Below are 57,332 nucleotides of genomic sequence, written 5' to 3' on the forward strand. Positions count from 1 at the left end.
TGTAATATAAGGCTCAATATAATGCATTTCAGAGACGCCGCTTTCCTTAGGGTCCACTCCAAAGCAAGCGGCGTTGTCTGCTAAAGCCGATTCAGCCGATGGAGCGTTTGCCAGTAATAGCGTGATAGACTGACAATACAAGGATCGCGCCAGCTATTGAAACCAGCAGGCTGAATAGATCCAGCGCGCCCGTTATTCCCCGTCCAAACAAAAAAGACGAGATAATGCCGCCAACCACTGCGCCAATAATGCCCAGTGCTATATCGAGAAAAAATCCTTGCCCGGATTTGTTGACAATTTTGCTTCCGATAAAGCCCGCAATGAGCCCTAAGACAATCCAACTGATAATGCTCATGTAGTATTTCTCCATCTAAATAAGTAAAAAACAATATAAATGAAGTTAAGTTCTGGAATTTACCATTTTACAACTTATCGAGTTGCAATGATAACTCAACTACGCAATCATTAATACTGTATAAAGGGAAAGCCCAGCAGACAACAGGAGTTTGATGCCATGGGAAGTTTCGATAATACAGGTAATTCTCCAGTACCCGGCGGTAGTCTGGCCAAGCCGGTCATGATTGCTTTAGGCGCGCTACTGGTCGGCAAAATGCTCAAAGGCAATAAGGATGAAGCAGAGCAGCCAGCTCCGCTTTCTGAAGGCACATCGACTGGCGCGGGCGAGGGAATGCTGGGCAGTATTCTTGGTGGTGTTGGCAATATGTTGGGCGATGCTGGCAATGCTCAAGCGGCACCTATGCCGGGCGAGTTGAGCGGCGGCCTTGGCAGTTTACTTGAGAAACTCACCCAGGCGGGACATGGTGATAAGGTCCAATCCTGGTTGGGGCAGGGAGAAAATGCGCCGATTGATCCGAACCATTTGGGCGATGCCATTGGCAGCTCGACGATTAATCAGGTCGCGCAACATGCCGGGATCGACCCACAGGAATTGCTCACTCAACTATCGCAAGTTCTTCCCGGCGTCGTGGACAAGCTGACTACGGGCGGCAAGATCCCTGATTTGAATGAACTATCGAGCCTGTTGCAGAACCGTTGATCGAAGATCATATTAGAAGATGGTCGCACCGGCGGTCTACCGCCGGTGCTTTTTCGTTCAAGGCGGTTATCGATGAGCTTCTTTCCCTTTCAAGACCCGATTCTTGGCGATAAGGCTTCGGTCGATTCCATTGAAACGCTCGTCATTCCGCGCACCAGCGATATTGGCGGGCTGGAAGTGCGCCGCGCTTTACCTACCGCCCGGCGGCGATTGGTGGGGCCTTTTATTTTCTTCGACCGTATGGGCCCGGCAGTGCTGCGTGTGGGCGATGCGCTCGACGTCAAGCCGCATCCGCATATTGGACTTTCAACAGTGACCTATCTTTTTGATGGGCATATCCGCCATCGCGATAGCCTCGGCACTAAGATGGTCATCAAACCGGGCGATGTAAATTTGATGACTGCCGGCAGGGGTATTGTTCATTCTGAACGTTCGCCAGAAGAAGAGCGGGGCAAACCAATGGCGATGTCCGGCATCCAGACTTGGCTTGCTTTACCCGATGCAAAAGAGGAAATGAACCCGGAATTCTCCCATACTATCGCATCTGAACTACCGCTTATGCAGGATAGTGATGTGAATGGGCGGCTGATTATTGGTTCCATGCATGGGCTGACCTCGCCGGTCGTGCAACATACCGAAACGCTCTATGCTGATATCGAGATTAATCCATCGGGCCGTTTTCAGCTTCCACCTGTAACCGAAGAACGTGCAATTTATACTTTGCGGGGAAATCTGCGCATTAGCGGTGATGTGTTTCCACCAGATCGCCTGCTCGCTTTTCGCCCAGGCGATGATATTGTTATCGAAGCTGGCCCCGATGGCGCGCATTTTATGCTATTTGGCGGTGCGCCGCTTGGATCAAGGCGCTATATTTGGTGGAATTTCGTTTCGTCTTCGAAAGAACGCATTGAGCAGGCAAAGGAAGAATGGCGCACTGGCCAATTCGATATTGTGCCCGGTGACGAGAAAGATTTCATACCTTTGCCAGCATGATGTGCAAAAACTGCTAGAATACACTATATGCCCGTTCAACTTGATCTTGGCTTGCTGCTGTTATACCGACAATCGGTGCCCCAATAATATAGGCTAAAAATATGTCCCGACCCCACACCCCATTGCTCGATAAAGTACCTACGCCGGATCTTCTTCGCGCATTGCCGGAACAGGACTTACCCCAATTGACGGACGAACTGCGTGCGGAGCTGATTGATGCAGTGTCTACGACTGGCGGTCATTTGGGGGCTGGCCTTGGCGTGGTTGAACTGACAGTTGCGCTCCATCACGTTTTCAACACGCCCCATGATCGGATCATCTGGGATGTGGGACATCAGGCCTATCCGCATAAAATTCTCACCGGTCGTCGTGATCGTATCCGCACCTTGAGACAGGAGGGCGGGCTTTCTGGTTTTACCAAGCGGGCAGAAAGTGAATATGATCCTTTTGGCGCGGCGCATTCCTCGACGTCTATTTCTGCGGGCCTTGGCATGGCCGTGGCAAGCGAACTTACCGGTGTTTCGCGCAATGTGATTGCGGTGATCGGTGATGGTTCAATGTCCGCAGGCATGGCCTATGAGGCTATGAACAATGCGGGAGCGCTCGACGCGCGCCTGATTGTTATTCTCAACGATAATGACATGTCCATTGCGCCGCCAACTGGCGCGATGAGTGCGTATCTGGCGCGTCTGGTTTCAGGCCGCACCTACCGCACCATGCGCGAAACTGCAAAGCAGCTCGCGCAGAAATTGCCAAAATTCTTGCAGGATAAAGCACGTAAATCCGAAGAATATGCACGCGCTTTCTTCACTGGCGGCACGCTGTTTGAAGAACTGGGTTTTTATTATGTCGGGCCGATTGATGGTCACAATCTCGACCATTTGCTGCCGATCCTTAAAAATGTCCGCGACACGCAAGAAGGCCCGGTGCTTATCCATGTGGTAACACAAAAGGGTAAGGGCTATGCGCCTGCGGAAGCTGCTGCGGATAAATATCACGGCGTCAATAAATTCGATGTGATTACCGGCAAGCAGGCCAAGCCACCGGCAAATGCGCCAAGCTATACGAAAATTTTCGGCACAAGCCTGATTGAGGAAGCCCGCCACGATGACAAGATCGTCGCCATTACCGCAGCAATGCCCACTGGCACGGGCTTGGATCTGTTTGGCGAAGCTTTTCCCAAACGGGTTTTTGATGTTGGCATCGCCGAACAACATGCGGTGACTTTTGCCGCAGGTCTTGCCAGCGAAGGATTAAAACCTTTCTGCGCGATTTATTCGACTTTTTTGCAGCGCGGTTATGATCAGGTCGTGCATGATGTCTCCATTCAAAATCTGCCTGTGCGATTTCCAATCGATCGGGCAGGGCTTGTAGGCGCTGATGGTCCAACCCATGCAGGTTCCTTTGATACGGGCTTTCTCGCAGCCCTTCCCGGATTTGTGGTGATGGCGGCATCCGACGAGGCGGAATTGCGCCATATGGTTCGAACCGCCGCAGAATATGATGAAGGCCCGATCTCCTTCCGTTATCCACGTGGGGATGGTGTCGGCGTTGATCTGCCAGAACGCGGCAGCGTGCTGGAAATCGGCAAGGGTCGTATCCTGCGCGAGGGGAGCAAAGTTGCGCTGCTTTCATTTGGAACAAGGCTGCAGGAATGTCTGAGCGCCGCTGAGGAATTGGTTGCTGCCGGACTATCAACCACCGTGGCGGATGCGCGTTTTGCCAAGCCGCTTGATCAGGATTTGATCCGTCGCCTTGCCCGTGAGCATGAAGTTCTGGTGACGATTGAAGAGGGTGCTGTGGGCGGTTTTGGTGCCCATGTGCTCCAATTCCTCGCCATGGACGGATTGCTTGATCGCGGTCTGAAAGTGCGTGTGTTAACATTGCCCGATATTTATCAAGATCACGGCAAGCCCGACGCTATGTATGCTTCCGCCGGACTGGACCGAGTGGGCATCGTCAATACGGTTTTTGCAGCGCTTCACCTCGAAGAACTTGGGCGGGAAGAAACCGCAACACCTTTCCGCGCCTAAAGCGATGCGTGCTGAGCCTGCCGATAATAATCTTGATAAAAACTTGCGCCTTGATCAATTGCTGGTCGAGCGCAAGTTTTTTGCAACGCGTTCACGCGCTCGCGATGCGATCCAGCGCGGAACCGTCCAAGTGGATGGCAAAATCATTACCAAGCCCGGGCAAAGTTTTACGCGTGATGTAACTATTTCGGTTGACGATCCGGCGAGCCGCTATGTTTCCCGCGCTGCACTCAAACTGGTCAGAGCGCTTGATCATTTCGACCTTGATGTGACCGGACGAACTGCGCTCGATATTGGCGCTTCCACTGGTGGCTTCACCCAAGTGTTGCTTGATCGCGGCGCAAGCCATGTTATCGCAATTGATGTTGGCCATGACCAATTGCATGAAAGCCTGCGCAGCGATAGCCGCGTGACCAATAAGGAAGGCATTAACGCCCGCAGTCTGGAACTGAGCGATCTTGATGGCCGCGAGGTGGATTGCATTGTGTCGGATGTAAGCTTTATCTCGCTTAAACTGGCCTTGCCTCCAGCATTGGCGTTTGCGCAAAAAGGTGCTATTTGCGCGCTTCTTGTAAAACCGCAATTTGAGGCCGGGCGTGAGGCTATAGGCAAAGGCGGCATTCTGCGTGACGCGTCGCAAGGTGAGCGCATTGCAGAAGAACTCGAAACTTGGCTGAATAATCTGCCTGACTGGCGCGCTTTGGGTATTTGCCCATCGCCAATCGAAGGTGGTGACGGTAATCGTGAATATCTCTTGGCAGGAAAGAAAGATAAATGACGACGCAAGTAACAATCCGCGCAATGGGTGCGGGCGGGGATGGCGTCGCCAATCTTCCAGATGGTCAGGTCTATGTGCCCTTCACACTGCCGGGCGAGGTGGCCAATGTGGCGCGCGAAAAAAACCGCGCAACGCTGATGGCTTTGCTTCAAACCTCACCAGAACGCCAACAGCCGGTCTGTCGGCATTTTGAGGAATGTGGAAGCTGCGCTTTGCAGCATTGGCATGATGAACCCTATCGCGCGTGGAAGCGTGAGCTGGTTGTTTCTGCGCTTAAGGGCAGGGGCCTTGATGTTGAGGTCGATGCGCTCATTCCATGCAGTCCGCGCTCGCGCCGCCGTGCGGTTTTCGCAGCGCGCCAGACAGAGCGCGGCATGCTTTTGGGCTTTAATCGCCATATGAGCCATGAAATCATCGACATTGTGGAATGTCCGGTTACCGTGCGGGAAATTACGTCGCGGCTTGATGATCTGCGTGAAGTTGCAAGCTTGCTTGCGCCCGGCTCAAAGCCTTTCAGACTTGCCGCTACGCTGACGGACGCTGGTCTTGACCTTGCAGCAAGCGATTGCGGCAAACTCACCGACGAGCAACGCCGCGATTTGATGGCGCTTGTGATCAAAAAAGGTTTTGCCAGATTGTCCCACGAGGGCGAAATTATTGTTGAGCCCAAAAAACCCACTATTCAAATCGGTAAAGTGCCGGTTCCGGTGCCTCCGGGCGGGTTTTTGCAAGCGACGGCAGAAGCCGAAGAAATCATGGCGTCGCTGGTGATAAGCCATATCGGCAAAGCCAAGCGTGTTGCCGATTTATTCTGCGGAGTTGGCACTTTTGCACTGCGTATCGCTGAAAAAAGCGCAGTTCATGCCATCGAAAACGATGCGGCAGCCTTGGTGGCACTGGATCGCGCTGTGCGCCATGTGCAGGGGCTCAAGCCTGTTTCTATTGAGCGACGCGATCTTTTCCGCCGTCCATTAATGCCAAAGGAATTGCTGCCCTATAATGCCGTCCTGTTCGACCCGCCGCGCGCCGGTGCACAGGAGCAGGCGACCGAGCTTGCCAAATCCAAGGTAGAAAAGGTGGTTGCAGTCTCATGCAATCCGGTAACGCTTGCACGAGATCTCTCAATCTTGGTCAATGGCGGCTACCGCATCCGGCGCGTCACCCCGATAGACCAGTTTCTATGGTCTTCCCATGTGGAAACGGTGGTTTCTCTGGTGCGCGCATAGGGCGCGGCACAGGCTCACATTTTTTCGATGATTTTCCGATCACCTTCATATGCGCGGCCATTGGCGGATATGATGGCGGGCACAATATCTTCAGCACGGTCGATGATAAGCGGTTGAACCTGATGCGCCGTGTGGATGAAGCCTTGCTTGCGCATATGGTCGAGCAGGGCGAGCATCGGCTGCCAGAAATTATTGATATTGGCAAAAACCATTGGTTTGCGGTGTTTGCCAAGCTGCGCCCAGGTCATGATCTCAACAATTTCTTCTAACGTGCCAATACCTCCGGGCAGGGTTACAAAGCCGTCAGATTTTTCAAACATCAAATGTTTGCGCTGATGCATATCCTCAACAACAATCAGCTCGCTCAGCTCTTGCGCCTTCTCAAGGCTGGCTTCTTTATCGAGCAGGAAAGACGGAATTATGCCAGTGACTTGGCCTCCCGCTTCCATAACGCCTTGGGCAACAGCGCCCATAATGCCGCGCGTGCCACCACCATAAATCAGGCGAATGCCGTGTTGCGCAATTGAGCGGCCAAGAGTAAGGCCCGCTTCACGATAAATGGGATCAAGGCCCGTCGATGAGCCGCAATAAACGCAGATGGATCGAATCTGTGACATGGTTTTTCTTGAGCCTTTCATGCCTCAACGTCAAGAAGATCGTCCAAAAATCGGCATCCCGACTAGACTTTTTTATGAGTTTCTTTAACCCTTGCAGGCAAATTTTAAGAGGAGCTCAAACGTGAAAAAACTACTTGGCGCAATTGCGCTGTCCTTTGCCGCAACAACGGCTCTGGCCAACGAGATCAACATCACCATTCCCGATGATGTGGAAGTGCAAAGCGATTCGGTACTTTATCAATGCGGTGAGGAAACTATTTCTGCAACCTATTATAATGCGGACGAAATTTCGCTGGTCGCGCTTGAAATGGAAGATACGACCATCGTGGCGGCCAATGTTATTTCAGCTTCTGGCGCACGTTATGCCGGAGGTCCGTATATTTGGTGGACAAAGGGTGCGACCGCTGATCTCTATAATCTAATTGAAGACCCAGAACAGGAAAATCCCCTGAGCTGCGTTGAACAGTGATTTGTTCGTTGGTGTCAGTTTAATCAGGGCCGGTGCTGGTTTTCTTGTCGGTTGCTGAAAAAAGAGATAAAGCTCATAATGTAAAAGTTTAATGTGGAATTCATAGCGAATGCGAAACTTTAGCTACGTGTTGCTTGGCTTTTTGCTCGTCCTGCTTTTGGGCGGCGGGGTGCTATATTGGACCACGATGACGCCTGAAGATCAGGTTTCGCAAGCTGAAGTTGTGCCCGCAGCCTCTTCGCAAGATGCTGTGAAATCCACGTCGGCCAATTCTGCACTGGCTGATTCCACGCTAGCCCAGTCCGCACCAACCCAGTCCAATTTGGACGAAGCGCCGTCATCTCTTTTAGATGCAGCGCTCAAATCCACCGATGCAACAGCACCAGATACAGCCATCGGCGAAACTGGGCAGACTACTGAAACCGACAACATCGAGCCGGACGCTACGGCGCAACCGGCTCCTAAAGCGGAAGCCGCCGATACGATCGTTCCGCAATTTGATATTTTGCGGGTTGAGCCAGATGGCTCGGTAGTAATTGCCGGTCGGGCCGCGCCGGATTCAAAAGTCGATGTTATCGCAGGATCGCGGTTGCTTGGTTCGTCCAAGGCCGGAACCAACGGTGATTTTGCCATTGTGCTCGACCGTGCTTTAAACGGTGGCGATCATCAATTGGTATTGCGTGCAACCGTTGCTGATAGCAATGTGGCGACATCTTCGCAGACAGCAATTGTCTCGGTGCCAGCAAATTCTGACGGTCAAGTGCTTGCGCTTGTGGAAGAGCCGGGTCAGGCAAGCCGCCTGATCACTCGTCCTGAACCGGCATCAGAGCCTCAGGAAATCCACAAAACGCCTGATGCAACCACAAATTCGGCAGAGCGTGGATCAAGAGTAGTCACTAAAAATAACCCTGTCGGCCCGGTGACAACATCCACTGACGTGCCGATCTCAATTGAAGCCGTGGAAATCGAAGGCCAGAAAGTTTTTGTTGCAGGGAGTGCGCATGGAGCCAAAGGGCCTCAAAATACGGTTTCAGTCAAAGCCAATGATATTGTTTTGGGGGTAAGCCCGGTTACGCCCGAGGGAAGGTTCCTGATCCAAAGCCAACAGCCATTGGCAGTTGGTGACTATATTATTAGGGCCGATCTTCTTGATAGCGCCGGACGTGTTATTGGAACCGCTCGTGTGCCGTTCCGTCGGGTTGCGGGTGAAAACCTCTCCGCAGTAGCCACTGCAACCAATCAGCAAAGCCAAGAGCCTGCCGATGGCGGCACTCCGGAAGAGCTGCAAAAGGTCGATGGCTCCGTTATTATTCGCCGTGGCGATAATCTTTGGACCATCTCAAAGCGCACCTATGGACACGGCCTGCGTTATACGACCATCTATCTGGCAAACCGCGATCAGATTAAGAATCCTGACCTGATCTGGCCGGGACAAGTATTTGTAATGCCACAGGAGCCGTTGCCGGAAGCGGAAGTTAAGCGGCAATTGAACACCACACAAAACTAACAGCCTGATAATATTTTCGTAGCAAGCTGCGGCATTTTTTCGAAGATGCCGTAAATCTTGCACGATAAAAATTAGTCGTATATCGTCGTTTTACGATGAAAGACTCAGCCCTCAATAAATGCGCCAGCTCGGCGCACTCCCTTGCAGATAGGAGCGCGAAACCTCTCGATGACGAGGTTGCGCGCATTTATGCCGCGCTGGGACATTCTGTGCGTATTGTGATTTTGAGGCAACTTATCCGAGAGGATGCTTGTTGTTGTAAGGACATTGTGGATCGCATTGATCTCGCACAATCCACGGTTTCACAACATCTGAAAGTGTTGGTGCAGGCCGGATTGGTTGATTATCGCACCGAGGGGCAAAGTTCACGCTACAGCGTCAACCACGCCCGATTTGAATTAATTCGCGATCATTTGACGGCTTTCGGCATCGACCGTTTACCCCTTTGACTTGAAAGATAACCATATGAGTTCTTCAAAGACGGTTTCTGCGGAATCCGGCGAGACGTTCAAAACGCTACGAAACCTCTGGCCCTATATGTGGCCATCTGAGCGCCCCGATCTACGCATTCGCGTCGTTTGGGCGACCGTTTTTCTTGTAGTTTCGAAGATCGTATTGATCCTCGTCCCCTATTTCTTCAAATGGGTGACGAACGCCTTGAACGGGCAACTGGATGCGCCTGATTACATTCCGGCCTTTTTAATCGGCGCTGTGATGCTGGTTTTGGCCTATAATGCAGCCAAAATCATTCAGGCAGGGCTTAATCAGCTACGCGACGCACTGTTTGCAAGCGTCGGACAATATGCCGTGCGCCAGCTTGCCTATAAAACCTTTGTCCATATGCATGAGCTTTCGCTTCGTTTCCATCTGGAGCGGCGCACCGGCGGGCTGTCGCGTGTTATCGAACGTGGCACCAAGGGCATTGAGACGATTGTTCGCTTTACCATCCTCAATACGCTTCCGACCGTTCTGGAATTTGCGCTGACAGCGATTATTTTCGCCTTTGCTTACGGAATTTCCTATCTGATCGTAGTGGCTTTAACGGTCTGGGCCTATACATGGTTTACGATCAAAGCGAGCGACTGGCGCATTAGCATTCGCCGTGAAATGAATGATTCCGATACAGAGGCCAACACCAAGGCTATCGACTCGCTGCTTAATTTCGAAACGGTCAAATATTTCGGCAATGAAGCAATGGAGGCCAAGCGCTTTGACAGCGCCATGGCGCGATATGAAAAAGCCGCGACCCAGACTTGGACTTCGCTTGGCTGGCTCAACTTTGGGCAGGCAGTGATTTTCGGTGTCGGCATGGCCATTGTTATGGTGATGTCGGCGCTGGAAGTGCAAAAAGGCACACAAACGCTGGGCGACTTCGTTTTTATCAATGCTCTTTTGATGCAGCTTTCTATCCCGCTCAATTTCATCGGGTTTATCTATCGTGAAATCCGGCAGGGACTGACCGATATTGAGCAGATGTTCGACCTTCTTGATGTCAAACAAGAGGTCACTGATAAGCCAAATGCGCCCGATCTTAAGATCGATACAGGTGCGATTAGCTTCAAAGATGTGCATTTTGCTTATGACGCTGATCGGCCTATCCTCAAAGGAATAAGCTTCGATGTTCCGGCTGGTCACACAGTGGCCATTGTCGGGCCTTCAGGTGCCGGTAAATCAACAATTTCCCGGCTCTTATTCCGCTTCTACGATATCCAGTCCGGTACGATCACCATTGACGGGCAGGATTTGCGCGATGTCAAACAGGAAAGCCTACGTAAGGCCATCGGCATGGTCCCGCAAGATACGGTGCTTTTCAACGATACAATTGCCTATAATATTCGCTATGGGCGCACCGATGCCACATTGGAAGAAGTGGAAAGAGCAGCAGAACTGGCTCAAATATCGGGCTTCATCAAGCACTTGCCGCAAGGCTATCAATCCATGGTGGGTGAGCGTGGCCTAAAACTATCGGGTGGAGAAAAGCAGCGCGTTGCCATTGCACGAACCATTCTGAAAGCACCTCCCATTCTGATTCTGGACGAGGCGACCTCGGCGCTCGACACTGCCACCGAGCAGGAAATTCAATCCGCTCTCGATATTGTCAGCCGTGGCCGGACCACGCTGGTCATTGCGCACCGGCTGTCAACGGTAATTGGCGTGGATGAGATCATCGTGCTCAAAGATGGCCAGATTGCAGAACGCGGTAATCACCGCGAATTGCTAGAGCATGGCGGGCTTTACGCTTCCATGTGGGATCGTCAGCGTGAGGCCAGTGAGGCAGAAGAACGCCTGCGTCAAGTGCGCGAAAGCGACGATATGGGCGTTGTTCTTCGCGGTACTCCCGCAGCGGAATGATCTCCCGAACGGGATTAAACCATCGCAAAGAACGTCGCGCGCCTCAAACCAATGTGGCGCGCGGCGGGTGCTTTAGGGAGGCGCGCGACGGGCGTTTTAAGACTTCTCGCTTGAGGCCGAGAGAATTGATAATCGAAGGCCGAGCGGCACTGTTTGTGCAAAGTCTTATGGTTTTGAGATGTGGTTTACTTAAATAATCGAAGCTTTCACTGATCGCCGTGTATAATCTGCGAAATTGTTTTCGATTTTGGGCAGGATGCGCTAAAACCCCTTAAACTCGAAGGAAGAGCGATGAGCCTGTCTGACACTATTCGAAATACATTTGTGCCGATTCACCGCGAAGGCTATCCGTTTATAGCCGTTTTTTTTATAGTCTCGCTCATTTTGGGCTGGCTATGGGAACCGCTATTTTGGATTGGGCTGGTGCTCACCATTTGGTGTATTTATTTTTATCGCGATCCAGAACGCGTTACGCCGATTGATGATGATCTGGTGATTAGCCCCGCTGATGGCAAAATTTCTTTTGTAGGTTTGGCGATCCCACCGGCGGAACTCGATCTGGGCTCCGAACCGCGTATGCGCGTTTCAGTTTTCATGAATGTGTTTTCGGTTCACATCAATCGCACGCCCGTGCGCGGTCAGATTGAAAAAATCGTGCACCGGCCAGGCAAGTTTTTGAACGCAGAGCTGGATAAAGCCAGCACCGATAATGAGCGTAATAGTTTATTGATCGACAGCGCCCATGGTAAAATCGGCGTTGTGCAAATCGCGGGTCTGGTTGCGCGCCGTATCGTCTGCTGGTCCAAAGAAAGCGATCAAATGTCGGTAGGGGAGCGTTTCGGTCTGATCCGGTTTGGATCTCGCGTCGATGTCTATCTGCCAGAAACAGCCTCTATACGGGTAGCGGTCGGCCAGACTGCAGTCGCTGGCGAAACTATTCTCGCTGAATTTGGTAGTGAGCGCGCCGAACCTGTCGTGCGGATTGCATAAGCCCGATGAAAACACCCTTCTCACCGCTTGAGCCGAATGGCCGCGTGGATAGCGCACGCGGCCCGAAACTTTCGCAAATTCCTCTGCGGATCGTTGTCCCAAATCTGATTACAGTACTCGCGATTTGCGCGGGATTAACCGGCATAAGACTGGCATTTGAACATCGGTTTGAACTTGCCGTTATAATGGTGTTGGTTGCGGCCTTTCTTGACGGCGTCGATGGCCGCGTTGCCCGTATGATGAAGGGATCATCAAAATTCGGCGAGCAGATGGATTCGCTCGCAGATATCGTCAATTTTGGCGTCGCTCCTGCATTGGTCCTTTATGCCTTTGTGCTTGATCAGGCACGCTCCTTTGGCTGGATAGCAGCATTGCTTTACGCTATTGCGTGCTGTCTGCGCCTGGCTCGCTTCAATGTTATGCTGGAAGATGCTGACCGCCCGGCGTGGCAGCGGAATTATTTCATCGGCGTACCTGCACCCGCTGGAGCCATGCTGGTGCTTCTGCCCGTCTATCTTGGATTTTTGGGCCTGACCCCCAATAAGGGATTAGCATTCGCGGTGGCGGCCTATACTGTTACTATAGGTTTTCTGCTTGTCAGCCGTTTGCCGGTTTATAACGGTAAATCTGCGGGCAATCTGATCCGCCGTGATTTTGTTGTGCCACTAATTTTGCTGGTCGTTGCCTATGTGGCATTTTTAATGAGCTTTACATGGCATACGCTCACGCTCACAGCACTCGCCTATCTGATTTTTCTTCCGTTCAGTCTGATGGCTTGGAACCGGCGCGAGGCCGCTGAGCAAAAAACAGTCAGCTCCCCATAAGATAAAATCGAATATCCCGGCCTGAATGGAACTCAACTATCTTCGGGGTTTCCAAGGCAAAAGCGCGATCTATATGCCTGAGCAATAAATGCTGGCCTTTACCCAAGGCAAGGCCAGCAAAATCAATTATGACGGCATGTGATAATCGAGGAAGCGATCTTGACGCACGTCATAAAGCTTACCCGTAACGTCCAATGTTGGATCGGCCAATTGCACGATCTTCTCGGCCACTGATTGTGGGGTTGGCAAAGTTTCGGGATCTTCCCCGGGCATTGCCTGCGCGCGCATAGCGGTCCGGGTTGCACCTGGATTAACCGAATTAACCTTCAGATTCATCTGTTTGGTTTCTTCTGCCCAGCTTCGACCCATAACCTCGACTGCGGCTTTCGAAGCAGCATAGGGCGCCCAGAAAGCACGGCAGGAATGCGCGACGCCGGACGAAAGCAGGATGGCGCGGCCCGCATCGGAAGCGCGCAGCAGCGGGTCGGTAGACCGGATCAAACGCCATACGCTGGTGACATTTACATTGATGAGTTTCTCGAAGGTCTTGGCTTCGACATGGCCAATCGGTGAGATCGTGCCCAATACGCCAGCATTGGCCACCATAATGTCGAGCTTGCCCCAGCGTTCGTGAATGGACCCGCCCAGGCGGTCAATGCCTTCCATATCTGTTAAATCAAGCGGAACCAATGTCGAGCTACCACCGACCTTGCGAATCTCATCGTCCAAATCTTCCAATCCGCCGACCGTGCGCGCCACAGCGATCACATGAGCGCCGCGTTTTGCCAATTCGAGCGAGAGGAAATACCCGATGCCGCGTGATGCGCCCGTAACTAAAGCCAGCCGGCCTGAAAGGTCGAATGTCATCTTTGTCCCCATAATTGCAGTTTAAAAAATGCGGACACTTGCAAGAAGCCCGCGCCAAGAACTCATTCAACCATTGCTGGCAAGGAGCGATAATGTGTGAATATTGCTCTCGCCCTGCTGATCGAGAAGTCGGGTTGGATATTCGCCCGTGAAATAATGGTCGGTGAAGGCAGGCGCCTTTGGATCCCGTGGCTCTCCCCCGACAGATCTGTAAAGCCCGTCTATTGATAGGAATGCAAGCGAATCTGCACCTATGTAACGGCACATGGATTCGAGGCTGTCATGCTGGTTCGCCAGCAATTTTTCCGCATCAGGCGTATCGATTCCATAAAAATCCGGATGATAAATCATCGGGCTTGCAACGCGAATATGCACTTCTTTCGCGCCCGCATCGCGGATCATCTGCACGATTTTTACCGAAGTTGTACCCCGCACAATAGAATCATCCACCAGCACCACGCGCTTGCCTTGGATCATCGCGCGATTGGCCGAATGCTTCAGCTTCACGCCAAGCGCCCGGATTTGCTGGGTTGGTTCAATGAAAGTCCGTCCCACATAGTGGTTTCGGATAATGCCATATTCAAACGGAATGCCACTGGCTTGTGCAAAGCCCAAAGCGGCAGGGGTGCCGCCGTCTGGTACAGGCACAATCACATCTGCATCAACGCCCGCTTCTTGCGCCAGATTCATCCCCATATTCTTACGGGCTTGATAAACGCTGCGCCCCCCAACAACAGAGTCGGGCCGGGCAAAATAGACATATTCAAACAGGCAAAGCCGTTCCGGTTGCGAATTTTCCGGTTTGATGGATTGGGTGGTAATTGAACCATCTTCCTGAATTTCGCAAACAATCACTTCGCCATTTTCCACGTCGCGCACATAGGTGGCGCCGATAATATCAAGAGCGCAAGTTTCGGAGCAAAATATCGGTTTGCCGTCGAGTTCGCCCATCACCAGTGGCCGAATACCAATCGGATCACGGGCGGCAATCAGTTTCGTGCGCGTGAGTGCCAGCATCGCATATCCGCCTTCAACCTGCCGGATCGCATCGACAAAACGATCAGACGAAGAGGAATGCGGCGAGCGCGCTATCAAATGCAGCACGACTTCCGTGTCGGAAGTAGCCTGGAAGATCGCGCCCGATGCAATGAGCTGCCGACGCAGGGTTAGGCCATTGGTAAAATTGCCATTATGGGCAATCGCAATCCCTCCCACCTCGAGTTCGGCGAATAAAGGCTGCACATTGCGCAAAATGGTCTCGCCCGTCGTCGAATAGCGGACATGGCCAATCGCCTTGTCGCCCGGCAAGCGATGCAGCGTAGCCGGATCGGTAAAATGATCACCCACGAGCCCCATATGCCGCTCTGAATGAAAGCGCCGATGATGATAAGAAACAATGCCTGCAGCTTCTTGCCCGCGATGCTGAAGCGCGTGCAGACCCAAAGCGGTTAGCGCGGCGGCATCCTCATGTCCGAGAATGCCAAATACACCGCATTCCTCATGCAGCGTGTCATCTTCCAGTGAGAAGGACGTCTTGTCATGCGATTGGTGGAACATGTGTCCGCAAAGCCTTTCGATTGCGGTTGTTAAAAGCCACATTTACAGGAAAGGGACGGATATTGAAAGCCGACCTCGCTTCCATGCGACAATGACTTCAACGCTTATCTAAGATCGGAGTTATTCAAATCAGATGAAATCGGCAGCAAAATGGCTACCGGTTTCAGCCGCGAAAATTCGTCAGTTGGCAGCAGGTGTATCATCAGGTACCGGCTGTCCGCTCTGGTCGCCCGCAGGCGACGTGCCCGCTGGAGCATCTGTGCCCGGATTGAATTTTTTGATCGCCGATTCCGGATCGGCAGGCAAAAGCTCAACCAATTGCTCACCAAAAGTATCAAGCATCGGCTTTGACTTGGCATTGCTCACCCATGCAGGCTGATTGGTGGGCACCAACCAGTTGAAAAACAACATGGCAACCACGACAAGCAAAACACCGCGAGCAGCACCAAACAGAAATCCAAGCGTCCGGTCGAGCGCGCCGATCCGGCTATCAATGATGAAATCTGCGATTTTCATCGTGATCAGCGAAACAACAATCAGAACAACCAGAAACACCGCGCCAGCCGCCGCGATCTTGGCGATGGTCTCATTATTGATATAGGGTTGCACGAATGGCAGAACTGGCATGTAGAAAAGATAGGCTGCTACCGCTGCTGTGGCCCATGATGCCAGAGATAACACCTCGCGCGAAAATCCCCGCACCATCGCCAAAACGGCCGATACCAGCGTTATCCCGAGTAAAATTCCATCAAGCAAGGTAATCGGCATTCTGCCCCGTCCTTATCTAGCGCCCGGCACTCGTGACGGGCAGTCAAACTCGCACAAATCTAACAGTTGAAGGTTGATGAAACCTTCCTTCCGATAAATCTCATTAATTTCAATGATCTGCAACCAAGCGGTTACAAATCTGGTTTATTTTTCCCCGGTCCAGAAGCCGCAATGCGTGCGACAAGATCTGGTAACGACGTGGATTCCACAAGACCAAAGTCGCGGTCTTTCCATTGTTCACGGCTTCCGCCCGGAACCACTGCCTGTTTGAAACCGAGTTTTTCAGCTTCTTTCAGCCTTTGTACTGCATGTGACACCGCACGAATAGCTCCCGAAAGGCTGATTTCGCCGAAATAAACACAATCTGATGGCAGAGCAATACCGGCAATGGATGAAACCAACGCTGCCGCCACAGCCAGATCGGCCGCAGGTTCTGCGATCCTATAGCCACCCGCAACATTGAGATAGACATCATGCTGCCCGAACCGTACGCCACAATGCGATTCAAGCACGGCTAGGATCATGGCAAGCCGGCTGCTTTCCCAGCCGACCACCGCACGACGCGGAGTGCCTAAAGACGAGGGCGAGACAAGCGCCTGAATCTCCACAAGAACCGGCCTGGTTCCCTCCATGCCAGCAAAAACGGCAGCGCCGGGCGCTTTATCGTTACGTTCTCCCAAAAAGAGTTCAGACGGATTGGCCACTTCCCGCAAGCCACCATCAGACATTTCAAAAACGCCGATTTCATCAGTGGGGCCAAATCGGTTTTTGACGGTGCGAAGGATGCGATAGCGATGCCCACCTTCACCTTCAAAATAAAGAACTGCATCCACCATATGTTCGACGACCCGAGGGCCTGCAATTTGTCCGTCTTTGGTAACGTGACCAACCAATACAACGGCTGCGCCGGTCTGCTTGGCAAAACGGATCATCGCCTGCGCCGAAGAGCGCACCTGTGTTACCGTGCCCGGTGCAGAATCGGCCATATCGGTCCAAAGCGTCTGAATAGAATCGATAATAATCAAATCCGGGCGTTTGCCCTCGGCCACGGTGGCAAGAATATCTTCGACATTGGTTTCGGCAGCAAGCTCTACATTGCTCGACGCGACCCCCAACCGCTGCGCGCGTAATCGGATCTGCGCCACGGCCTCTTCGCCGGATACATAAACAATGCGATGCCCCTGATTAGAAAGCGCTGCTGAAGCCTGTGTCAGCAGCGTGGATTTGCCAATGCCCGGATCACCGCCGATCAATATTGCCGAACCCCGAACAAAGCCGCCGCCCGTAACCCGATCCAATTCGCTGATACCAGAAACAATGCGTGGCGCATCTTCAATGTCACCGGAAAGCGACGTAAGCGCTACTGCACGGCCTTTCCGCTTGCTTAAAATTGCACCGGGCCCAGCGCCAATGCCGCTATTGGTGCCTTTTTCAACAAGAGTATTCCACTCGCCACAGGAATCGCATTTTCCTGCCCAGCGCGAATGTACGCTACCGCAATTCTGGCAAATAAATTGAACACGCGCTTTGGCCATCTATTCCGAACCTCATTTCATACTGACGTGGTAAGGGAGAACAAAACAAGAATCAAGTCAGTATAAATATCCAATATTGGTCACACTTATTTGTCGGGGACAAACTGCATGAGGATGGATATAGCATGACGCATGAAAACGGAATTTTTTTCAGGAACGCGCATAATGCTTCCGCTGACTGCCGCTATCATTCCGGTAGGGATGGTCTATGGCGCAGTCGCGGAAAATACGGGCCTTTCGACGCTGGAAGTGGTGATGATGAGCGCGCTTGTTTTTGCAGGCGGTTCGCAATTTGTCGCGATGGATATTTGGACCCATCCGGCGAGTTGGACGGCTGTCGGCTTTGCTGCATTTCTGGTCAATTTGCGTTTGGTATTAATGTCTGCGTCAATCAGCTGCCACATGAATGCGTTTTCTGGTTGGCGAAAATATGTGGCCCTGGTCTTTCTGACGGATGAAATTTGGGCTGTATCCGAATTAAAAGCACGAACCAACAAGCTCACTCCGGCTTGGTTTGCAGGTGCTGCCGCACCCTTTTATGCGACCTGGGTAATCTCATCATTGATCGGCGCCTTTGCTGGTTATTCACTGGGCGATCCGGCAGTTTTTGCGCTCGATTTTGCTTTTCCCGCTGTTTTCATAGTTTTGATGATGAGTTTCTGGAAAGGTCCCCGCACCGGTACCGTGCTGCTCGCCAGTGCGCTCGCAGCCAGCGCCACTCATTTTCTCATTTCCGGCGTTTGGTATATTGCGGCTGGTGCATTAGCCGGGCTTGTAGTGGCTCTTTATCAAGGGACAGATGAAGAAGAAGCGCCACTCCGAACGGAGACCACGTGCCATGATGCTTGAGTTCTCCACACTCATCGCCATAATCGCAATGGCAATCCCCACCGCTTTAATCAGAGTTTCCGGCCCGTTCATCATGCGTCATGTAAAGCTGACCAAACGGGTGCAGGCGGCGCTGGGCGCTATTCCGCCTGCCGTTCTCATGGCAGTGGTCGCACCCACTGCTTTTATGACTGGCATCCCCGAAACGGTCGGGTGCTGCTTGACTGCAATTTTAGCTTTGCACCTGCCCTTGCTGGTGGCAACCGCACTAGGGGTGGCTTGCGTGGCCCTGTTGCGTTTGGCGGGGCTCTAGGCCCCGCATTTTTCTTTACTCATAGGCTTCCGGCAGATAAGCACTGTCGGCGAGATCAGCAAAACGGGTAAATTCGGCCTGGAAGGCGAGTTTCACAGTGCCCGTCGGCCCGTGACGCTGTTTAGCGATGATGACATCGGCCGTGCCGCGCACTTTTTCAAATGTCTGACGCCATTCTTCATATTTGGGGTCGAACTCGTCGCGCGGCTCAAGGTTTTTAACGTAATATTCCTCACGGAACACAAAAAGCACAACGTCAGCATCTTGCTCGATAGAGCCCGATTCACGCAGATCGGAAAGCTGCGGACGTTTGTCGTCGCGACTTTCCACCTGACGCGATAGCTGCGACAAAGCGATGATCGGCACATTGAGTTCTTTGGCCAGCGCTTTTAGCCCAGTGGTGATTTCGGTGATTTCCTGCACGCGATTTTGCGCAGAAGCGCGTGACGAACCGGTCATAAGCTGAACATAGTCGATCACCAGAACATCAAGGCCCCGTTGACGCTTGAGCCGGCGCGCACGCGCTGCCAATTGCGCAATCGAAATGCCACCGGTCTGGTCAATATAGAGCGGGATTTTCTGCATAACCTGCGAACAGGCTACCAGCTTTTCAAAATCGGTCTCAGTAATATCACCGCGCCGGATTTTTGAGGAGCTGACCTCGGTTTGCTCGGAAATAATACGTGTCGCTAGCTGCTCGGACGACATTTCAAGCGAGAAAAAGCCGACCACGCCGCCATTTTTGGCTTTGACCGTGCCATCCGCTAACTGTTCTGGCTCGTAAACACTGGCAATATTAAACGCGATATTGGTAGCAAGCGATGTCTTACCCATACCCGGACGGCCAGCCAGAATGATCAGGTCCGAAGGCTGCAAACCGCCCATTTTTGCATCCAGCGAATGGATGCCAGTCGAAATCCCTGAAAGATGCCCGTCGCGCATGAAAGCGGCATTTGCCATGTCGACGGCAATAGTGACCGCATCTTTAAACGCCTGAAACCCACCGTCGTAACGACCGGTTTCGGCCAGCTCAAACAGCCTGCGCTCAGCTTCTTCAATTTGCTCTTGCGGTGCGTTGTCAACAGGCGCGTCATAGGCCACATTGACCATATCTTCACCAATGCCGATCAGCGCACGGCGTGTGGCGAGATCATAAATCGCCCGGCCATAATCCTCAGCATTGATGATGGTGACGGCTTCTGTTGCCAGCCGCGCCACATATTGGAAAACCGTCAGATCACCGACTTTTCCTTCATTCGGCAGAAAAGTCTTCATAGTGACCGGATTGGCCATTTTGCCCACGCGGATCAGATCGGAAGCAATCTCGTAGATCCGCCGATGCAAAGGCTCAAAAAAATGGGTCGGTTTAAGGAAGTCTGAGACGCGATAAAAAGCATCATTGTTGATTAAAATAGCACCTAGAAGCGCTTGCTCCGCTTCAATATTGTGAGGTGCTTCACGATAGAGTGTATCCTTCTGATTGCGCATATCGTCAATGGTGCGTAACGCTGCTTCCGCCATGATTCTTTGATCCTGTCCCTGATCCTTTCAGCTAGCGCTTAATGGATGTCAAAGGCAATGACGCTTTGGAAAACTTTTGTCCAAAGCGAAAAACTCTACCATGATTCACACTCTTCCACAGCGTATAAATCATCTGAACAGTTCTGATCGGGCGATTGACAGCTCAAGAAAGATTGAGCTTTTTCTTGGCTGCTTTTGGTTCACTATTGGCCCCTTTAGGCGCACTGTCCAACCGTTTGAGCCGTTTTTCTTCTGCTTCAATATAGTTGCGGGTCAATGGAACAGCGTCTTGTCTGTGGGTGATCTGGATATGGAACACCATCATATTCTGCCAGCGAAATGCGCTTTCAGAGCCAGCCAAATAAAACTCCCACATCCGGCAAAACCGTTCGTCATAAAGTGCCTTCGCCCGGTCTCGATTAGCCATAAAAGCTTCGCGCCATGCCCGCAGCGTCTCGGCATAATGAAGCCGCAAGATTTCAATATCGGTAACGTAAAGCCCAGCTTTTTCAATATGTGGCAGCACTTCAGACAAAGCCGGAATATACCCACCGGGAAAGATATATTTGCGAATAAATGGATTGGTAGCACCCGGACCATCCGCACGGCCGATAGCATGGAGAAGAAAAACCCCATCAGGTTTCATCAATCGCGCAACATGCTGAAAATATTCGGCAAAATGGCCAACACCCACATGCTCGAACATGCCCACTGAAACCAGCCGATCAAATTTTTCTTCGATAAGACGGTAATCTTTAAGCTCAAATCGCGCTTGGTCAGCAAGCCCTTCTTCAACCGCTCTTTTATTAGCGATTACGTGCTGCTCTTCTGATAGGGTAACACCAGTGACATTGGCCTTGAGATAACGGGCAAGATACAATCCCATGCCGCCCCATCCGCAACCGATATCCAGAACTTTATGCCCCGGTTCGATCAACAATTTCGCGGCAATGTGCCGCTTTTTTGCGAGCTGAGCTTCGTCCAAACTTGCATTGGCAGGATCGAAATAAGCGCATGAATATTGCTTGTCGGAATCCAGAAACAGATCGTAAAGCTCACTCGATAAATCATAATGGCTTTTGATGTGGCTGGATGCGCGGCCAATTGTGTTCATTTGCTGAAAACGCCGAAATAAAATCCGCATTTGCGACAAAAAACGCATCCACGGCTCTTTGGCTGCCGTGGGACCGGTATTTTCGAAAACCATCTGAAGCAGCGCGTAAATATCGCCTTCCAGAAAGTCGATCTCACCATCCATAAAACACTCGCCAAGTTTGAGCTCGGGATTGAAGGCGAGCGCCCGTTCTGCTTTTTGATTGTTGAAACGTATATGGACGGGAGTGCCCGTCTTGTCACCAAAATGAAATTGCGTGCCAGCAGAATCGGTGACGGTCAAATCGCCGCTCTTGATCATATGGTCGAGAACAGTACGCAGCATTCGATTCATTGCCCCATCTCCCTTTGGGATTGAACAGTGCGTACATCCATAGCTGGGCCGGCAGCGGGCTTTTGATCACGGCTTTGATCACGGCTAGAACCTTCTCTTGCCATCATCACCAAGCTCTCACCGCCCGACATTCAGCACGGATGTTCCCTTCAGCACATCTCCAATCCTACTTCCATATCAACACGATCTTAAATGCCAAGAAATGAAGTTATTGAAAAAGCGCAGGAACTGATAGTAAAGCGATTTTATTCGCCTCGTCAAAGTTTGATTGCATTTCCTAATATTCAGAACGGAAAGCTTGGGCGCGCATCAATGAAAAAGCCCGGCTTTTGGGCCGGGCTTTGCTCAATCAGACGATAGGAAGCGAATGCGTTACTGATGATTGATCGCATTCAAGCAAGCAGATTAAGCCTGCTCTTCGCCTTCCGTTTCAGCTTCAACTTCTTCTTCATCGTCGAAAAACTCTTCAGAGAGTTCTGGCTCTTCAATGCCATAAATAGCTTCGATCGAGGTCAGGTCTTCACCCTGCGCCTGACGTTCAGCTTCTTCAGCCGAACGAGCAATATTGATCGAAACCGTTACTTCGACTTCTGGATGAAGTGAAATAGCAATCTCATGAATGCCGATCGTCTTGATCGGGTGGTTCAGCTCAACCTGGTTGCGGTGTAGGGTAAAGCCATTTTCAGTGATGATTTCAGCAATGTCACGGGTCGAGACCGAACCATAGAGCTGCCCGGTTTCACCAGCCGAACGCACAACGATGAAGCTCTGACCATTGAGCTTTTCAGCAACCGCATCAGCTTCTTTCTTGCGCTCAAGGTTCTGCGCTTCCAGCTGAGCGCGCTGGCTTTCGAACTTCTTCTTATTGGCTTCATTTGCACGAAGCGCCTTGCCCTGTGGGAGCAGGAAGTTACGAGCATATCCGTCCTTAACTTTGACGGTTTCGCCCATCTGGCCCAGACGGCCAATACGTTCCAGAAGAATGACTTCCATTGGAGTTTCCTTTCGAGGTTTAATTCGGTTTAGCGATTGTCTGTTTCAGGAAGTTTCGACACCGGCGCACCGCGCGAAGTATCGAAAAGTCCAAAAATCATGAATATGAATAGTAGGAATGCAAAGAGCAGAATCGTTACATAGACAAACCAAAGCACCACTGGGCGCCAGGCTTTACCGCGGGTGCGATAATGGAAAATTGCAAGTCCTGCCAGCATGAACCCAGCGCTTAAAGTCCCAACAAAGACGGTTGCAATCACGCCCAGCGTACCCGGCATGAAAGCAAGGGCCAGTGCGACTGCATAGACCAGCAATGCTTGGCGCGGCATGCGCATTGTTGCCGGCCAATCGTCACGCGGGCGGCGCAACCGACCAGACATATTGGTGAGGCGAAGCGCTAGGTAAAAATTGCCAACCAATATGAAGAAAGCTGTCGCTGGCTGAATAGCTGGCAATGCAACCATCAAAGTGGCAGCGATGCCTTCACGCATTTCCGAACTTGCGGCAAATTGCGGGTCGGCTTCAGCCAGTCCGTCCATCAGCCGGTTGGTCAGTTCCTGAACCATGTCAGGACCAAAACCGATAATTGCGCCAATAACGATAAAGCTTGCAGCCACCATCAAAGCGAGACGGAAAAATATATCCGAAAGCGGGTACCAGACAATGACGCCTTTTGGCCCGCCAAGTTCATCTGCCGAACGTGCAAGGCCCGAAAGATACGCACCTGTTGCCGCTGGGATATAGCTGGTCAACGCCATGAGAAGTGCGGCCATAGGAGCTGCGAAAATACCGACTGCAACGGTCGCAATTGTTGCGGCAACGATGCCTACACTTGAGCCCCAACCAAGAGCAGCAGCAAAAATTGGCAGCGGTGTGAGAAAATACAAAACCATCGCCAAGCCCGACTGGGCAATGACGCCGGACGACATCAGCGCCGAGGCAAGCCCCGCTGCAGTGCCGACACCAATAATGGCTCCGTTGAACTTCATAACTTCGCTGTCCTGCTCCGGCTTAACCGGTCTTGCAGTTAGAGGCGGTGATACACTGCGCCCCAACTTGGGTTTTCATTACGCTCCGTCACGCCCTTCGTAACGGAGGAAACAGGAGGCGGAAAACCGCCCCCTGAATTATCTTACTTCACAACGTAAGGCAGCAGGCCGAGGAAACGAGCGCGCTTGATCGCCTTGGCGAGTTCACGCTGCTTCTTCTGGCTAACAGCCGTAATACGGGAAGGAACGATCTTGCCGCGTTCTGAAATGTAACGCTGCAGAAGCTTAATGTCCTTATAGTCGATCTTCGGTGCGTTGGCTCCGGAGAACGGGCACGTCTTGCGACGGCGATGGAAAGGACGACGGGTCGGGATCTGATTGATATCAACCATGATTATGCTCCTTCACCAGCTTCATTGTCGCGTGGGCGACGCGGACCGCGATCACCGTCGCGTGGACGGCGTGGGCCACGATCATCGTCGCGGTCGCGACGCTCATCACGGCGCGAAAGCATTGCCGACTGGCCTTCTTCAAGCTCATCAACGCGGATGGTCATGAAGCGCAAAATATCTTCATTAATGCGCATCTGACGTTCCATTTCCGCAACAGCAGCAGCTGGAGCGTCAATGTTAATAAGCGTATAATAGGCCTTACGGTTTTTCTTGATACGGTAGGTGAGGGGACGTAGACCCCAGCTTTCTACCTTACCAAACTTGCCGCCATTAGCTTCAAGAACACCCTTGAACTGTTCGACTAGAGCGTCGACCTGTTGCTGGGAAATGTCCTGGCGGGCAAGAAGCACATGTTCATAAAGAGCCATTGGCTTTGCCTTTCTTCTGTTTCAATATGCCAACACCAACGGCTAAGCCTCTGCGACTTCTCTTTTGCCGGAAAACCGGAGAAGAAAGGACGCTCATTGAGACGATCGAGAGCGGAGACACGGGAGGCAGAAGTACTTTAGACTTCACGGACAAGGTCCGGCCCTCCGTTCAGCCCCCAGCTGGTGCTAACAACGAACGGGCGGCTAATACGTGTTTTTCCGCTTGTTTGCAAGTCGGCTCTGGCGTTAAGTGTGACAATACTTGACTTTTTGCCAGCTACTGGGGCACATCCCGCGAAATTATGTAACTTCTTTAAAAAAGACGAGGCATTCATGGCGGTAGCATTTACTTTTCCCGGACAGGGCAGCCAGGCGGTTGGCATGGGCAAAGCCTTGGCCGAAGAGTTTGTGGAAGCTCGTGCTGTCTTTGAAGAAGTGGACGCGGCGCTTGGCGAAAAGCTTTCGCAGACAATGTTTGAAGGCCCCGAAGACGTTCTAACCTTGACCGCAAATGCCCAACCCGCATTGATGGCTGTATCAATCGCCATTTTGCGCGTGATGGAAGCCCGCGGGTTTTCGCTCAAAGATAATGTTTCTTATGTGGCGGGACATTCGCTGGGCGAATATTCGGCGCTTTGCGCAGCTGGAACTTTTTCGCTTGCCGATACGGCGCGCCTGCTGCGCATTCGTGGCAATGCAATGCAAAAAGCGGTTCCCGTCGGCGAAGGCGCAATGGCCGCCATTATCGGGCTTGAGCACAGCGATGTTGAAGCTATTTGCACCGAAGCCAAAGCATCAGGCCCAGTTCAGATTGCCAATGATAATGGCGGCGGACAGCTGGTTATTTCGGGCGGCAAGGCAGCCGTTGAACTTGCTGCAAAATTAGCGTCAGAAAAGGGCGCCAAGCGCGCAATCATGCTGCCGGTTTCTGCACCTTTCCACTCAAGCCTGATGGCGCCTGCTGCCGAGGCGATGCGCGAAGCGCTGGCAAAGGTCGAAAAACACAATCCTGTTGTGCCTTTGATCGCCAATGTGCGCGCGGCCCCCGTGACAGACGCCAATGAAATTGCAGATCTGCTGGTTGAGCAGGTCACCGGACAGGTTCGCTGGCGCGAGACGGTCGAATGGTTTGCAGCCAATGGCGTGACGACACTTTATGAAGTAGGTTCGGGCAAGGTACTGACCGGTCTGGCGCGCCGCATATCGAAAGAGGTTTCGGGCGTAACCGTCGGCTCGGCGGAAGAAATTGCTGCGGCACTTGCAGCACTCAACGGTTAAGAGGTTCTTATGTTTGATTTGACCGGCCGCAAGGCTCTCGTCACTGGTGCTACTGGCGGTCTCGGCGAGGCAATCGCGCGAGCGCTGCATGCGCAAGGAGCCATTGTCGGCCTGCATGGTACGCGTGAGGAAAAGCTCAAAGAACTGTCTGACAGCTTGGGCGAGCGCACCTTTGTTTTTCCGGCCAATCTGTCAGACCGGGAAGCCGTCAAAGCTCTGGGGCAAAAGGCCGAAGAAGAAATGGGTGGCGTTGATATACTGGTCAATAATGCCGGTATCACCCGCGACGGTCTTTTCGTACGTATGAGTGATGAGGATTGGGACGCAGTTCTGAATGTCAATCTGACATCTGTTTTCAGCCTGACACGTGAATTAACTCATCCTATGATGCGTCGCCGTCAGGGGCGTATCATCAATATTACCTCGATTGTCGGTGTAACTGGCAATCCGGGTCAGGCAAATTATTGTGCTTCTAAAGCAGGCTTGATTGGCTTTACAAAGTCTTTGGCACAGGAAATCGCTAGCCGTAATGTTACGGTAAATTGTGTCGCACCTGGCTTTATCGAATCGGCCATGACCGATAAGCTAAACGAGAAGCAAAAAGATGCGATCATGAGCGGTATCCCGATGAAGCGCATGGGTGTAGGTGGTGATATTGCCGCGGCTGTGCTTTATTTGGCGAGCGATGAAGCGGCCTATGTTACTGGCCAAACCCTGCATGTGAATGGCGGAATGGCCATGATTTAATCCTCTCAAACCCTCCTTTATGGTAAAAAAGGCCTTAAACTTGGGGGGTGAGACGGAAAATGCGCTTTGCCTTGTTAGAGAAGCATGGTAATGCGCCCGTCGAGAATTGTGGCACATCTATGATTGTGTCGCGATCCGGTTCCGAAAGGAATATCCACAGGATGACTGCCCAGACAGGTTCGCTTGAAACTTGGCAGGCATCTTATAACTTGATTACAATCCTGCATGCCGCTAACCAAGGCAAGCAAGTAAACAAACAGGTCGAGGTTCCGACATGAGCGATACCGCAGAGCGCGTCAAGAAAATAGTTGTTGAACATCTGGGTGTAGATGCCGACAAGGTCACCGAAGGCGCAAGCTTCATTGACGATCTTGGTGCAGACAGCCTCGACACGGTCGAGTTGGTCATGGCCTTCGAAGAAGAATTTGGCGTCGAAATTCCGGACGATGCAGCCGAAACGATCCTTACGGTCGGCGATGCTGTGAAGTTCATCGATAAGGCTTCCGCATAATTCGACATGACGGGGCCGGATATTGATCCAGCCCCGTTTGTCTTTAGCTGTCTGAGCCGTTGCATCATGCAGCCAGAATAACGGGTGCTGTCGCGTCCGTTTTCATTCTATTGACAGCTTGGAGCTCCGTGCAATTTGCATGGACCTCAAGGTCCCGGTCATTTGCGTCTATGTCGCTTTTTCCACAACGATTAAGTTTATCGGCACATAGTTCAAAGCGCGATAGCCCGGCAGAATAAAGATAAGTCTAGCAAGTAAGGGGTGAATATGAGGCGTGTCGTAATCACCGGTCTGGGTCTGGTGTCACCACTGGCTAATGGTGTTGAAGAGACCTGGAAGCGTCTCCTTTCCGGTGAAAGCGGTGCTCGCCGCATCACGGAATTTGAAGTTGATGATCTGGCTTGCCAGATCGCCTGCCGCATTCCCATGGGAGACGGCACCAATGGCACTTTTAATCCCGACCTCTATATGGACCCAAAAGAACAGCGTAAGGTCGATCCGTTCATCATCTATGCTGTTGGCGCAGCCGATCAAGCGCTTGATGACGCTAATTGGCATCCGCAAAGCGATGAAGATCAAATCCGTACCGGCGTTCTGATCGGATCGGGCATTGGCGGTATCGAAGGGATCGTCGAAGCGGGCTATACGCTGCGCGACAAGGGCCCACGCCGTATTTCGCCGTTCTTCATACCCGGGCGCCTGATCAATCTTGCTTCTGGCCATGTTTCCATCAAACACAAATTACGCGGGCCGAATCATGCGGTCGTAACCGCGTGTTCAACTGGCGCACATGCTATTGGCGATGCTGCACGCCTGATCGCGTTTGGTGATGCTGATGTCATGGTCGCAGGTGGCGCGGAATCACCGGTTAGCCGTATTTCGCTGGCTGGATTTGCTGCATGTAAGGCGCTTTCCACCAAGCGCAATGACGATCCGACCGCAGCTTCACGCCCTTATGATGAAGACCGTGACGGTTTTGTGATGGGCGAGGGCGCAGGCGTGTTGGTTCTCGAAGAGCTTGAGCACGCTTTGGCTCGCGGTGCAAAAATTTACGCTGAAGTGGTTGGCTACGGACTTTCCGGCGATGCGTTCCATATCACCGCTCCCACCGAAAACGGTGAAGGCGCACAACGTTGCATGGAAGCCGCAATTAAGCGCGCAGGCATCACGCCAGACCAGATCGATTATATCAATGCGCATGGTACTTCGACCATGGCCGATACGATTGAGCTAGAGGCGGTTGAACGCGTTGTCGGTGATGCTGCATCGAAAATCTCAATGTCTTCCACCAAATCATCCATCGGTCACCTGCTGGGTGCTGCGGGCTCTGCCGAAGCAATTTTCTCCACGCTGGCAATTCGCGATAATATCGCGCCGGCAACGCTTAATCTGGAAAATCCGGCGGTCGAAACCAAAATCGATTTGGTTCCGAACAAGCCGCGCGAGCGCCAAATTGATGTGGTGCTTTCCAACTCCTTTGGCTTTGGCGGTACCAACGCATCGCTGATTTTGCGTCGCTATGCGTAAAAATCGCTCCAGCCATAGCTAATTTTAAAAAACGCGGGGATTTCTCCGCGTTTTTGTCAAAATAAAACCGGTTGCGATGTTTAAACTGGCTTACAACGATTAGTGTATGGCCGATTCATAAAAAGCGTATAATTGCTTTGGTTCGGTCTAGATTCAATCAAGCGCGCTTTATACAAACGGAACATGCGCCGGATATACGAGGTGATCGAGTGAGTTCAGAGGAAAAGTCGGGAGCTAATCCCGCTGATGAGCAACTGGGAAAACCTGCGCCCGAAAAGGCAGCACAAAACAAACCTTTTGTTCCCCAGTCCGCCTCCGAAGCACTACGCCCTCAACCTGGGACGCCACCCCCATTAAAGCGTTCGCGTCATGCGCGCAGCCAAATTGTGGTTTTCATGAATTTCATGCTGTCGCTGCTTGTGTTGTTTATGGTGGCAGCATCTGCACTTTTTTACTTTGGTAAGGTGCAATTTGACGAAGCTGGCCCGCTTAAAGAAGATACCACCTTCCTCGTCAAACGCGGGGCAGGGGTTAGTGAAGTGTCTAACAGCCTGGAAAATCGCGAGATTGTCAGCGATGCACGCATCTTCCGTTATGGCATGCGCGCCTATGGTCACGAGAATGATCTCAAAGCTGGCGAATATGCGATTCCGGCAGGCGCGACCATGCGCGATGTAATGAATATTCTCATCAGTGGCCGGTCGATCATGTATCCGCTTACCATTCCCGAGGGATTAACAGTCAAGCAGATTTTTGATCGCATTGAATCCGATCCGATTCTGATTGGCGATATGCCAAAAGAATTGCCGCCGGAAGGTATGATCTTTGCTGACACGCCAAATTTCACGCGCGGCACCACCCGAGCGGAAATTATTGATCGGATGATTGCATCGCAACAGAAACTGATTGACGAGATTTGGGAGAAGCGCCGTCCGGATCTCCCCATTAAAGATAAGAATGAATTTGTCACTCTTGCTTCGATCGTGGAAAAAGAAACCGGCATTGCCTCTGAGCGGCCTCATGTCGCCGCAGTCTTTATCAATCGTTTGAACAAAGGCATGCGTCTTCAATCTGACCCGACCATTATTTATGGCCTTTTCGGCGGAGCTGGCAAACCAGCGGACCGTCCGATATTTAAATCCGACATTGAGAAGCCGACACCGTATAATACTTATGTAATCAATGGCCTTCCCCCATCCCCGATTGCAAATCCGGGCAGGGCTGCGCTGGAAGCAGTCGCAAATCCGCTTGATACAGATGATCTGTATTTTGTTGCCGATGGCACTGGCGGTCATGTTTTTGCAAAGACACTTGATGAGCATAATGCAAATGTTCGCAAGTGGCGCGCAATAGAGCGCGAAAAAGCGCAGCAACAAGACGTGGCGCAGTGACCGAAAAAACTGCCAAAGCGCAGAACATGAGGGGGGATAGAAGCATGGCTCTCCAAAGTATGACAGGTTTCGCCCGTCAAGCCCTGCAACATGCGGGAAGTGGGGTTGGAAATGCGACGGGCGAGGTCCGGATCGTTTGGGAAGTGCGCTCGGTCAATGGCAAAGGACTGGACTTGCGGTTGCGGCTGCCATCCGGCTTTGAAGCAGTTGAACACCAAGTCCGCTCATTACTGGCGCGGACTTTTTCCCGTGGCAATTTTCAGGCCACATTGTCGGTAGAATTCGTTCAATCAGAAACAGGCTTTTCCATCAATCAAGCGCTGCTGGAAGAAACACTTAAGCTGGGTGCTGAGTTGCAGGCTCGCTATGGACTTGCGCCAGCGAGTATCGATGGTCTTTTGTCGCTAAAAGGCATGATTGACCAAGGCGAAATTCATCAAGACGAAAAAACTCGCGCCGAAATCGAGGCGTCAATTGTGGCGCTTTTCGGCAAGGTGCTGGATTCCATTAAAGAAGCGCGACAGCAAGAAGGTGCGTCACTTTACAAAATTTTGTCGAGCCATATTGATACGATCGAAGGACTGACCCAGTCAGCGCGCAAGGACCCTTCGCGCAGCATCGACGTGATAAAAGCTCGGCTCGCGACGCAAGTAGGCCTGCTGCTTGATGCGGGAAATGATCTTGATGAAACGCGCCTTTATCAAGAAGCGGCTTTTCTAGCGACCAAAGCCGATATTCAGGAAGAGCTTGACCGGCTCGACACCCATGTCGAATCGGCACGTAAATTGCTTACTATTGGCGGTCCCATTGGTCGCAAACTTGATTTTCTCTCACAAGAGTTTAATCGCGAAGCAAATACTTTGTGTGCCAAGTCAAATGCAGCATCCATAACCTCAATCGGTCTGGAGCTGAAAGCGGTCGTGGACCAGTTTCGCGAACAGGTACAAAATCTGGAGTAAGTTGTATGGCCATCAATTCGGTCGAAAATGGCATTGCACGCCGCGGGCTCATGGTGGTGATCTCATCGCCTTCAGGGGCGGGAAAATCTACCATAGCGCGCCAATTGCTTAACGATCCAGATATGAAGCTTTCGCTGTCAATATCGGTTACCACGCGAGAGAGACGCCCCAGCGAGATTAATGGGGTGCATTATCATTTCATCTCCAAGCGAGAATTTGAGCGGCTGCGCGACAATGACGAATTGATCGAATGGGCTGAAGTGCATGGTAATTTTTACGGCACTCTGCGTGAGACGGCAGAAAATGCGCTCGCTGACGGTCAGGATATGCTTTTTGATATTGATTGGCAGGGTGCGGAACAGCTTCAGGAAAAAATGCCAGCAGATGTGGTGTCAATTTTCATTTTGCCACCCACCATGCAGGAATTGCAAAATCGGCTTCACCGCCGCGCAGAAGATGCAGCTGAGGTGATCCAAACCCGGTTGCAGAACGCCCGTTTTGAGATCCAAAAATGGGTGCAGTACCATTATATCGTCATCAACGAAGATCTTGAGCGGTCTTATTCAGGCATTAAAGGCATTATAACCGCCGAGCGCCTGCGCCGCGATCGCCGGCCCGGCCTGTTCGATTTTGTGGAAGGCCTATTGGAAGAGCAGCCCGACACCTAATCGCTTGAGAGCGGACGGGCGTTAGAACCGGCTGCACTAGAGCTGGTGGCACTATAACTGGCGCACTAGAATGGCCCATTAGAATGGGGCTGGATGCCACCGCGCCATTCAGACATCGGCAGGCGGGGTAAGCATGGTCCGTCAACGACAAACGGCTATTGAAGCACAACTTCAATAGCCGGGTTTTTCGTCAAACAGCCGTGCCGCCAACGGTAATCTGATCCATACGCAAATGCGGAAGCCCGACGCCCACTGGCACCCATTGTCCGCCCTTGCCGCAATTACCGCTGCCCGTATCAAGTTTCATATCATTGCCGATCATTGATATACGCTGCATAGCATCAGGCCCATTGCCAATCAGCATCGCGCCCTTGATCGGCGCGCCGATCTTTCCGTCTTCGATCATGTAAGCTTCGGTACAGCCAAAGACGAATTTGCCTGAAGTAATATCCACCTGACCGCCGCCGAAAGATACGGCATAAATGCCATTTTTCATCGAGGCGATGATTTCCTCAGGTGACTTGTCGCCCGACAACATAAAAGTATTCGTCATGCGCGGCATCGGCGCATGGGCATAAGATTGGCGCCGGCCGTTGCCTGTCGCCTTCATACCCATTAACCGGGCATTTTGCCGGTCCTGCATGTAATTGACGAGCTTGCCATCCTCAATCAACACGGTCCGATGTGTGGGGGTACCTTCATCATCAATGGTGAGCGATCCCCGACGTTCTGCAATCGTGCCATCATCGACCACAGTTACGCCTTTCGACGCTACCTGCTGACCTAAAAGCCCGGCAAAAGCCGATGTCTTTTTGCGGTTGAAATCGCCTTCCAGCCCATGGCCAACCGCTTCATGCAGCATGACACCGGGCCATCCATTTCCAAGCACAATATCATAGCTGCCTGCTGGCGCGGGAATTGCTTCAAGATTAACCAGCGCCTGCCGAAGGGCTTCGTCAGCGGCACCTTGCCAGCTTTCAGTGGTCAGAAACTCCCCAAAACTCTTGCGTCCGCCAAGCGTGTGTGATCCCGACTCTTGCCGATCTCCGCTACCAGCGACCACTGATACGCTTAGGCGCGCCATCGGACGAATATCGCGAACGAAATGACCATCGGCCCGCAAAATTTCCACCTGCTGCCACGCCGCCGCTAGCGCAATGGATACCTGTCGCACCTTGGGGTCTTTGTTGCGTAAATAAGCGTCAATTTCCTGCAAAAGCTTGACCTTGGCGTCAAATGAGGGCGAGCCAATCGGGTTCTCATCGGTGTAAAGGCGTTGATTAGTGCCTTCGGGCGCTGCTGCATAGCTGCCGCTATATCCGCTCGACGTGGCTGTCAGCGCGCTTGATGCGCGCTTGAGTGCCGCCGCAGAAAGTTCGCCTGCATGGGCATAGCCAATCGCCTCACCCACCACCGAGCGCAAGCCAAACCCGCGATCCTGATTGAAAGAGCCGGTTTTTAGGCGGCCATCGTCAAAGACCAGTGATTCGGCCTCACGGTATTCCAGAAACAATTCGCCGTCTTCGCTGTTTTTAAGACTTTGGGCGACCAAGCGCTCAACATCATCGCGGCTAACGTCGAAACTATCAATCAGATTACGCATAAAAAAATCCTGCAGCAGAGTCCCACCGCAGGATGTAAGCGCTAATTGGGTCGAGAACAACCTCAGAAAGGCTTCTTCTATGGAAGAGCGTCGAAACCCTCGCCGAATTTCGTCAAATCCACCGGTATGCCAACGCCTTCTTCTGGCGTCTGAAAGACGATGAATGTTGCAGATGTCCCCTTGCGGAACGTATTGAGCAATTCATCCTCAAGGATCACTTCCGCATAGCACCCATCTTCAAAGCACCGCACGAAATATGCACGGCCAATATCTTTCCCATCCACATTCAAGCCCAGGCCGTTTGGCAGCAAAACACCCAGCGGCGCTAGCACCCGCAGAATGCGCGCTTTGTTATCTGCAGTTTTAAGAACGACAACCGACAAGCCCAGCTCGGGACGCTTTGCAGCGACCACATTTTGAATGAGCGCGCATTGTTCGTTCTTGGCCCCCGCCGGCGTATCGCAGAGGATAGACCACGGACCATGTTGGGATTTGAGTGTGCCGCTTTGCTGAGTAGAAGACGCGGACTGGGCGGACGATCCTTGCGGTGCGGAAAGCTGCGCCGGCGTTTCTTGCGCGACGGCAGGTAGTGCGTTTGCGGCCATAGCAAAGGCGGCACCAGCGGCAAGGCATGCCAAGCGTTGAAAAATCGAGCGGCAGGCAAAGAGGCGCAAAATCATGAAATCTCCAGATCGAATCAGCGGGACGTTAACGCGCAAAACAGGCGGTGAAAAGCTTTGTCGCTACCAATTCGCCTTTGCAGCCGGGATACCGTCCGAAGCAACCATTTTACACAGCTTATCTGAATCCTCATCTGTAATCATGGCTTGAATATGAGTTCCCTTAGTTTTTCCAAGATTTTCTGCAATTAGGCGAATGCGCATTGATCGTAGCTGCGGGACTGTGTCGCAGTGCTGCGCGCAAAAATGCCGCACAGGAAGATATTCGCCTTCCTTGCGGTGTGCGTTAAGGTGTGGTTGAACGCCGTTGGGGGACACGGGTGTCGCGATTGGGAAATGCGACCGTTGCGACGTTTGGCGTCAAGCCTGAAAAAGGCGAAAAGGGAGAGAGTTCTGGTGGATAAGATAGTTGCCACAACGAAGAGCGTCGCCATAAGTGCACTAGCATTGCTGTGGACTGGCGCTGCCGCATCTGCTGCGCAGCCTCGTCCGTGGGAGATGACATTTCAGCCTCCTGCAACGGGCATAGCCCAACAGATCGAATGGTTTGAGCGTTATACGCTCTGGTTTATCGTGCCAATCTGTTTGCTCGTGTTGGTATTGATTAGCTGGTGCGTGATTAAGTTTCGCGCCGCTGCCAACCCCGAGCCATCGAAAACCAGTCATAATACAACCATTGAAGTGATCTGGACCCTTGGCCCTGTCATTGCGCTATTATTTCTTGCAGTGCCATCTTTCCAGCTTCTGACTGCGCAATATTCGCCTGAAGATCCCACACTGACGGTCAAGGCTACCGGCTATCAGTGGTATTGGGGTTATGAGTATCAGACCGATGATCCGGTGAGTTTTGATTCTCTGCTTTTGACCGATGCGGACCGCGCAGCTCTGGGCAAGGAAAATCTGGCGATTTATCCGCGATTATTGGCTGTCGATAACGAAGTCGTTGTGCCTGTTGGTGAAACCGTACGTCTGCTGATCACTGCGGGAGATGTGATTCATTCTTGGACAATTCCGGCTTTCGGTGTGAAAATGGACGCCATCCCTGGTCGTGTCAACGAAGCGTGGTTCAAGGCGGATAAAGAGGGCCTTTATTATGGCCAGTGCTCGGAACTTTGCGGCAAGGATCATGCTTTTATGCCGATTGCTGTCCGGGTCGTTTCGAAAGACCTTTACGATACTTGGCTGGCTGCGGCGGCAACTGATCTTGGCGGTGCCAACAAAGCGCTTCAGGCTGCCGTTGAAGGCAATGGGGATGACAAGGTGGCAGCAGCGGGCTTCTGATCCCGTGAGAGCGGGCATGTCGGTTCGACACTGCCTTTTGCTCTGTTTAACAATTTGCGATCCGATACTTGAGTGCAGAGGGGCTTAAAGGTCGGTACGCAACAAGATTTAAGATGGGAGCATTTCCATGGCTGGCACAGCAGCTCACGAGCATGGTGCCCATGACGATCACAAGCCACATGGCTGGGTCCGTTGGGTTTATTCGACCAATCATAAAGATATTGGTACTCTGTACCTAATCTTTGCGATCATTTCAGGCATTATCGGCGCGGCTCTTTCGATCGCGATGCGTGCCGAATTGCAAGAGCCCGGCATCCAGATTTTCCACGGTCTGGCGGCCATGGTCTATGGCGTTGAAGGCGGTGCCGCACTTGATGCCGGTAAGCATATGTTCAACGTGTTTACCTCCATGCATGCATTGATCATGATCTTCTTCATGGTCATGCCCGCATTGATCGGCGGCTTTGCCAACTGGATGATCCCATTGATGATCGGGGCGCCAGATATGGCGTTTCCGCGCATGAATAATATTTCATTCTGGCTGCTTCCGCCCGCGCTGCTTTTGCTGTTGATTTCGTTCTTTATGCCAGGGCCAGCGGGTGGCTGGGGCGCAGGCGGTGGCTGGACGCTCTATCCCCCGCTTTCAACTTCGGGACAGCCCGGACCTGCCGTGGATTTTGCGATCCTGTCGATTCATATTTCAGGTATTTCGTCGATTTTGGGCGCAATCAACTTCATTACAACCATTCTCAATATGCGTGCGCCAGGCATGACGCTGCATAAAATGCCGCTTTTTGCATGGGCCGTGCTGGTAACTGCATTTTTGCTGTTGCTCTCGCTGCCTGTGCTGGCTGGCGGCATCACTATGCTGCTGACGGATCGTAACTTTGGCACCGCCTTCTTTGCCCCTGAAGGGGGTGGAGATCCGATCCTTTATCAGCATCTGTTCTGGTTCTTCGGCCATCCAGAAGTCTATATTTTGATTCTGCCGGGATTTGGCATTGTCAGCCACATCATTTCGACCTTCTCGCGCAAGCCGATCTTTGGTTATCTCGGAATGGCCTATGCTATGGTCGCAATCGGTGTTGTTGGGTTTGTCGTATGGGCGCACCATATGTATACGGTTGGCCTTTCGCTCGACACTCAACGTTATTTCGTCTTTGCGACCATGGTGATTGCGGTGCCCACTGGCATTAAGATTTTCTCATGGATTGCGACCATGTGGGGTGGTTCGATTACCTTCCGAGCGCCAATGCTCTGGGCAATTGGGTTCATCTTCCTGTTCACTATTGGCGGGGTAACCGGCGTACAGCTTGCCAATGCTGGTCTCGACCGTGCGTTGCACGATACCTATTATGTGGTTGCTCACTTCCACTATGTGTTGTCGCTGGGCGCAGTCTTTGCGATTTTCGCGGGCTGGTATTACTGGTTCCCGAAAATGAGCGGGTATATGTATGATGAGTTCACGGCAAAGCTACACTTTTGGATCACATTTGTTGGCGTGAATCTCGTATTCTTCCCGCAGCATTTCTTGGGTCTTGCGGGTATGCCGCGACGCTACATTGACTATCCAGATGCCTATACAGGATGGAATATGGTGTCGTCTTACGGATCCTATATTTCGGGCTTTGCGGTTCTCATCTTCCTCTACAATGTTTTCGAAGCTTTCGCGAAAAAGCGCGAGGCAGGCGCAAATCCATGGGGCGAAGGTGCGACTACGCTGGAATGGCAGCTTTCTTCACCGCCACCATTCCATCAGTGGGAACAGTTACCGCGCATCAAGTGAATTTTGGTCCGGGCGAAATTTTCAGAAATTACTGAACAAAGTTTCGCCCGGAACCACAAATATGCTAAGGACGGACATTCTGGCGGGCGAGTCCATTCAGACGAGCGTGCCCATTCTGATGGTGGCGCAAGCTATCCGGCCAATTCAGGTACGACCTTATTATTGGTGTGTGTTTAAACGCGGCACGATTGGAATTGATGAATGTTTCCGGTGAGGCCGGGGAGGCTAAGAAGGCTAGGAAGGCCGCGGGGAGGATTGTCGCAATGGTGCCAGTCGGCATTCTTAGGAAAAATGTCCCGGCCGGGTAATTTCGAGGTTATGAAATTCATGTCTCTGGTGGAAAAAAAGACGGCTTCCGATCATAGATTTGCCTTTTCTGAGGCAACTGCGAGAGACTATCTTATCCTCTTGAAGCCCCGAGTGATGTCATTGGTGGTATTCACTGGGCTTGTTGGGCTGGTGGTAGCACCTGGCCATATGAATCCCATTCTCGCTGCCATTAGTATTTTGTGCATTGCCGTGGGGGCGGGCGCGTCCGGCGCTCTCAATATGTGGTACGATGCCGATATTGACGCCATCATGAAGCGAACGCGCAACAGGCCCATTCCCGCTGGGATCATTGAGCCCGGGCAGGTATTGGTGTTTGGACTGACCCTATCAGTCTTTTCGGTGATAACTTTGGGGCTGCTGGTCAATTGGCTGTCCGCGGCACTTCTGGCCTTCACCATTTTCTTTTATGCTGTTGTTTATTCCATGTGGCTCAAGCGTTCGACGCCGCAAAATATAGTCATTGGCGGCGCGGCAGGCGCGTTTCCCCCCATGATTGGTTGGGCGGCTGCCACCGGCGAGATCACCTGGAGCAGCATTGTCCTGTTTCTGATTATCTTCCTCTGGACCCCGCCGCATTTTTGGGCGCTGTCTTTATTCACATCCAATGATTACGATGCGGCGCGCATCCCGATGATGCCCAATGTTAAGGGCGAGCTTTCAACCCGTCGACAGGCGATGTTTTACGCGGTCCTGATGGCACCGGTCGGCGTGTTGCCATGGGTGATGGGCTTTGCCGGTGTAACCTATGGCATAGTTTCGATTCTGTTGGGGCTTATCTTTATATATCATGCGTGGCGGTTGTGGATGGCTGAAACGCACCAGCAAATGCTGGTAGCAGCACGCAAACTCTTCCGCTTCTCGCTCTACTATTTGGCTGGAATATTTGCGGTATTGCTGTTGGAAGCCGTGACGATCAGAATATTGACTGCTGCGGGCTATATTTAAGGATCTGCGGCAATGGAGAGCACTTTGACAAATAAGCTTCCACAAGAGCCAGACGATAAGGAACTGGAATTGCTGGTTCCCACTGCAGCGCAGAAAAAGGCGCAGCGTAACCGCTCCGTCGGTTTGGCCATTGCGCTCATTCTGTTTGTTGTGGTCGTTTATATCGGTACATGGGCGAAGTTGGGTTCGAACATATTTATTCGTCCGATGTAATTAGCCGGGGGAGGTGGCAATGACGGATCAGCAGGAAAAGGATCAAAAGCTTAGCAAACAGCCGCGGTCAAATGCGACAATCGCTTTTTCTTGTCTAGCCTTCTTCGTATGCATGATCGGCGCTGCCTATGCTTCTGTGCCACTTTATCGCATTTTCTGCCAGGTCACGGGCTACGGCGGTACAACCCAACGTGTGGAGCAATATTCTGACACTGTTTTGGATCAGACGATCAAAGTTCGTTTCGATGCAAATACAGCCCACGGTCTACCATGGGATTTCAAACCGGTGGAACGCGAAGTAACCGTCCGCATTGGTGAGACCAAATTGGTGAAATATGAAGCTATTAACCGGTTTGATCAGCCCACTTATGCACGTGCAAGCTTCAACGTCGCACCGGGTCGGGCAGGGGCATATTTCAATAAGGTTGAATGTTTCTGCTTTACCGACACGACCTTAAATCCCGGAGACGACATGGAAATGCCGGTGGTGTTTTTTGTCGATCCTGAATTTGTTAATGATCCTGATCTGAAAGATGTGAAAACTATCACGCTTTCCTACACATTTTTTCCGATCGACAAGCCGGATTCGGTCGTTGACGCCGCGGCTGCAACAAATAAGGGCAATGGTAGTTAAATATTAGTGCGGCACATTTGCCGCAAAGACAATTCGTTGAAGCGGTTTTATTGTCTAACATACCGCTTGAGCGCAAAGAAAACGGATCCGGCAAATAGGTCGTTCCGTTTAAGAATTAAGAACTTGCCGGCTCCATTGGTGGGCATTAAGCATGAAGGCACAGAGAGGAGCCTTGGGGAGAGACATGGCGGACGTTCATCAGAAAAATCATGATTATCATATTATAGATCCAAGTCCTTGGCCGATTATAGGCTCAGTGGGAGTTTTTGTACTCGCTCTCGGCGGCATTGCCTGGATGCGCTATCTCAATTCTGATGCGCTGAATTTTTTTGGTGCAAATTTGGCGTCACCATGGCTGTTTTTCATCGGTCTCGCCGTTGTGCTGTACTGCATGTATGGATGGTGGGCAGATACGGTTAAAGAAGCGCATGAAGGGCACCACACGCGCGTAGTGTCACTGCATCTGCGCTATGGCATGATGATGTTCATCGCCTCAGAAGTCATGTTCTTTGCGGCATGGTTCTGGGCGTTTTTCGATGCAAGCCTGTTCCCGAATGAAGTTCATCAGGTTGCGCGCGCCGAATATACCGGCGGGCAATGGCCGCCAAAGGGGCTTGAAGTTCTCGATCCGATGCATCTGCCGTTATATAATACGGTTATTCTACTGCTTTCGGGCACGACGCTAACCTGGGCGCACCACGCTTTGCTGCAAAATGACCGCAAAGGTCTGGTAGCAGGATTAGCGCTGACGGTCGCTTTGGGTGTGCTCTTCTCTTATGTGCAGTTCTACGAATATCAGCATGCGCCGTTTAATTTCGCGGATTCTATTTACGGCGCGACCTTCTTCATGGCGACTGGTTTCCATGGTTTCCACGTTTTCGTAGGTACTGTTTTCTTGTTGGTCTGCCTGCTGCGTGCCATCTGGGGGCATTTTACGCCAAAACAACATTTCGGCCTAGAAGCTGCAGCTTGGTATTGGCATTTCGTTGACGTCGTGTGGTTGTTCCTCTTTTTCGCCATCTATGTATGGGGCGGCTGGGGCGCACCAATGCAAGGTTGACCCATGCAGCGGATCAGATGAGGCGGCCTTGAATTGGGCCGCCTTTTGTTTTGGCGCTTAAAATTGAGAGCCAGTTGGCCGCCAAACTATTGCGTCCCCTAAAGGAACTTTTATCGGCCAAAGGACGTGCTTAGTAGCGACTTTGAATAAGTTGGACTGTACAATCGAGCCAAACAGGAGCGACCAAATGCCAGACAGTTCTCAGCCATCGGTTAACCCGATCAAAAGCGGCATGTTAGGGCGGTGTCCGCGTTGTGGCGAGGGGCGTCTGTTTAACGGCTTCTTGAAGGTGGCTCCGCGATGCAATGTTTGCGAACTCGATTACGGTTTTGCAGATTCCGGAGATGGCCCACCGGCATTTGTCATATTGCTTATCAGCTTTATCATTTTGGGACTTGCTCTGTGGATGGAAGTCACCTTCAATCCGCCGCTTTGGGTCCAATTTCTGCTATGGTTGCCCTTGGCTATTACTTTAAGCCTGATCGCCATGCGAAGCATCAAGGGCATTTTGATCAATATGCAATTTCATCATAATGCATCGCAAGGTCGTTGGGATCGGCCGCTGGATCCAGATAAATGACACAGCTCGATAAAACCCCGCCTCTGCCTTGGGGAATTATAATCGCAACCATTATCGCATTAATAATTTTGCTTTCTCTTGGCACATGGCAGCTACAGCGCCTGATGTGGAAAGAAGCGCTGATTGCTTCCACGCAGGAGCGTATCCACGAAGCGCCAGTGCCGCTTTCGGAAATGGAAAAAATCTATAAAACAGAAGGCACGGTTGAATACCGACCCGTCACTGTTTCTGGAATATTCATGCATCCCGGAGAACGGCATTTTCTTGCAACCCATGACGGCGCATCGGGATTTTATATTTATACCCCGCTTATGCTCGAAGATGGGCGTTTTGTGATGATCAATCGAGGCTTTGTGCCCTACGACAAAAAGGATCCCGACACGCGCATTGAAGGGCAATTGGATGGACCGGTAACAGTGTCGGGCCTTGCACGCGACCCGTTAGCTCAAAAACCTTCTTCGCTTATCCCGGATAATGATATTGAGAAGAATGTCTTTTATTGGAAAGATTGGGCGGCAATGATTGAAAGCAGCAATGTGCCTGCGCTCAATCAAGCAGTGCCTTTTTTTATTGATGCTGACAGCAAGCCAAATCCCGGCGGATTGCCTATTGGCGGGGTGACGATAATCGATTTTCCGAACAATCACCTTCAATATGCTATGACATGGTATGGTCTCGCATTGGCACTGATGGGGGTTGTCGGCACGTGGCTATGGCGCTATCGAAGATAAAGACCGGATTGACCTAGCTTGACAATGGCCATGATGCAGCCCAAGTGCCATTCTACGAAAGTGCCGATCGAGATGAATTTCCTTGGAACTGCGGGAAAGCCTGCTTAAGGAAGTGCTGAGCTTTAGCAGCCAACAGAACGAGTGAGAGAGTATGACCAATCAACGTCCATCTCTGGAAATCCGCCTATGCGGTCCGCGAGGTTTTTGCGCCGGGGTCGACCGGGCTATCCAGATTGTCGTGTTGGCTCTTAAAAAATATGGCGCACCGGTCTATGTGCGTCATGAGATCGTGCATAATCGCTTTGTGGTCGAAGGGCTACAAGCGCGCGGTGCAATCTTCGTCGAAGAATTAGACGAGATACCGTCCGAACACCGTAATCAGCCGGTCGTGTTTTCAGCGCATGGCGTGCCGAAATCAGTCCCCGCCGACGCGCAGGCAAAAAATCTCTTTTATCTCGATGCGACATGCCCTTTGGTCTCAAAGGTCCATAAGCAGGCAATGCGCCATCAACGGCTGGGGCGTCATGTGATCCTGATTGGCCATTCTGGACATCCAGAAGTCATCGGCACAATGGGCCAATTGCCCGAGGGCGCGGTGACGCTGATTGAAACTGTCGAGGATGCGCGCAGCTGTTCTTTCGAGGACGAGGAAAATCTGGGTTTCGTTACGCAAACGACTTTATCGGTCGACGATACGGCCGGTATTATCGCAGAATTGCAGGCGCGTTTTCCAAAGCTGACAGCACCGGCGGCTGAATCGATTTGTTATGCGACCACCAATCGCCAAGATGCAGTACGTGCCGCCGCACCTGGCTGCGATTTGTTTCTGATTGTGGGTGCGCCCAATTCTTCAAATTCCAAGAGGTTGGTCGAAGTTGCAGAGAAAGCCGGTGCGCGCATGTCGATGCTGGTGCAGCGCGCTTCCGAAATCGAGTGGGACAAACTCAAAGACATATCGGTGGTGGGACTTTCTGCCGGGGCTTCTGCACCGGAAATCATTGTTGATGAAATCATCGAAGCGTTTCGACAGCGCTTTGATGTCAGAATTGAATTGGCCGAAACGACCATTGAAACAGAAAACTTTCTTGTTAACCGAGAAATTCGCGATGTGGAATTGACCGTGGAGGATATGGCATTCCTCAATGGTAAAAACCGTGTAGCGGGAATTCCGAAATTCGCGCGGGGCACTTCAGCTAAGTAGTTGCTGAAGTTGATTAAATTAGGGAATATGCGGCATGGCCGTTTATACAGACATTAACGAAATCGAGCTTGGCGCGTTTCTACAGCAATACGATATCGGTACACTTACCTCTTATAAGGGCATCGCTGAAGGTGTCGAAAACACCAACTATCTTCTGCATACATCCGGCGGGTCTTTCATTCTCACCCTCTATGAAAAACGGGTAAATCCGAGCGATCTGCCTTTTTTCCTCAATCTTATGGGGCATCTTTCGAGGCGTGGACTGGATTGCCCGCAACCAGTGGTGCGCCGTGATGGCGAGATGATAGGCGAACTGGCCGGACGTCCGGCGGCCATTGTTACCTTTCTTGAAGGCATGTGGATGCGTCGCCCAACCGTGGCCCATTGTCACGCGGTGGGGGAGGGGCTTGCGCGGATGCATCTTGCGGGCGCCGATTTTGCCATGCAACGTCGCAATGGTCTCACACTTCAAGATTGGCGACCCCTCTGGGAACAATCGAAAGCAAGGGCCGATGAGGTCGAGCCGGGACTGGTCACGGATGCGGAAACGGAACTGGAATTTTTAGAGAAGCACTGGCCTGCGGACCTTCCGGTCGGTGTTATTCACGCCGATCTCTTTCCGGACAATGTGTTTTTCTTAAATGACCAATTGTCGGGCTTCATCGACTTTTATTTCGCCTGCACCGATATATTGGCCTATGATGTGGCGGTATGTCTGAACGCTTGGTGCTTTGAAAAAGACAACTCTTTCAACTTGACCAAAGGTGCGGCCCTGTTGCGCGGTTATACGTCCCTGCGCCCACTTTCCGACGCCGAAGCAGAAGCGCTGCCGGTCCTCGCTCGGGGCGCGGCTTTGCGGTTTATGCTGACGCGACTTTATGATTGGCTGAATGTACCTGAAGGCAGTTTCGTGACGAAAAAAGACCCGATGGAATATGTGCGTCGAATGCGTTTTCATCGTCAAATAAAGTCTGCAAGTGAGTATGGTCTGGAAATGCAAGGAGTAGTTGTGTGAAACGCATTGAAGCTTTCACAGATGGCGCGTGTTCAGGCAATCCTGGTCCCGGCGGCTGGGGTGGGATTTTACGCTGGAACGGTAGAGAAAAAGAGTTCAAAGGCGGCGAAGCCAATACGACCAATAACCGCATGGAACTTATGGCAGCAATTTCGGTGCTGAATGCGTTGAAAGAGCCGTGCGAAGTCGATCTCTACACCGATTCTGTCTATGTGCGTGACGGCATATCAAGCTGGATCGAGGGCTGGAAACGCAACGGTTGGAAAACTTCTGCTAAAAAGCCGGTCAAGAATGCCGAACTTTGGCAACAACTAGACGAAGCCCGGAAAGTTCATATTGTGCACTGGCATTGGATCAAGGGCCATGCGGGCCACCCGGAAAACGAACGCGCTGATGCGCTGGCCCGAGCTGGGATGGAGCCTTTTAAAAATATCGCTTACCAATCATTGAGAATAGAATGATAAAAAGGGCAGCTCGTGCTGCCCTTCGATTTTTTAAAGCTGTTCAAGAATTGCGGTTGCTGTTGATGTAACCGCCTGTCCCGGCTGCTCTTCAATATTGAGCGCCTTAACAACGCCATCTTCTACGATTGCCGAATAGCGTTTTGACCGAACGCCGAGACCTGCACCGGAAAGGTCTACATCCAGACCGATTGCCTTAGTGAAATCGGCGCTGCCATCGGAGAGAAACTGGATTTTGCCTTCTCCGCCGGATTTTTCCGCCCATGCGCCCATGACGAAAACATCATTGACGGCCACGACAGCAATTTGATCGGCCCCTTTGGCCAAAATGGCGTCACGATGTTCCAAATAGCCCGGCAGATGGTTTTGATCGCAGGTCGGTGTAAAAGCACCAGGTACTGCGAAAAGTACCACCTTCTTGTCTTTAAAAATCTCGTCCGTGGTCAGTTCCTGAACACCATCGGAAGTCTTTACTTTGAAGGTTGCATTTGGGAGCTTGTCACCAACTTTGATGGTCATATTTTGTCTCTCCTGGGAAAAACAGACCGGCAATATCGACGCCGACTGTCGGATTAATTTCTGCCATTGCATTTATGCGCTGGCTGGCCGATTGAGGTGATTTTCAAATCGAATGTTTCATATTAGTCATGTTGGTGGCTGAAACTCAATGCGCTGTTTGTGAGCCGCCGCAATGAATCTCATTTGAACGTGAGAGTTCCCGAAACAGCTTGGCCATTTTGCACCAATGTGTAGTCAATCTCCGCTTCTTGATCGGTTTTGCCGTAAATTTTAGCCATGAATTTCTGTGGTTCACCTTCGACCGGTTCAGCAACCGAAAGGCTGAATTGTTCACTGGATAGAAAAAGTTCACCCTGTGCTGACTGATCGGGAAGCGCGACTTCGACTATAATTCTATCAGCGTCGCGCTCGAACGATTTTACTCCAAATTCTGGCGTTGCAGCCCTTGGCAATTGTTGGAATGCTGCATCTATGACAGTTTTTTCTGCGATCGCTTGTGGATTGATTTGCGGGGTTTTCTGTGAGGATGCAATTTCCGCTTCGGAGGTAAGCGGCAGATCGAAATCAACGAGCACAGGAATGCAGATTTTATCACAAACCCCTAAAAACGCATTTCCTTTAAGCTGGTTTTTAGGCTGCGCAAGTTGAAAGGTCAGCGGTAGCGACACCGGTCGACTATATCCAATTCCGCCCTTTTGGTCGGCACCAAAATATTCAGGGGCGGGGAAATCGATCTTTGCTTTGACGCCGTCCGCAACGCTGACCTGCGGCGGAACCCCTGAATCGCCGGGATTGCGCCAATAGGTTTTCCACCCAGCTTGTAAATCGACTTGCAAAACTCCGCGCAATTCACCTTGGGCAATTCCGTCTTCAATAATCACACGCACCCGACCGCCCGGGGTATCTGTCCACGGGGAAGTGGCGGCTTGCGCCGAAGGTTGTAATGCCAGAACAGCCAGAGCTAAAAATATTGAATATTTATATCGCATAAGGCGAGAATGAATAGAATAATGGCCGTTTCAAGTCAGCCTATTATCGCAAGCAGATTTGGCGATATTAGCCATACGGTCAAAAAGGTCGCACAATGATATTGTCATTTGCCAAACTCTTGCTACCCTTTAAAGCATGACCATTCTGCGAAAACAAAATCAGGAACAAGGTTTTCTTAACGGGCAGTTCCTGCTTGCCATGCCCGGCATGAATGACGACCGTTTCAATCGGGCGGTGGTTTATATCTGCGCGCATTCTGAGGATGGCGCCATGGGGTTCATAATCAACCAGCTTCAGCCGGTTGGTTTTCCGGAATTGCTAAAACAGATCGGTGTAATTGAAGAAGACGACCGCATCGTTCTGCCAGAGCAGGCACGACAGATGATCGTGCGTGATGGCGGACCGGTGGATAGAACACGCGGCTTCGTATTGCATACGGATGATTATATGGTCGATTCGACCATGCCAGTAGCCGAGGACGTGTGTCTGACCGCGACCATCGATATTTTACGCGCAATATATGGTGGTCACGGACCTGCAAAGGCCATCATGACCCTTGGTTACTCCGGCTGGGCTCCGGGGCAGTTGGATATGGAATTTGCCGAAAATGGGTGGCTGACCTGTCCGGCGCCAGCGGACATGCTGTTCGACAGCGATATTACCGGAAAATATGATCGCCTGATGACCCAGATGGGGATCGATTTATCGCGCCTGGTTTCGGATGCCGGGCACGCGTGAATTCCCAAAAATTGGCTGAGTTGATCAGGCTGGTGCAGTTGCTAGCTGTTCTCTAATCATGCGCGTGGCCTCCTCACGATTGCTTGGCTGGCCGAACATAAAGCTTTGCACATATTCACAGCCCATCTCGCGAAGCTGCACCGCATCAGCTTCACTTTCTACCCCTTCGGTAACAACAGCCAGACCAAGATCATGAGCCATGCTGATGATTGAGCGGAGTAGGGTGGTTTTTTGTGGTTTATTACCATGAACAAAAGACCGGTCGATCTTGATCATGTCAAACGGAAACCGGGTAAGATAGGCAAGCGACGAATAGCCGGTACCAAAATCGTCAAGCGAAAGCCCAATACCCATGGTTTTGAGCCTTGTGAGCACGTGAGCGGACTGCTCAGGGTTTTCCATTAACACAGATTCGGTCAATTCAAGCTTGAGACTGCCGCGACGCAAATGTATGCGCGAAAGCACCGAGCGTACGTCATTGATAAGGTCCTGTCGGATCAACTGCGTACTGGATAAATTTACCGAAACAAATAGCTCAGACTTTGGAAACTCTTCTTGCCACGCAAATAGATCTTCCGCCGCGCGTTGGATCGCAAATAACCCCAATTGCACGATTAGACCAGAATTTTCCGCTACCGGTATAAATTCGGCTGGCGAAATAGTGCCCCGCCTTGGATGTTCCCAGCGCATCAATGCTTCAAAACCGGCAATATCACCTTCATCAAGCCGAACAATAGGTTGATAGACCAGATGTATTTCGTCGCGCTCAAGCGCCCTGCGCAAATCGGATTCAAGCTGCAGCTTGTCACTCCCAATAGCACGGAACGCCGGGCGGAAAGGTTCTATCCTATCGCCGCCAAAACGTTTGGCTTGATGCATCGCCAGATCGGCGTCTTTCATAAAATCTTCAGCCGATACGGAAGTTTTCGTCCAGGTGACCAGTCCGATTGATGCCGTCAACACGATTTCGCGTTTTGCATAAGCAATCGGCGCACGAATGGCCTGTCGCAATGCTTCGGCAAAGGATGCAATTTTGCCGGGGTCAGTTTCCGAGGTCAGCAATAAACCGAACTGGTCTGATGAGAGGCGAGACAAGGTGTCTTGCGGCTTCATCAAGCGCGACAGACGACGGGAAATTGTCAGCAGAATAGTATCTCCCGCAGACATTCCCAGACTGTCATTGACCTGTTTGAACCGGTCAATATCAATAATGAAAACAGTGGGATGAAGGCGGCTTTCTCCACGCGCCATATTCATGACGCTGCTCAGACGATCCAAGAAAAGCTCGCGATTGGGAAGGCCCGTGAGATTATCATGCACCGCATCGTGCAATAGACGTTCTTCTGCCTTTTTCTGCTCGGTAACATTGACCAAAGTTCCGACACAGCGAACCACTTCACCATCCGAACCGATTACGGGACGAGCACGAAGCGCATACCAATGATAATGACCGTCATTGGCGCGCAAACGGAAAATCTGCCCGATTTTTCCGCGGCGATTTTCCAATACGGCATCAAGTGTTGAGCGGAAACGATCTCGATCATCCGCATGCATCGCCGGTAACCAGTTGCGAACAGGGCCTTGAAGTGAGCTTCCAGTGCTGCCCAGATAATTGGAAATATCCGGCGTGGTCACCACCCGGTCACGCGGTACATCCCAATCCCACACAATATCGCCCGCACCGATGACAGCCAGCGCTTGTCGCTCCATGTCCGAAAGCAGGCCCTGCTGCAAAGCACCGCCTGAAAACGCATGTTGCATCACAGTAAAGCCGATCAGAAGCACGATAAGAACCAGACCGCCGCCTAATGCCGGTTGAATAATATCATTATCCAGACCACCAGAAACGGTCATCCACGCACCAAGCAGCCAGATTGCTGTCAAAAGCCAGGCGGGAATGAGCATGACAGCGCGATCATAACCTTTAACCGCCAGATATCCGATGATGGCAACGCCCGAAATAACCGTAAGCGCTAGCGATATGCGCGCTATCCCTGATGCGACAGGCGGATCGTAAACCGCAACCCCGGCCAAGGCCAAAAGACCGAGCACCCATGTTATTGCACCATAGCTGAAATGATCATGCCAGCGATTAAGATTAAGATAAGTAAAAAGAAAAATGACCAATGACGCTGCCAAGGCTACTTCAGTGCCCGCTCGCCATATTTGTTCACTGCCTGCGGTAATTTCCAGCAATTTGTTCCAAAAGCCAAAATCAACGCAGATATAAGCCAGCACCGCCCAAGCAAGTGCTGCCGTAGCCGGAAAAAGCGATGTGCCTTTTACGACGAAAAGAATCGTCAAAAACAGCGCGAGCAGACCGGAAATGCCGAGCAAAATGCCGCGATAAAGCGTGAAGGAGTTTACCGCGTCTTTATAAGCCTCCGGTTCCCACAAATAGAGCTGAGGCAGATTATGCGAGGATAATTCAGCAACAAATGTGATGACGGCGCCGGGATTGAGTGTGATGCGGAAAATATCTGTGTCAACGCTGGGCTGACGGTCGAGCGCGAAGCCCTCACTCGGAGTGATGGAAGAAATACGCGGCGAACCCAAATCAGGCCATATGATCCCAGAATCGGAAAGACGATAATGTGGGGCCACGATCAGGCGGTCAATTTGTTCATCGGTCGGATTGGCAATGGAAAAAGCAGCCCAATCGCCAGACGAATTGGAATTAGGATCTGCCTGCACTTCAATACGGCGCACAATGCCATCTGAACCCGGAGCGGTTGAAACTTGGACACTCTCGCCCTGATTGCGCAAAATTTCCACCGCGCCCGATAGGTCAAGTGCGGTATCTTCCTTAGAAATCTTGATTGTTTCCACAGCCGATGCTGGGCTTGCCACAAGAGCGGCCAAGATCACAAAAGCAAAAATGCGCAGTATTTTTTGAAATATGCCGACACCGTTCACGAGCGTTCAACCTTGCCATTCATCATGCGTATGTCGCCTTCCAATAGGGCAAACAGCAGATGATCCTGCCAGAAGCCGTTAATTTTGAGATAGGAACGCAATAGTCCTTCTCTCTTAAATCCGGCTTTTTCGAGAAGCCGCACCGAACGAACATTATGGGGAATACAGGCAGCTTCAATTCGGTGCAACCGTAGTTGTTCAAATGCAAAGGATATCACCAAAGAGAGTGCCTCGGTCATATAGCCTTTTCCCGCATATGTGGCACCGCTCCAGTAGCCCACCATGCCGTTTTGTGCCACCCCGCGACGAATATTGGCTAAGGTGATTCCCCCCACCAACTGCCGGTCATTATTTCGAAAAATAAAAAAAGGATAGGCCGTACCCTCGGCCATTTCGTCTTGTGCACGTTTGACGCGATGACGAAACCCGCTTTTGGTCAAGTCATAATCGTTCCAGCTTGGTTCCCACGGAACCAAGAACGCCCGGCTTTGCTCGCGCAATCGCGCCCAAACCTCAAAATCGCCCATCTGCGGTTCGCGCAGGTAAACACGTTGTCCCCGAAGAGCCGTTGAATTGCGGCGTTGGAATGGCATGCCGATCATGCAAGACCTGTCTAATTAGACAGAACACCAACAAAGGCCTCGCGGCCCGCTAGCGCCTGTTCAGCCTAGGCGCCGACCGCCACTTTTCTTCCATGAGGATTGGTCGAAAGCCCATCACTAAGTACATCAAAATTCATCAACCGACCCAGCGGACCAACGCCAGCAATGGTAGGCTTGCTGTCAAGGAACATACGGCCTGCCAGATCAGTCAGCCGCTTAGGCGTAATTTGCGATAAGCGGTCGAGCAATTCAGCATTGGATACTGGCCGGCCATAAAGCAGCAACTGACGAGCAATCTGGCCAGCACGGCTGGCAGCACTTTCTTGCGACATCAACAAGCTTGCGCTGTATTGCGCGCGGGCGCGGTTGACTTCCTCAAGGGTGATGGAATCTCCAGCTTTGTGCAGTTCCTTGATAATCACTGGCAGCAATTCGACCAGCTCATCGCGGCCCGTTGCGGCATGTATGCCGAAAAGACCCGTGTCAGAAAAACCCCAATGGAACGCATAAACGGAATAACACAATCCGCGCTTTTCCCTGACCTCCTGGAAAAGCCGCGACGACATCCCGCCACCCAAAATCATTGAAAGCAATTGTGAGGCATAAAAATCGCGCACATGATATGCGCGACCTTCAAAACCGATAAGGATCTGTGCGTCTTGAAGATCGCGGTGTTCGCGGAAATCTCCACCCACATAATGGGCCAGATCAAGCGTCGGCGCCGTGTTGAAAGGCCGGAAACTTCCCAGCCGTTTTTCAACTTCGCGGACAAAATCGTCGTGATCGACACCACCCGCAGCCGTCACTACCATCCGGTCAGCACTATATTGCTCATCCATATATTGACGCAGATCGGCGGAGGTAAAAGATGAAACTGTCTCCGGCGTGCCCAATATTGCGCGGCCAAGCGCCTGATGGCGGTAGGCCGTTTCGGTAAAACGGTCAAAAACAATATCGTCAGGCGTATCATGTGCCGCACCGATTTCCTGCATGATAACTTGTTTCTCGCGCTCCAATTCGTCTTCATCAAATTTAGAAGCGGTCAGAATATCTGCAAGAATGTCAATCGCCAGCGGTATATCATTTCGCAGAACCCGGGCGTAATAAGACGTCGTTTCAACGCTAGTGGCGGCATTGATTTCGCCGCCCACATTTTCAATATCCGACGCAATCTGCCATGCACTGCGTTTTTCGGTGCCTTTAAACGCCATATGTTCGAGCAGATGCGCGATTCCGTTTCGATCAGCAGCTTCGTTTCTTGCGCCAGCTTTGACCCAGATTCCCAATGCTGCACTTTCCACATGCGGCATCGTATCTGTGGCAATCGTCAAGCCGTTAGAAAGGCGCGTTACTTCAACAACCATCGAACAATTGCTCCCGTAATCCCGTTTGGGTTGCCGCCCATCCCATATTATACACGCGAATGGCGACCAATATAGTCTTCCACAGTTTTCAGCTCATTGTGAAGAACTGTAAAGTTTTCTTTTCTTTCCATCAGATCAGCAAGCCATGCAGGAAGCTGGGGCTCAACCCCGCTCGCATCCTTTACAGCCTCTGGGAATTTTGCAGGATGCGCGGTCGCAAGCACCACCATTGGGGTGGTGTTAGAGGCTTTTTCGCGCGCAACCTTCACACCAATCGCCGAATGCGGATCAAGCAGATAGCCATTTTGCTCAAGTACTGATTTGATCGTTGCCGCAGTCTCGGCAACATTGGAGCGCCCAGCAGAAAATTCGCTGCGGATCTTAGCCAAAGCTTCATCAGTAATGGTGAAACGTCCCGACTGCCTTAAGCTCTCCATCAGGCCACGCGTCGTTGCCGCATCACGCTCATGAGCTTCAAACAAAAGCCGTTCGAAATTGGATGAAATTTGAATATCCATGGAAGGCGAGGTGGTCTGAGCCACGCCACGCATTTCATAAATGCCCGTTTCAAGCGTGCGCGCCAGAATATCATTATCATTGGTTGCAATGATAAGTTGCTCAATCGGCAATCCCATTTTACGGGCCACATGGCCCGCAAAAACGTCACCAAAATTTCCAGTCGGCACGGTGAAGGAAATGGGCCTATCCGGTGCACCAAGACTAATCGCAGCACTAAAATAATAGACCACTTGCGGCATGATCCGCGCCCAATTGATCGAATTCACCCCGGAAAGCGACATGCGGTCCCGGAATTCCAGATCGTTAAACATGGCTTTGACCAGGTTTTGACAATCATCGAAATTGCCTTCAATCGAAAGCGCGTGAACATTGGGAAAGCCTGAGCTGGTCATTTGTCGCTGCTGCACCGGTGACACGCGACCATGCGGGAACAATATGAAAATATCCGTATTATCGCGGCCGCCAAAGGCTTCAATCGCGGCTCCGCCGGTGTCGCCCGAGGTCGCGCCGATAATCGTAGCGCGCTCTCCGCGCTGTGCCAGCACATAATCCATCATGCGCCCAAGGAGCTGCATTGCCACATCCTTGAATGCAAGCGTGGGACCATGGAAAAGCTCCAGCACAAATTCATTGGCGCCAGTCTGCACCAATGGGCACACCGCTTCGTGACGGAATGCGCCATAGGCCTCATGCACCATTTTCTCAAAATCCGCCTGCGGAATTTCGCCGCCGATGAAAGGAGTAAGCACGGCCAGAGCAATTTCCACATAAGATTTACCGCGCAAACCGCGGATCTGCTCCGGTGAAAATTGTGGATATTCCTGGGGTAAGTAGAGACCTCCATCTCGGGCAAGCCCAGCGAGTAAAACATCGCTAAATCCGATAATCGGGGCATCTCCACGGGTGCTGACATATTTCATTTTTCAAGGCCTTCATTTCGGGACGGCGCATTTATAACCGTTCATGCAATAGAGCGTCCCTAAAAAAGCCGCAAGGTTTTAAAGCATAAGCTGGCGAATGGGGTTGCTCTCGCGGGTAAAAAACGGGAAAACAATGCGACTCCAAATGTATATTTGTGTGAGATAGGTTTGGTTAACGCAGGGAAGCCGGGTTTATGCAGACAGCATCACAGAATCGTTCATCACTCGTTCCGGTCTTGGCTACGGTAACATTCGCCCTTCTGGCTGGATGTACCACCAGCGGAACCGAGAATGCAGCAGCCACATCCGGAGAACAGCGGGTCAAGGCTTCAGAGCTTCGCGCCTATTGCCCATCGGTGACGTTGCGCGAAGGTACTGCCTATTTTAATTCTTATGAAAAGGGAAAAGAAAACGATCCCGCTCACGTGGTCTATCAGGCATCAATCACGGACACGACCCGTTCATGCCAATATGCCGATGGATCGATTATCATCGACGTAGCAGCGGCAGGCAAGGTAATACCTGGGCCTAAATATCGTAGCGGTACCATCACCATGCCGATACGAATTGCGGTGGTTGAAGGCGACAAGGTTATTCATTCCAAATTGCACCATCAGTCTGTGTCGGTGACGAGTGGCGGGACTGCAACCCAATTTGTGTTTAATGAAAAGGGAATTTCCTTCCCCATGCCTGCTAAGCAAAATGTTCAGATTTTTGTCGGCTTCGATGAAGGGCCATATAATACAAATTGATTAAACGAGCTTCATGCGGTGCTTTTCGCGCTGCATGAAGCGCCAAATAGCAGGGGGGCGAGAAACCAATCATAAATTCTCATCCCATTAATCGCCCTTCTTTAAGATAGCTCGTTAATGAAGTTTATTATTCCTGATAATTTTTTCAGTTATAAGTTTTACGCGCCGGGGATAAGTTAAAGTGATGCATTGTAAAAAAGCATTCCTTGCTGCTTGAACTCTTTCGTTTAAAGTAAATTAACTGAATTTTATTAGTAAATAAGCTGGCTTATATTTTAGTTTCGAAGTTTATTTTTATTTTTAAGAAGTAATATTAGGCGAGGCTGATCTCGATGAGAATTCGGCGTATGAGTTTCCCTGCTGCTCTTCTGTTTTTCTTCTGCCTCCTCTCATTGCTTGGCGGGCTAACAGGCAATTGGATTGGAGAAAAACTTCGCCAACAAAGAGCATTTGCGGAAATGAACAGCCGCTCGCAATCAATCAAAGCACATGTAGAACGTATTCTTGCATCTGCACACAAGACGATTGATGCGGCTAATGCGTCGGAATATGAAACTTGCTCTCCCGACCACCTTGCCTATATGCGCGAGCTCGTTTTCTCGGCCTTTCACATCAAAGATATTGGCCAGCTCCGTGATGAACGTCTGATTTGTTCTACACTGCTGACAAATAAAATGGATTTGCTGCCGCGTTCGCAAGAAGATGTTCGTTTACGAGATGGGACCTATGTCTATGGCGATAAGGCGCTGATCACGCCCAGAAGTCGCGGCCCTATATTGGGGCGTGGCAATGCAAATGTCGTATTAAGTTCTACAGCACTGGACGCGTTTCACGCGCCGCATTTTGCTTCGTTCAGCGTGGTTTTGACCAACGAAGATCAAACCCAATTCGCTCGCCTTTATAGTTTTCCGCAGACCTATTTAGCGCAAGACAATCTGGAACTAATCTTTGCCGGGCAGGGTAGAAACGCGGCCCTACTCGCTAGCTCCTCGCCGCAAATAACCACATGCGATAATGAAACCGGTGTCTGCGTGAACCTGGCTCTTAATCCACAATGGCGAAATTCTGCTAATCGGTTATTCGCTTTTCTGTTCACTGGCTTAGGAGTGCTGCTAGGAGCGGTGGGCGGGCTGACATGGCTCTATTTTCATAACCGCAATCGTTCGCTTGAGGTTATGCTGAAAAAATCTCTGTCCGCCAAAACACTTTCTGTTGTTTATCAACCGATTGTCGATCTTACTGATGGCAAGCTATTAGCATTTGAAGCGCTGGCGCGATGGGAGATTACGAAAGGCGAGTTCATCCCCCCAGATATTTTTATTCCACGCGCTGAGACCGCCGGTCTTGCCGATAAAATCACCATTTTTGTGCTCGAACGTGTGCTCGAAGAAATGGGTGATCTGCTTCGAAACGACCGCACAATGCGCATTAATATCAATCTCACGTCAAATAATCTTCAGAACCACGATTTTCCGACAATTTTAGCGCAGTCTCTGGCAGCCGCTGATATAAAGCCGCATCAAATAGGGTTGGAGTTGACAGAGCGCAACGCGGTTGATTTTGCAAAAGCTGCTAGCTGTGTCCAAAAATTGAGGGAACAGGGACATCTAATCTATATTGATGACTTTGGAACCGGATATTCAAGCCTAGCCTATCTTGGGCAACTGCATGTAGATGCGATTAAAATTGACAAGGCATTCACCCGCATGATTGGCATTGAATGTGATACTATTTCCATAGTGCCGCATATTGTCACCATGGCGCAGAATTATGGGCTGGATGTTGTGGTCGAAGGTATTGAAACCAATGCGCAATGGGAAAGCCTGCGCAGGCTAAATAATAGGCTGACCGGCCAAGGTTGGCTATTTGGAAAACCCATGACAGCCATTGCTGCGCAACGGCAGATAGCCCAGCGTGAAGCAAGTAGTGATGTTTCAAATCAGGACAAAACGCAGTAAACAAAAATTAACCTTAATATAAATAGATGCCCAATTACTCGAATGAATTCATTTGCGTGAACTGAAAAGCAATAAGTTTATAGTACAAAGTCCCAAGCCGTGCGTGACCTGAATATGCAGGAAGCGTAATTTGTACTTACGACGACAAAGGGACGTTGCGGATTCGGTCCGCTCTGATTGACGCCATGACAAAAAAATTTGAACTCGTTCTCGAACCAACCGATACATGGGCGATATTTGAGATTGAATCAGGAGAGCCAGCAATGTTGGGCGATCGTATGCTGATCGGCCTTTCAGAAAATGAAGCTGAGCAAATTTTGGCTAAGCTGAACACAGAAGGCAAAGGCGGAAAGCGCAGCGCTGCTTAAAGCCGGGACAGACAGCATTGGCTGACGAAACTTAGCCAGCCAAATATGTCCCGCTAGAGACGGCCATCACAGACAGCGACATGCGCGCTCACAAATCCGCTCAGGCTCACCCAAGGCCCGCCCAAACCCATGCAGGCCAGCCTAGGCCCGCCCGGGGCTCTTGCAGGCTTACGCAGGCCGCATACCGGCCCGACAGACCCACAATTAATCAGGCATCTGTCCAGATGGACAAAGCTTCGATCACGCTTTGAAGATCCCTATGACGATGGATCACGGTCTCGGCACCGGCATCGGTGAGCTTATCTGCATGACCAGCATATGTATGCGCACCGCCGGTAAAGCCGATTACGCGCATCCCTGCGGCGCGCGCGCCTTGGATACCATGCGCCGAGTCTTCAATCACGATCACATTTGCCGGATCGACGTCGAATTTTTTTGCCGCATAAAGAAACACATCAGGGGCGGGTTTTGTTTTCTTGGTGCCAACTTCCTTGGCCGAGAAAATGTGAGGCGCAAACAGATCGTAAAGCTCTACCCGCTTGAGCATAAGCTCCAACCGTGCGCTAGATGAGTTAGAACAGATGCACTTGGGCAAATTAAGCGCGGAGACAGTTTCAGCAATATCTTCCACCGCCTGAACTTCGTTCTTGAGCCTTTCATCAAGAATTTTTTCTGACTTGTCCAACAATGAAGCAGAAATTGGAATTCCAGCTTCGCGTTCAACGGTCAGCAATATATCTTGCCATGTCAGTCCGGCAAAACGTTCACCGACTTCTTCAGCAGAAATGGGATAGCCAGCCTCGGTTAGAAGCACGGAATCGACTTCCGCTGCAATGACTTCGGAATCGACCAAAACGCCATCGCAGTCGAAAATGATAAGAGACGGGGTCACCATAGATTTGGCCCTCTTACTGAGAGAGAAGGGCCGATTACGACCCTGAAATTTAGGCACCCAGCTACACCTTAAATACTAATAGGTCAAACCTCGCCGGATACTTCGCGACGACGGCGGTCGAGTTCTTCGCTATATCTGCGCAGCGTGTGGCTCTCGCTAAGCAATCCGATAACCTTGCGCTCTTGCGGATTATTGATCACCGCCAACGCTTCGCTTTCGGCACGGTCAAAACGCATCACAGCTTCTTTGGCATTCATTTGCGGCAGCAAAAACTCGTTTTGATAACGCAGCAGTCCTACAATTCCATGGGAAGGATCTGCGCTATCGAAACTTTGCGAATAGGCTTCGGGCACAGGAACCATGCCGACATAGCGCCCTTCGCTGTCAACAGCGATTACGCGCTGCGTCGAGCCTAGCGGGAATTCATGGCGGAACGCGGCAATATCCGTATCGACAGGCACTGTACGCACATCATGACGCATCATCCGTTGCACTGTCAGATCACGTATCCAGCCAATATCATGGGCCGAACGAATGGCCTCTCCACGCAGATGAAAACGCCAGGTGGCAAAGGAATATCCGAAGGTTTTTCGTACGAAAAGCGACGAGGATACAACAGCGCAAAGAACCAGCATGGTGATTGGAAAGTCGCCCGTGACTTCGAGCGCAAGGAAAGTCATGGTCATTGGCCCGCCCACAATCGCCA

Annotated in this window: 58 protein-coding genes (2 of these 58 running past the window's edge); 35 read left to right on the top strand and 23 right to left on the bottom strand. The window is 51.4% G+C overall.

All coding sequences use genetic code 11. The features are described from left to right. On the bottom strand, positions 1-27 hold the 5' end (the start) of the coding sequence (locus C7374_RS02885; protein ID WP_111574081.1) for a DedA family protein. 492 nt of this gene lie to the left of the window's left edge; the window shows 27 of its 519 coding nt (coding positions 1-27); its start codon is at positions 25-27; its stop codon lies off the left edge, out of view. Positions 28-91: 64 nt separating this feature from the next. Next, positions 92-355 (bottom strand): GlsB/YeaQ/YmgE family stress response membrane protein, encoded by a 264-nt coding sequence (locus tag C7374_RS02890; RefSeq protein ID WP_111574082.1) that lies wholly within the window; start codon positions 353-355, stop codon positions 92-94. Between the two features lie 159 nt (positions 356-514). Here C7374_RS02890 and C7374_RS02895 point away from each other — a divergent pair, with 159 nt between their 5' ends. From C7374_RS02895 to C7374_RS02915, 5 genes are all read left to right on the top strand, one after another. Further along, positions 515-1,057 (top strand): YidB family protein, encoded by a 543-nt coding sequence (locus C7374_RS02895; RefSeq protein ID WP_111574083.1) that lies wholly within the window; start codon positions 515-517, stop codon positions 1,055-1,057. 72 nt (positions 1,058-1,129) lie between these two features. After that, positions 1,130-2,050 carry a pirin family protein gene (locus C7374_RS02900; RefSeq protein WP_111574084.1) on the top strand — a complete coding sequence of 307 codons (921 nt, stop codon included), beginning with the start codon at positions 1,130-1,132 and terminating at the stop codon, positions 2,048-2,050. A 101-nt stretch (positions 2,051-2,151) separates the two neighbouring features. Then, a complete protein-coding gene (gene dxs / locus C7374_RS02905; protein WP_111574085.1) occupies positions 2,152-4,083 on the top strand; it encodes a 1-deoxy-D-xylulose-5-phosphate synthase in 1,932 nt (643 codons plus the stop codon). A 4-nt stretch (positions 4,084-4,087) separates the two neighbouring features. Then, the gene (locus C7374_RS02910) at positions 4,088-4,861 is read left to right on the top strand and encodes a TlyA family RNA methyltransferase (protein WP_111574086.1); all 774 of its coding nucleotides are present in this window, start codon (positions 4,088-4,090) and stop codon (positions 4,859-4,861) included. After that, on the top strand, positions 4,858-6,087 hold the full coding sequence (locus C7374_RS02915; protein ID WP_111574087.1) for a class I SAM-dependent RNA methyltransferase: 1,230 nt from the start codon (positions 4,858-4,860) through the stop codon (positions 6,085-6,087). Before C7374_RS02910 ends, C7374_RS02915 begins: the two co-directional genes overlap by 4 nt. A 14-nt stretch (positions 6,088-6,101) precedes the next feature. On the opposite strand, the gene C7374_RS02920 is transcribed toward C7374_RS02915, so the two are convergent. After that, on the bottom strand, positions 6,102-6,704 hold the full coding sequence (locus C7374_RS02920) for an LOG family protein (protein WP_111574088.1): 603 nt from the start codon (positions 6,702-6,704) through the stop codon (positions 6,102-6,104). Positions 6,705-6,825: 121 nt separating this feature from the next. Between C7374_RS02920 and C7374_RS02925 the strand changes: the two genes are divergently transcribed. The 6 genes from C7374_RS02925 (at position 6,826) to pssA (ending at position 12,846) form a co-directional block, all read left to right on the top strand. Then, the gene (locus C7374_RS02925; protein ID WP_111574089.1) at positions 6,826-7,173 is read left to right on the top strand and encodes an MliC family protein; all 348 of its coding nucleotides are present in this window, start codon (positions 6,826-6,828) and stop codon (positions 7,171-7,173) included. 109 nt (positions 7,174-7,282) lie between these two features. Beyond that, positions 7,283-8,680, top strand: coding sequence for a LysM peptidoglycan-binding domain-containing protein (locus C7374_RS02930; RefSeq protein WP_342634709.1), 1,398 nt, complete (start codon positions 7,283-7,285; stop codon positions 8,678-8,680). Between the two features lie 95 nt (positions 8,681-8,775). Continuing rightward, complete coding sequence (locus C7374_RS02935; protein WP_111574090.1) at positions 8,776-9,129, top strand: ArsR/SmtB family transcription factor; 354 nt, start codon at positions 8,776-8,778, stop codon at positions 9,127-9,129. 16 nt (positions 9,130-9,145) lie between these two features. Then, positions 9,146-11,032 carry an ABCB family ABC transporter ATP-binding protein/permease gene (locus C7374_RS02940; protein ID WP_111574091.1) on the top strand — a complete coding sequence of 629 codons (1,887 nt, stop codon included), beginning with the start codon at positions 9,146-9,148 and terminating at the stop codon, positions 11,030-11,032. Between the two features lie 291 nt (positions 11,033-11,323). Beyond that, complete coding sequence (locus tag C7374_RS02945; protein ID WP_111574092.1) at positions 11,324-12,022, top strand: phosphatidylserine decarboxylase; 699 nt, start codon at positions 11,324-11,326, stop codon at positions 12,020-12,022. Positions 12,023-12,027: 5 nt separating this feature from the next. Next, positions 12,028-12,846 (top strand): CDP-diacylglycerol--serine O-phosphatidyltransferase, encoded by an 819-nt coding sequence (gene pssA / locus C7374_RS02950; RefSeq protein WP_111574093.1) that lies wholly within the window; start codon positions 12,028-12,030, stop codon positions 12,844-12,846. Positions 12,847-12,972: 126 nt separating this feature from the next. On the opposite strand, the gene C7374_RS02955 is transcribed toward pssA, so the two are convergent. From C7374_RS02955 to radA, 4 genes are all read right to left on the bottom strand, one after another. Next, positions 12,973-13,713 (bottom strand): SDR family NAD(P)-dependent oxidoreductase, encoded by a 741-nt coding sequence (locus C7374_RS02955; protein WP_111574094.1) that lies wholly within the window; start codon positions 13,711-13,713, stop codon positions 12,973-12,975. 66 nt (positions 13,714-13,779) lie between these two features. Further along, the gene (gene purF / locus C7374_RS02960) at positions 13,780-15,270 is read right to left on the bottom strand and encodes an amidophosphoribosyltransferase (protein ID WP_111574095.1); all 1,491 of its coding nucleotides are present in this window, start codon (positions 15,268-15,270) and stop codon (positions 13,780-13,782) included. 180 nt (positions 15,271-15,450) lie between these two features. Beyond that, on the bottom strand, positions 15,451-16,038 hold the full coding sequence (locus C7374_RS02965; protein ID WP_111574096.1) for a CvpA family protein: 588 nt from the start codon (positions 16,036-16,038) through the stop codon (positions 15,451-15,453). A 131-nt stretch (positions 16,039-16,169) separates the two neighbouring features. Beyond that, on the bottom strand, positions 16,170-17,573 hold the full coding sequence (radA, locus tag C7374_RS02970; protein WP_111574097.1) for a DNA repair protein RadA: 1,404 nt from the start codon (positions 17,571-17,573) through the stop codon (positions 16,170-16,172). A 165-nt stretch (positions 17,574-17,738) separates the two neighbouring features. On the opposite strand from radA, the gene C7374_RS02975 reads away from it, so the two are divergent. Beyond that, complete coding sequence (locus C7374_RS02975) at positions 17,739-18,422, top strand: AzlC family ABC transporter permease (RefSeq protein WP_374849800.1); 684 nt, start codon at positions 17,739-17,741, stop codon at positions 18,420-18,422. Then, on the top strand, positions 18,412-18,714 hold the full coding sequence (locus tag C7374_RS02980; RefSeq protein ID WP_111574099.1) for an AzlD family protein: 303 nt from the start codon (positions 18,412-18,414) through the stop codon (positions 18,712-18,714). The genes C7374_RS02975 and C7374_RS02980 overlap by 11 nt, the downstream gene beginning before the upstream one ends. Positions 18,715-18,729: 15 nt before the next feature. Here the strand turns inward: C7374_RS02980 and C7374_RS02985 are convergent, their stop codons facing one another. The 6 genes from C7374_RS02985 to rpsF form a co-directional block, all read right to left on the bottom strand. Further along, positions 18,730-20,235, bottom strand: coding sequence for a replicative DNA helicase (locus C7374_RS02985; protein ID WP_111574100.1), 1,506 nt, complete (start codon positions 20,233-20,235; stop codon positions 18,730-18,732). Between the two features lie 163 nt (positions 20,236-20,398). Next, complete coding sequence (locus C7374_RS02990) at positions 20,399-21,682, bottom strand: cyclopropane fatty acid synthase (RefSeq protein WP_111574101.1); 1,284 nt, start codon at positions 21,680-21,682, stop codon at positions 20,399-20,401. Positions 21,683-22,087: 405 nt separating this feature from the next. Then, entirely contained in the window at positions 22,088-22,675 is a 588-nt protein-coding gene (rplI, locus tag C7374_RS02995; RefSeq protein WP_111574102.1) for a 50S ribosomal protein L9, read from the bottom strand. Positions 22,676-22,704: 29 nt separating this feature from the next. Continuing rightward, complete coding sequence (locus C7374_RS03000; protein WP_111574103.1) at positions 22,705-23,664, bottom strand: DUF2232 domain-containing protein; 960 nt, start codon at positions 23,662-23,664, stop codon at positions 22,705-22,707. A gap of 143 nt (positions 23,665-23,807) precedes the next feature. Continuing rightward, entirely contained in the window at positions 23,808-24,056 is a 249-nt protein-coding gene (gene rpsR, locus C7374_RS03005) for a 30S ribosomal protein S18 (RefSeq protein ID WP_006466219.1), read from the bottom strand. A 2-nt stretch (positions 24,057-24,058) separates the two neighbouring features. Beyond that, positions 24,059-24,484 carry a 30S ribosomal protein S6 gene (gene rpsF / locus C7374_RS03010; protein WP_111574104.1) on the bottom strand — a complete coding sequence of 142 codons (426 nt, stop codon included), beginning with the start codon at positions 24,482-24,484 and terminating at the stop codon, positions 24,059-24,061. Positions 24,485-24,817: 333 nt separating this feature from the next. On the opposite strand from rpsF, the gene fabD reads away from it, so the two are divergent. From fabD to gmk, 7 genes are all read left to right on the top strand, one after another. Next, positions 24,818-25,762 (top strand): ACP S-malonyltransferase, encoded by a 945-nt coding sequence (gene fabD / locus C7374_RS03020; RefSeq protein WP_111574105.1) that lies wholly within the window; start codon positions 24,818-24,820, stop codon positions 25,760-25,762. Positions 25,763-25,771: 9 nt separating this feature from the next. Then, positions 25,772-26,509 carry a 3-oxoacyl-[acyl-carrier-protein] reductase gene (gene fabG / locus C7374_RS03025; RefSeq protein WP_111574106.1) on the top strand — a complete coding sequence of 246 codons (738 nt, stop codon included), beginning with the start codon at positions 25,772-25,774 and terminating at the stop codon, positions 26,507-26,509. A gap of 274 nt (positions 26,510-26,783) precedes the next feature. Next, complete coding sequence (locus tag C7374_RS03035) at positions 26,784-27,020, top strand: acyl carrier protein (RefSeq protein WP_002963616.1); 237 nt, start codon at positions 26,784-26,786, stop codon at positions 27,018-27,020. A 267-nt stretch (positions 27,021-27,287) separates the two neighbouring features. Further along, positions 27,288-28,547 carry a beta-ketoacyl-ACP synthase II gene (gene fabF / locus C7374_RS03040; protein ID WP_111574107.1) on the top strand — a complete coding sequence of 420 codons (1,260 nt, stop codon included), beginning with the start codon at positions 27,288-27,290 and terminating at the stop codon, positions 28,545-28,547. Between the two features lie 209 nt (positions 28,548-28,756). Beyond that, positions 28,757-29,938 carry an endolytic transglycosylase MltG gene (gene mltG / locus C7374_RS03045; protein WP_111574108.1) on the top strand — a complete coding sequence of 394 codons (1,182 nt, stop codon included), beginning with the start codon at positions 28,757-28,759 and terminating at the stop codon, positions 29,936-29,938. 44 nt (positions 29,939-29,982) lie between these two features. After that, complete coding sequence (locus C7374_RS03050) at positions 29,983-30,897, top strand: YicC/YloC family endoribonuclease (protein WP_111574109.1); 915 nt, start codon at positions 29,983-29,985, stop codon at positions 30,895-30,897. Between the two features lie 5 nt (positions 30,898-30,902). Further along, positions 30,903-31,565, top strand: a complete 663-nt coding sequence (gene gmk, locus C7374_RS03055) for a guanylate kinase (RefSeq protein ID WP_111574110.1) — start codon at positions 30,903-30,905, stop codon at positions 31,563-31,565. Positions 31,566-31,755: 190 nt separating this feature from the next. On the opposite strand, the gene tldD is transcribed toward gmk, so the two are convergent. Both tldD and C7374_RS03065 read right to left on the bottom strand, forming a co-directional pair. Then, on the bottom strand, positions 31,756-33,168 hold the full coding sequence (tldD, locus tag C7374_RS03060) for a metalloprotease TldD (RefSeq protein ID WP_111574111.1): 1,413 nt from the start codon (positions 33,166-33,168) through the stop codon (positions 31,756-31,758). A 77-nt stretch (positions 33,169-33,245) separates the two neighbouring features. Next, complete coding sequence (locus C7374_RS03065) at positions 33,246-33,848, bottom strand: invasion associated locus B family protein (protein WP_111574112.1); 603 nt, start codon at positions 33,846-33,848, stop codon at positions 33,246-33,248. Positions 33,849-34,244: 396 nt separating this feature from the next. On the opposite strand from C7374_RS03065, the gene coxB reads away from it, so the two are divergent. From coxB to rnhA, 11 genes are all read left to right on the top strand, one after another. Next, positions 34,245-35,129 (top strand): cytochrome c oxidase subunit II, encoded by an 885-nt coding sequence (coxB, locus tag C7374_RS03070; protein ID WP_111574113.1) that lies wholly within the window; start codon positions 34,245-34,247, stop codon positions 35,127-35,129. A 127-nt stretch (positions 35,130-35,256) separates the two neighbouring features. Further along, entirely contained in the window at positions 35,257-36,915 is a 1,659-nt protein-coding gene (ctaD, locus tag C7374_RS03075; RefSeq protein WP_111574114.1) for a cytochrome c oxidase subunit I, read from the top strand. Between the two features lie 327 nt (positions 36,916-37,242). Continuing rightward, complete coding sequence (locus C7374_RS03080) at positions 37,243-38,190, top strand: heme o synthase (protein ID WP_111574264.1); 948 nt, start codon at positions 37,243-37,245, stop codon at positions 38,188-38,190. Positions 38,191-38,214: 24 nt separating this feature from the next. Continuing rightward, positions 38,215-38,403: a hypothetical protein gene (locus C7374_RS03085; RefSeq protein ID WP_374849791.1), complete on the top strand. Its 189-nt coding sequence runs from the start codon at positions 38,215-38,217 to the stop codon at positions 38,401-38,403. A 19-nt stretch (positions 38,404-38,422) separates the two neighbouring features. Next, entirely contained in the window at positions 38,423-39,037 is a 615-nt protein-coding gene (locus C7374_RS03090) for a cytochrome c oxidase assembly protein (protein ID WP_111574116.1), read from the top strand. 184 nt (positions 39,038-39,221) lie between these two features. Then, the gene (locus C7374_RS03095) at positions 39,222-40,097 is read left to right on the top strand and encodes a cytochrome c oxidase subunit 3 (protein WP_111574117.1); all 876 of its coding nucleotides are present in this window, start codon (positions 39,222-39,224) and stop codon (positions 40,095-40,097) included. Positions 40,098-40,284: 187 nt separating this feature from the next. Then, positions 40,285-40,677: a DUF983 domain-containing protein gene (locus C7374_RS03100; RefSeq protein ID WP_111574118.1), complete on the top strand. Its 393-nt coding sequence runs from the start codon at positions 40,285-40,287 to the stop codon at positions 40,675-40,677. Further along, the gene (locus tag C7374_RS03105; RefSeq protein ID WP_111574119.1) at positions 40,674-41,408 is read left to right on the top strand and encodes an SURF1 family protein; all 735 of its coding nucleotides are present in this window, start codon (positions 40,674-40,676) and stop codon (positions 41,406-41,408) included. Before C7374_RS03100 ends, C7374_RS03105 begins: the two co-directional genes overlap by 4 nt. A gap of 151 nt (positions 41,409-41,559) precedes the next feature. Continuing rightward, positions 41,560-42,609, top strand: coding sequence for a 4-hydroxy-3-methylbut-2-enyl diphosphate reductase (ispH, locus tag C7374_RS03110; RefSeq protein ID WP_111574120.1), 1,050 nt, complete (start codon positions 41,560-41,562; stop codon positions 42,607-42,609). A 34-nt stretch (positions 42,610-42,643) separates the two neighbouring features. Then, on the top strand, positions 42,644-43,624 hold the full coding sequence (locus C7374_RS03115; protein WP_111574121.1) for a homoserine kinase: 981 nt from the start codon (positions 42,644-42,646) through the stop codon (positions 43,622-43,624). Next, a complete protein-coding gene (gene rnhA, locus C7374_RS03120; RefSeq protein ID WP_111574122.1) occupies positions 43,621-44,085 on the top strand; it encodes a ribonuclease HI in 465 nt (154 codons plus the stop codon). Before C7374_RS03115 ends, rnhA begins: the two co-directional genes overlap by 4 nt. A gap of 33 nt (positions 44,086-44,118) precedes the next feature. On the opposite strand, the gene C7374_RS03125 is transcribed toward rnhA, so the two are convergent. Together C7374_RS03125 and C7374_RS03130 are read right to left on the bottom strand one after the other, a co-directional pair. Next, entirely contained in the window at positions 44,119-44,604 is a 486-nt protein-coding gene (locus C7374_RS03125; RefSeq protein ID WP_111574123.1) for a peroxiredoxin, read from the bottom strand. A 179-nt stretch (positions 44,605-44,783) separates the two neighbouring features. Further along, positions 44,784-45,593 carry a protein-disulfide reductase DsbD domain-containing protein gene (locus C7374_RS03130; protein ID WP_111574124.1) on the bottom strand — a complete coding sequence of 270 codons (810 nt, stop codon included), beginning with the start codon at positions 45,591-45,593 and terminating at the stop codon, positions 44,784-44,786. 136 nt (positions 45,594-45,729) lie between these two features. Here C7374_RS03130 and C7374_RS03135 point away from each other — a divergent pair, with 136 nt between their 5' ends. Continuing rightward, positions 45,730-46,332: a YqgE/AlgH family protein gene (locus tag C7374_RS03135; RefSeq protein ID WP_111574125.1), complete on the top strand. Its 603-nt coding sequence runs from the start codon at positions 45,730-45,732 to the stop codon at positions 46,330-46,332. A gap of 24 nt (positions 46,333-46,356) precedes the next feature. Here the strand turns inward: C7374_RS03135 and C7374_RS03140 are convergent, their stop codons facing one another. The 4 genes from C7374_RS03140 to thrC all read right to left on the bottom strand — a co-directional run bounded on the left by C7374_RS03140 (position 46,357) and on the right by thrC (position 52,653). Beyond that, complete coding sequence (locus C7374_RS03140) at positions 46,357-49,233, bottom strand: EAL domain-containing protein (protein ID WP_374849946.1); 2,877 nt, start codon at positions 49,231-49,233, stop codon at positions 46,357-46,359. Positions 49,234-49,244: 11 nt separating this feature from the next. Beyond that, positions 49,245-49,850, bottom strand: a complete 606-nt coding sequence (locus C7374_RS03145; protein ID WP_111574127.1) for a GNAT family N-acetyltransferase — start codon at positions 49,848-49,850, stop codon at positions 49,245-49,247. A 65-nt stretch (positions 49,851-49,915) separates the two neighbouring features. Beyond that, positions 49,916-51,214 carry a M16 family metallopeptidase gene (locus C7374_RS03150; RefSeq protein WP_111574128.1) on the bottom strand — a complete coding sequence of 433 codons (1,299 nt, stop codon included), beginning with the start codon at positions 51,212-51,214 and terminating at the stop codon, positions 49,916-49,918. A 47-nt stretch (positions 51,215-51,261) separates the two neighbouring features. Beyond that, positions 51,262-52,653: a threonine synthase gene (thrC, locus tag C7374_RS03155; RefSeq protein ID WP_111574129.1), complete on the bottom strand. Its 1,392-nt coding sequence runs from the start codon at positions 52,651-52,653 to the stop codon at positions 51,262-51,264. A gap of 194 nt (positions 52,654-52,847) precedes the next feature. On the opposite strand from thrC, the gene C7374_RS03160 reads away from it, so the two are divergent. The 3 genes from C7374_RS03160 (at position 52,848) to C7374_RS03170 (ending at position 55,731) form a co-directional block, all read left to right on the top strand. Then, complete coding sequence (locus tag C7374_RS03160; RefSeq protein WP_111574130.1) at positions 52,848-53,405, top strand: hypothetical protein; 558 nt, start codon at positions 52,848-52,850, stop codon at positions 53,403-53,405. A 347-nt stretch (positions 53,406-53,752) separates the two neighbouring features. Then, positions 53,753-55,363, top strand: coding sequence for an EAL domain-containing protein (locus C7374_RS03165; RefSeq protein ID WP_210205058.1), 1,611 nt, complete (start codon positions 53,753-53,755; stop codon positions 55,361-55,363). 185 nt (positions 55,364-55,548) lie between these two features. Continuing rightward, the gene (locus C7374_RS03170; protein ID WP_111574132.1) at positions 55,549-55,731 is read left to right on the top strand and encodes a hypothetical protein; all 183 of its coding nucleotides are present in this window, start codon (positions 55,549-55,551) and stop codon (positions 55,729-55,731) included. Between the two features lie 208 nt (positions 55,732-55,939). On the opposite strand, the gene C7374_RS03175 is transcribed toward C7374_RS03170, so the two are convergent. Further along, entirely contained in the window at positions 55,940-56,626 is a 687-nt protein-coding gene (locus C7374_RS03175) for an HAD family hydrolase (protein WP_111574133.1), read from the bottom strand. A gap of 83 nt (positions 56,627-56,709) precedes the next feature. Beyond that, a protein-coding gene (locus C7374_RS03180; RefSeq protein ID WP_111574134.1) for a chloride channel protein crosses the window boundary here: on the bottom strand, positions 56,710-57,332 show its 3' portion. 1,165 nt of this gene lie beyond the right edge of the window; only the last 623 of its 1,788 coding nucleotides appear in the window; the start codon falls outside the window, past its right edge; the stop codon is at positions 56,710-56,712.

It is taken from the genome of Falsochrobactrum ovis, from assembly GCF_003259955.1.
GTDB lineage: Bacteria > Pseudomonadota > Alphaproteobacteria > Rhizobiales > Rhizobiaceae > Brucella > Brucella ovis_A.

Coding starts and splice junctions, on each gene's coding strand:
- thrC (WP_111574129.1), bottom strand. CDS start 52,653: ATGAAATATGTCAGCACCCGTGGAGATGCCCCGATTATCGGATTTAGC.
- C7374_RS02890 (WP_111574082.1), bottom strand. CDS start 355: ATGAGCATTATCAGTTGGATTGTCTTAGGGCTCATTGCGGGCTTTATC.
- fabF (WP_111574107.1), top strand. CDS start 27,288: ATGAGGCGTGTCGTAATCACCGGTCTGGGTCTGGTGTCACCACTGGCT.
- C7374_RS03095 (WP_111574117.1), top strand. CDS start 39,222: ATGGCGGACGTTCATCAGAAAAATCATGATTATCATATTATAGATCCA.
- C7374_RS02930 (WP_342634709.1), top strand. CDS start 7,283: ATGCGAAACTTTAGCTACGTGTTGCTTGGCTTTTTGCTCGTCCTGCTT.
- C7374_RS03080 (WP_111574264.1), top strand. CDS start 37,243: ATGTCTCTGGTGGAAAAAAAGACGGCTTCCGATCATAGATTTGCCTTT.
- C7374_RS03050 (WP_111574109.1), top strand. CDS start 29,983: ATGGCTCTCCAAAGTATGACAGGTTTCGCCCGTCAAGCCCTGCAACAT.
- C7374_RS03135 (WP_111574125.1), top strand. CDS start 45,730: ATGACCATTCTGCGAAAACAAAATCAGGAACAAGGTTTTCTTAACGGG.
- purF (WP_111574095.1), bottom strand. CDS start 15,270: ATGTTCCACCAATCGCATGACAAGACGTCCTTCTCACTGGAAGATGAC.
- C7374_RS02985 (WP_111574100.1), bottom strand. CDS start 20,235: ATGGCGGAAGCAGCGTTACGCACCATTGACGATATGCGCAATCAGAAG.
- C7374_RS02920 (WP_111574088.1), bottom strand. CDS start 6,704: ATGTCACAGATTCGATCCATCTGCGTTTATTGCGGCTCATCGACGGGC.
- dxs (WP_111574085.1), top strand. CDS start 2,152: ATGTCCCGACCCCACACCCCATTGCTCGATAAAGTACCTACGCCGGAT.
- C7374_RS02990 (WP_111574101.1), bottom strand. CDS start 21,682: ATGAATCGAATGCTGCGTACTGTTCTCGACCATATGATCAAGAGCGGC.
- C7374_RS03165 (WP_210205058.1), top strand. CDS start 53,753: ATGAGTTTCCCTGCTGCTCTTCTGTTTTTCTTCTGCCTCCTCTCATTG.
- C7374_RS03130 (WP_111574124.1), bottom strand. CDS start 45,593: ATGCGATATAAATATTCAATATTTTTAGCTCTGGCTGTTCTGGCATTA.
- C7374_RS02935 (WP_111574090.1), top strand. CDS start 8,776: ATGAAAGACTCAGCCCTCAATAAATGCGCCAGCTCGGCGCACTCCCTT.
- C7374_RS02945 (WP_111574092.1), top strand. CDS start 11,324: ATGAGCCTGTCTGACACTATTCGAAATACATTTGTGCCGATTCACCGC.
- radA (WP_111574097.1), bottom strand. CDS start 17,573: ATGGCCAAAGCGCGTGTTCAATTTATTTGCCAGAATTGCGGTAGCGTA.
- C7374_RS02975 (WP_374849800.1), top strand. CDS start 17,739: ATGCTTCCGCTGACTGCCGCTATCATTCCGGTAGGGATGGTCTATGGC.
- tldD (WP_111574111.1), bottom strand. CDS start 33,168: ATGCGTAATCTGATTGATAGTTTCGACGTTAGCCGCGATGATGTTGAG.
- C7374_RS03150 (WP_111574128.1), bottom strand. CDS start 51,214: ATGGTTGTTGAAGTAACGCGCCTTTCTAACGGCTTGACGATTGCCACA.
- C7374_RS03170 (WP_111574132.1), top strand. CDS start 55,549: ATGACAAAAAAATTTGAACTCGTTCTCGAACCAACCGATACATGGGCG.
- C7374_RS02940 (WP_111574091.1), top strand. CDS start 9,146: ATGAGTTCTTCAAAGACGGTTTCTGCGGAATCCGGCGAGACGTTCAAA.
- C7374_RS03125 (WP_111574123.1), bottom strand. CDS start 44,604: ATGACCATCAAAGTTGGTGACAAGCTCCCAAATGCAACCTTCAAAGTA.
- C7374_RS02910 (WP_111574086.1), top strand. CDS start 4,088: ATGCGTGCTGAGCCTGCCGATAATAATCTTGATAAAAACTTGCGCCTT.
- C7374_RS03175 (WP_111574133.1), bottom strand. CDS start 56,626: ATGGTGACCCCGTCTCTTATCATTTTCGACTGCGATGGCGTTTTGGTC.
- C7374_RS03065 (WP_111574112.1), bottom strand. CDS start 33,848: ATGATTTTGCGCCTCTTTGCCTGCCGCTCGATTTTTCAACGCTTGGCA.
- rplI (WP_111574102.1), bottom strand. CDS start 22,675: ATGGAAGTCATTCTTCTGGAACGTATTGGCCGTCTGGGCCAGATGGGC.
- pssA (WP_111574093.1), top strand. CDS start 12,028: ATGAAAACACCCTTCTCACCGCTTGAGCCGAATGGCCGCGTGGATAGC.
- C7374_RS02955 (WP_111574094.1), bottom strand. CDS start 13,713: ATGACATTCGACCTTTCAGGCCGGCTGGCTTTAGTTACGGGCGCATCA.
- C7374_RS02915 (WP_111574087.1), top strand. CDS start 4,858: ATGACGACGCAAGTAACAATCCGCGCAATGGGTGCGGGCGGGGATGGC.
- C7374_RS03160 (WP_111574130.1), top strand. CDS start 52,848: ATGCAGACAGCATCACAGAATCGTTCATCACTCGTTCCGGTCTTGGCT.
- rpsR (WP_006466219.1), bottom strand. CDS start 24,056: ATGGTTGATATCAATCAGATCCCGACCCGTCGTCCTTTCCATCGCCGT.
- gmk (WP_111574110.1), top strand. CDS start 30,903: ATGGCCATCAATTCGGTCGAAAATGGCATTGCACGCCGCGGGCTCATG.
- ispH (WP_111574120.1), top strand. CDS start 41,560: ATGACCAATCAACGTCCATCTCTGGAAATCCGCCTATGCGGTCCGCGA.
- C7374_RS02900 (WP_111574084.1), top strand. CDS start 1,130: ATGAGCTTCTTTCCCTTTCAAGACCCGATTCTTGGCGATAAGGCTTCG.
- C7374_RS03000 (WP_111574103.1), bottom strand. CDS start 23,664: ATGAAGTTCAACGGAGCCATTATTGGTGTCGGCACTGCAGCGGGGCTT.
- C7374_RS03105 (WP_111574119.1), top strand. CDS start 40,674: ATGACACAGCTCGATAAAACCCCGCCTCTGCCTTGGGGAATTATAATC.
- rpsF (WP_111574104.1), bottom strand. CDS start 24,484: ATGGCTCTTTATGAACATGTGCTTCTTGCCCGCCAGGACATTTCCCAG.
- C7374_RS02965 (WP_111574096.1), bottom strand. CDS start 16,038: ATGCCGATTACCTTGCTTGATGGAATTTTACTCGGGATAACGCTGGTA.
- C7374_RS03145 (WP_111574127.1), bottom strand. CDS start 49,850: ATGATCGGCATGCCATTCCAACGCCGCAATTCAACGGCTCTTCGGGGA.
- fabG (WP_111574106.1), top strand. CDS start 25,772: ATGTTTGATTTGACCGGCCGCAAGGCTCTCGTCACTGGTGCTACTGGC.
- C7374_RS03035 (WP_002963616.1), top strand. CDS start 26,784: ATGAGCGATACCGCAGAGCGCGTCAAGAAAATAGTTGTTGAACATCTG.
- C7374_RS03090 (WP_111574116.1), top strand. CDS start 38,423: ATGACGGATCAGCAGGAAAAGGATCAAAAGCTTAGCAAACAGCCGCGG.
- C7374_RS02895 (WP_111574083.1), top strand. CDS start 515: ATGGGAAGTTTCGATAATACAGGTAATTCTCCAGTACCCGGCGGTAGT.
- ctaD (WP_111574114.1), top strand. CDS start 35,257: ATGGCTGGCACAGCAGCTCACGAGCATGGTGCCCATGACGATCACAAG.
- C7374_RS03100 (WP_111574118.1), top strand. CDS start 40,285: ATGCCAGACAGTTCTCAGCCATCGGTTAACCCGATCAAAAGCGGCATG.
- fabD (WP_111574105.1), top strand. CDS start 24,818: ATGGCGGTAGCATTTACTTTTCCCGGACAGGGCAGCCAGGCGGTTGGC.
- C7374_RS03115 (WP_111574121.1), top strand. CDS start 42,644: ATGGCCGTTTATACAGACATTAACGAAATCGAGCTTGGCGCGTTTCTA.
- C7374_RS02980 (WP_111574099.1), top strand. CDS start 18,412: ATGATGCTTGAGTTCTCCACACTCATCGCCATAATCGCAATGGCAATC.